Origin of the sequence: Mycobacteroides sp. CBMA 271 (assembly GCF_009729205.1) — a bacterium.
In the GTDB taxonomy this organism is placed as follows: domain Bacteria; phylum Actinomycetota; class Actinomycetes; order Mycobacteriales; family Mycobacteriaceae; genus Mycobacterium.
Genome location: NZ_VTHB01000008.1, coordinates 226325 through 283995, shown reverse-complemented (window position 1 = coordinate 283995; position 57671 = coordinate 226325). Strand labels below are relative to the sequence as shown.

Sequence of the window (57671 nt, the reverse complement as noted above, 5' to 3'; positions counted from 1 at the left end):
GCTAGAAGCTTCGGTAGTCGCGGACCGGCATGCGCGAGCCGCGCCGGGTGGGTTTGGGCGCGACGAGCTCGATGAGCCGGATGACGCGATAGCGTTGCCCGGCATAGGGTTCCAGGAGCTCCAGCATCTCGGCGTCGTTGGTTTTTCGACCGGCGAGCGCCAGGCCCACCTGGCCGGCGATGTGATAGTCGCCGACGGGGACGGCGTCTGGATCTCCGAGCGCGCGCGCTCTTACTTCGGCCTCGGTCCATGGCCCGATGCCGCGGATCGCCTGTAGGTGCTGGGGTTTGGTTTCGACATCGGCGTGGGCGGCGGCCCGCAGGGTGTGCATGCGGACGGGTTCGATGCCGGATTTGTGCCATTCCCAGGAAGGGATGTCCAGCCATTCCCGTTGGGGCGGAGGCGCCTTGGCGTCATTGAGATCGACACCGAAGCGGTCGATCAGGTAGCGCCAGGCCCGCCAGGCCTCGGCGCCCGGCACCTTCTGTTCCAGCACGGCGGGGACGAGCGATTCCCAAACGCGGTCGGTGGCGCCGAGGCGCACGCCGGTCGCGCCCCGGATGAGGGCGGTGACGGCGTCGTGTTTAGGGATCAGAGCTTCTGGCTCGTCGTCGGCACCCAGAAGGCGCGGAAGGCGATCGAGGAGCCATTCGGCACCGTCACCGTACGCCCGGCCGACGACGGTCTTGTCTTCGCGTGAAATCGTCAGCACCCCAGGGCCATCGGGGGTGTGCGAGGCCCGAGTGATGGATCCACCCGGGGAGATTCGGTATGTCGGGTCGCCCGATCCGCGGCGGTGGATGCCGAGTGTCCGTCGAATATCCAACGGCCACGGGGGAATCCACTCGCGGGTGAGTGGGGCTACTTGATCTTCGGGCAGAACTTCCAGCTTCCGCTTTCCCTCGCGAACTCGATGTCGTGCTTACCCTTGGCGTCGGTGACGTGCAGGACGGCGGTATCGCCCTTGATGTCGATGCCGGTGATCTTCGAGGGGCCGTTATCGGATTTCGTGAGCGAGCTGAGGTCGGGCGCCTTGCCGCTGCCGGCGAGGTCTTTAAGCGCATCGCGGTACTTGGCGCAGAAAAAGGTGAGCATCTTCTTGAAGTCATTGGCCTTCGCGGCCTCGGCCATGCCGGCGATGGTCTGCTTTATGGCCTTGACGTCCTGCTCGTTGCCGGTGTCCGAGTCTTGGCTGTTGACGATCTGGTCGGGGGCGGCCGTCGTCTCGGTGCTGGACTTGGACGTGGCGAGGCCGAGGATCAGCAGGGCGACCAGGAAGACGGCGAGCGAGCCGCCGACGACGGCCAGCGCCTTCTGCTGTGGGGACATGGGTGGGCGGGGTGGCTTCGGCGTGGGGGCGTAGCCACCGGGAGGCGGGCCGTAGACGCCCGGCTGCTGGTATCCGGGAAACTGCTGCTGAGGCTGCTGGTACTGGCCCTGGGGGTACTGCGGTTGCGTCATCTGTGTATCTGTCCTAGCGCGGCTGCGGTCGGGGAGTGTCTATGCCAGTGTGCCGGATGGGTCGGAGAGATCACAGATCCGCCATCAACGATCCGGTTCTACCTGCTGTTCGGAACTCCTTAAATCTCTCGATCAGGATTTCCTTCTCGCAGGGCCGGGCAGTTGGGTGTTGGCTACGGTGGGCCAGGGAGGTTGCCATACGCATTAGTTGAGCAGCGCATGAATCTTCTGCAAGGTTCTCGTCTACGGAGCGTGCGAGGTGATTGGTGAGCTGTCGTTGGGATCCAACTCTTGACCGCTGTCTCGAAATGGCTTCGAATTGTGCGGAGCGATCGGTCGTGGAAAACGTTGTGCCGTGACGCTAGGAAGTTTGGGGGCGGCTTGGACCGCGGGAGAAATTGTAGTGTGACTGTACGTAGTGGTGATGTGGATGACCTGCCATATTGGACATCCTTACCAGGCGCTGTTCTCTGCCGACGGTCTCGCTTGAGCAGTGAAGTGCGGCTATGTACTTCTACCCGCTGTTCCGAACGGTGGTGGATTCGACAGTGCAACAGCGAGGCTCGAGGTGCCGCGTGGTCAAGCCGAGGCCGAAGTGATGCGCCAGATGGTTTACTCCGCGGCCTACGCGGTGCACCCGCGCCGAGTTTGGGCGGCACCCGGCAGGCCGAGGGGCAACTCTGATCGGGGAGGACGGCCGCACGTAGGATCGGACGGTGCCTCCATACTGCGAAGTGTTACCGTGAATGCTCCTTTCGCCGCCGCACTTCTCGGCTGGAAAGAGAAGCGCAATGGTTCAGGTCTTGTGCCGAATACAGCAGACAGCGATAATGCTGCGTCAGTGGCGCTGTCTGCGGCGATCCTCGACGAACTCGGTGTCTCCCGTGGCGTTGCGTCTGGCGTGGCAAACCCACAAAGCGGACGCCCCCTTGAACTTGCCGTTGCGTCGACACTCAAGCGGGATTTGCCTATGCGCGATTCCGCACGTAATTGGATAGTCAATGAATTGAGCCGTCCGATCACTGATTTCTTGCAGTACGACCACCTGAAGAAGGTCGATCAGTTAGTTAGGGAGAACGCGGAACTGCGGACTACTTTGGGAACGGATTACATCATCAAACCGGATGTGGTGGTGGGGCTCCCGGCTCGATATCCTGATGAGCCGCCATTCCTTCATGCCGCCATCTCATGTAAATGGACGATCCGTAGCGATAGGGTCCAGAACATTCGGCACGAGAACAATCAGATGATTCGGCATCGCCGAGAACGTCTGCCACACCTTGTGACGGTCACAGCCGAGCCGTTGCCGAGCCGGCTTGCTGCGATCGCACGGGGCACCGGCGAGGTCGACGCGGTGTACCACATCGCTTTCGATGCGCTCGACGATGCAGTCGTGAAACTGGCGCTTTGCAACCAGATTTCTGTCGACCAGGTGGACGCATGGAACGAGGTTACGAGCCAAGGTCGAGTCCGACCGTACAGCGATCTCGCGGAAACCCTCGCACTCTGGTGATGGCCTACAAATAACCTTTGATGTGCGAGGCTATGGCCTGTGCCAGGCCAGCTGGTACCGCATTTCCGATTTGCTTGGCAATCTGGATCTTTGATCCGCACCAGAGGTACTTCTCGGGGAAGTCTTGGAGCAAAGCAGCCTCGTAATGCGTGATCGGACGATTGACGCGGTGACGGCCACCTTCATCCCACTGCGGATGAAGGTAAGCGCCCTTCTCCGGCTTGAAGAACTCGGTCCTGATCGTATGAGAAGGCATGTCCCATCGCATGCGGCCCATCACATCAGTTGTCCCCGTTGGCTTCTCGCGCCAGCAGCGTGGAAGAAGGTGTTCCGGCACGTCGAAGCGCCCGCCGCCAGGCGGCACATGGGCATATCGCTGTCGCGATAAGTCGGTCGGGTTTCTTCCCAGATGGATGTCTAGCCCCTTGAATGTGCCGGGTACGACTTTGCCGAAGAACTCCACCGTCGACGCCGGTAGCGCCGTAGATAGAGGTTCCTCCGGGACATTGCCGATACGCCGCTTTGTCGTCACCCAGCGCTTGATGCCACGCGATGCCGGTTGGCGGGCGTGAGTGGCGTCCGGTAGTTCGATCGGCCCAATTCGTGAGCCGATGATGATTGTGCGGATGCGTCGCTGTCCGACTCCAAAATCGGCGGCGTTCAGGTGGCCATATCTGAGATCGTATCGAGAAAGGACGCCGTGCTCGGCTTCGTCGAGCAGCAGTTCGAATTCCGGTGCGCGCATGAACCGATCGACGTTCTCGATTACGAACACCTTCGGGTTAGACGATTTGACGACTCTCAGGTATTCCCGCCACAGCTGATTGCGCGGGTCGTTGACATCCTTGGACCCCAGATTCGAAAATCCTTGACACGGCGGGCCGCCGATAACAATGTCTGCTCTCGGGATTGCCGAGGATTTGACGGTGGCGATGTCGCACCAGAGTGTGTGATCTTCTCCGAAGTTCGCGGCGTAGGTGGCCGCGGCGTAGAGGTCCCATTCGACGGCAAGCGTCGGAGTGAACCCCTCAGCGGTGAAACCGCTGGTCATGCCGCCGCAGCCTGCGAACAGGTCAATCACTGTGGGCACGTAGGAATCGTACGGCGGACCACCGACAAGATGCGCGACCGGCACGCGATCTGCTTGGGGACAGTCACGCGACCTGCTTTGGGACAGTGTGGACAATGAAAGTTGACAGCCATCGAGCGGATTGGTGCCGTCCTGGGAGGCTTATCGTCTCTACTCTTGGTAGGTGGCCGAGTCGTGGGCTTCATCTCCCGGAGTACGGGCGAGCATGCAGTCGAACAAGGGCAGAGACACCCAGCCTGAACTCGTCCTGCGGTCGGCCGTTCACGCCTTGGGGCTCCGTTACAGGGTCGGGTCGCGTCCGCTGAAGCAGGTGAGACGCACCGCGGACCTCGTGTTCACCAAGGTCAGGGTCGCAGTCTTCATGGACGGATGTTTCTGGCACGGGTGCCCCGATCACCACACCGTCGCAGTGACGAACTTCGCGTTCTGGGCTGCGAAGGTAGAAGCGAACAGAGCGCGAGACCGGGACACTGATCGTCGACTTGCGGAAGCTGGCTGGGTGAGTGTTCGTGTGTGGGAGCACGAGGATGTAGAAGCGGCCGCGTGTCGAATCCGCGCCGTCGTCGAAGGTCGACGCGAAATGGGTCTCTAGTGCAGCGTTGCCTGTATGAGGCAACTATTTCGACCGACTAGCCGCTACTTGACGGTGGCGAATGGTACAAACTCGTGGAACGTGGATCTTGGTTCTGCGAATCTGGATTTGCCGTTGACATGAGGGCGGGTTGGTGGTGGTCAGAGGGTGGATCAATTCGTCACCTGCGCACTGGAGAACTCGTCCAGAGCGTTGGTGACGGATGGATGAGACTGTGAGCGTTGACTGGATTACCCCGATCGAATCTGTTCGACGGATCAACGTGCCCCCCGATCCCGGTATCTTCAGGGCCCTTGGGCTGAATCAGAGTTTCGAGGCAGCGCTCGCCGACCTCGTCGATAACAGCTTGGATGCCCACGCCGACGATGTCCGAATACGGTTCATCCTGCGCCGTGGGCGGGCCGTGCAACTGCTCATTATCGACAACGGCAGCGGCATGGACGAAGTGCGTATCGACAGCGCAATGAAGCTGGGTCGACCCAAAGAGCGATCCAAGTCCAGCTATGGGTTCTACGGCATGGGTTTGAAGTCGGCGTCTTTCGGACAAGCTTCGACGTTAACGGTGATGTCGCGAGGCGCGGGGGCTGAGGCTCAAGGCCGGCGTATGTATCGCGAGAAGGCAGGCGATTTCGAAGTCGAAGTGTTGGAGTCCCACGCGGTAGAACGCCATCTCTCCGGCCTTCTGCCACTGGTCGCTCCCGCGAAGACAGGCACGGTCGTGCAATGGGACGACGTCCGCGGATTCCCACGTTCTAAAGACGCGGCGCAGACTGACGCATACCTTGACAAGGAGGTCCTGGCGCTGAGCCGCCACCTGGGCATGGTGTATCACCGGTTACTCGCGCGACATGAAGTCGCGATCACTATCGATGTGCACGATCTCACCGAGGGTGAGGACGGGCTCGCGCAGATCGTTAACCCGATAGACCCCTTCGGGTACGCGAGGACTGGCGTTCCCGGTTACCCGAAAAAGCTTGTAGCGCAGACCCCGCACCGATCTGTGACGATGTCGTGTCATCTCTGGCCAGCGCGCTCGGATTCGCCGCAGTACCGACTGTACGGCAAACCGGTCGACAGTTTTCAGGGCCTATACCTGTATCGCAACGACCGACTTCTGATGGCAGGGGGATGGGCTGGGGTGCGGCAAGAGAACAAGTCGTACAAACTGGCGCGTGTCGCGGTCGATATCGATGACAACCTTGACGCCTTCAAGATGAGCGTCGAAAAGTCTGGTGTTCAACTCACGCAGGACCTCGTGCATGCGATCGAGCAGGCCTCAGACGGACGAGGTACCACGTTTCAAAGCTATCTCGACGATGCCGGGCAGGCGGTTAAGGAAGGGAACGCTTGGCAACCCAAGCGCACGAAGATCCTTCCGCCCGGGCAAGGCTTGGATCCAGACGTCAGGCGGACAATCAAATGTGGGTCGCCGCTGTTGGAAGGACAAGAGCCCGTCCGTATCCGCTGGAAGTACTTGCCGGGCAGCGACTTTGTGTTGGTGGACCGAAGGAATCGGACGTTGTGGCTGAACGACAAATACAAGGCGGTGATCCTTCACGGCGACGCGGGCAACGTCAATGACGCCCCGCTCGTGAAGACCCTACTCTTCCTGCTGTTCGAGGACTTATTCCGCGGGCAGGCGATGGGGCCGAAAGACAAAGAGAATCAACAGTTTTGGACTGAAGTGCTGACAATTGCGGCCCAAGCTGAACAGAAGTACCAGTAGTTGTGTCTACGTCCACATCTCAGGACGGCCGCCATACACCGTGCGCAGTCATTCAGGACTATGCACAGCAAGGTGTAGCTGGGAGTTTCTCGGTGGAAGGAAATCCGTCGAGTCGAATCCAGATCTCACCCACCGATCGAGTCATGGCACTGGTTGTTCAGGCCACAAGCAACGTTGACGGTCCCGATGTCCACTCCCTCGCGAACCTCGACTATTACTTGGAGGATCACGGCGGAACGATGTGGCACACACTCAATGTCACGTACGACAACAATCTCGCGGAAATCTATCCCGTGCTCTGCGCAATCGTGGACAGAGTCCAGCTACGTGGCGACAGCTTCGCGGACGCCGTTCACGCCGTTCTGAGGGGATTGGGAGAAATACTGGCGGGACGGAGCGGGCTATCCACGGAGGAGCAGGTTGGCCTGTTTGGAGAGCTGGCGGCGCTGCTGTCCCTGGCGCACTACACCAATGCGCGAAATGCCTTGCAAGCGTGGCGTGGCCCAGACCGCGAAGAGCACGACTTCGGCCTGCCCCTTTGTGATCTGGAGATCAAGACCACCTTGGCAGAGAAACGCACGCACTGGATTAACAGTCTGACGCAGTTGACCGCTTCACCAGGCAGGCCACTGTTCGTGGTATCGATACAGCTCACCGCGCCTGGAGCTGAAGTAACCGCCAGCCTTCTTGATCTTGTCGATGCGACGCGTGCGTTCCCGGGTATGCCGGGTGTGCAGCTCAACCAAATGCTGGAGGCCGCAGGCTATTACGACGGCCACGCTGATCTATACGGCACGCACTGGAGGTTCCGTACGCTAGCAGCCTTTTTTCATGTCGACGAGGGATTCCCCGCGCTGACCACCGCTCGTCTGTTTAGCTCTGTCCCGGCGTCACAGCGCGTTGAGGACGTCCACTACCGAATCTCCCTTGAGGGATTGCCCGTCCATCAATCACTATTTCCAATCGACATAACAGGGTTTATGAAATGACTTCCGACTGGCTGAAAATCGCGTTCCTGCAACAACTGAAAGCGATCGCTGGCGACCGACCCAAAAACCTCATCGCGCGGGTCCAGGCTGAGGCCAGCGATCACGACACGCAGGTCGATGCTTCCGATCTGACCAAGTTGATAATGCAGTCCGCAGCCACAGATCCGTTTCTGACGGCGCTGGGCCTCCAAGTACATAAATGGGATGCGTCGGCTGCGACGGTGGATTGGACCAAGGGCACAGAACCATCGACTGCCGCCCGGCGGGCGTTGATCTGTATACAACTGGGAATCGATACCGCTGGTGCGGGCGCGTTGCTGCAGAGGCGACCGGTTTACGTTGACCGCACTATCGTGGTTACCGCGCCGTGGGAGAAGTGGTACACGCCGCAGCGTGCCAGCGCTGGCAGCTTCTACTGGCCACATTACCGAGATTATCTCCTGAGCGTGCGTGAGTGGCCCGAAAAAAGCGTAACGGCTTTGGATTTGGCGACTGACCGTGTTGTGGAGCGTCTGGCAGACCCCAGCCGTGTCGAGGCCTACCAGGCCAAAGGTTTGGTGGTTGGATATGTGCAAAGTGGCAAGACCGCCAACTTTACTGGCGTGATCGCGAAAGCGATCGATGTCGGCTATCGGCTCGTCATTGTGATGACTGGCACCATCGAAATGCTGCGCGGGCAGACCCAACGACGGATCGACATGGAGCTTGTCGGAAAGCAAAACATTATCGGCGATCTCACTCCCGAGGAAGCGCTGGCAGCGCACATCGACTATCAAGACGATCCTGATTGGGATGGCCGATTTCAGAACTTCCGAGGCGACGCGGTCATGCACAGCATTAACCGGCTGACGCGCCACAAACGGGATTACCAAGACCAGTTTATGAATCTCAAGATCGAACGATTCGATGTCAGCAAGCCACTCTATGACCCAGTAAATTTGCTGCCAACCGCCGCGCGCCTAGTCGTCACAAAGAAGAACTCGACTGTGCTAGAGAAACTTGTCGCCAATGTGAAAGCGAACAAAAAGGCTTTCGCTGAAGTCCCGGTGCTGATAATCGACGATGAATCCGACCAAGCCTCAGTCAACACGGTGAACCCAGAGACTATGAAAACCGGTGAGATCGAACGCCGCGCGATCAACAAGCGGATCGCGGAGATGCTAGAGCTCATGCCACGCGCCCAGTATGTCGGATACACCGCGACACCGTTTGCGAATGTTTTCGTCGACCCTAGCGACCCGTCCGGTATTTATCCTAAGGACTTTCTCATCAGTCTTCCGCGCCCGGTTGACTACATGGGCGTCGAGGACTTCCACGATTTGCATCCCGTCGAAGAGTCGAAAACCGTGGTATTAACCAACTACGAGGCCTACGTCCGTGATCTGAAGGCTTCGGAACGCCCCGATGATGAAGAGGAACGTGATGCCGAATTGAGGCAGGCCCTCGACATGTTTGTATTGACCGGAGCCTGCAAGCTGTACCGGGCAGCACAGACCGGCGCGGCGGAATTCAAACACCACACGATGCTGGTCCACGAATCTGTTCGAAACCGCCCACAGAAAGACTTAGCCGACAGCGTTCAAAGAGTCTGGGCTAAAGCTGGTTTTACGACACCGGGCGGGATGAAACGTCTGCGTGAGCTATATAGCACCGATGTACTCGTGGTTTCCAAGGCTCGTTGTGAGTCCGGTGTTCCGGTGCTGCCTGAGTTCGAACACCTTAAGCCGTACATCGCGAAGGCGATCGCGCGGATCACCGAACACAACAACAATCCGGTATTGATCGTTAACAGTGATGTGCAGATTCAACAACAGCAGCAGGAGCTTGATTTCGACCGAAACAGCACCTGGAGAGTTCTAGTCGGCGGCGCGAAGCTGAGCCGTGGGTTCACCGTCGAGGGACTGACGGTCACCTATTTTCGCCGCACGGTCAAGATGAGTGACTCGCTTACGCAGATGGGCCGATGGTTCGGGTTCCGTCATGGCTACCGCGACTTGGTCCGCCTGTACATCGATCGCGATGCAAAATTTACTGCTAAACAGCGTGTGGATTTGTACGCTGCCTTCGAGGCCATCGCCCGCGATGAAGCCGCGTTTCGGGAGCAACTTGCACAGTATGCAGAATGGGACGGTGATAAGCCGCGGGTCCTTCCCTCCCAGATACCACCCCTTGTCTCGCAACACCTTCCGTGGCTCAAACCGACGGCAAGTAACAAGATGTTCAACGCCGTTCTGCAGGAGCAGAGCGATCGTGTTTTGAGTCCATCGGGATACCCCTTCCGACTCAGCGATCAGCGCCACAATCTGGACCTTTGGCGGCCGACACTCGCCCAATGCGACACCGACCGCGCGTTTCCGGCTGGCGGGGCAGGCAGCCTGCGCGCCTTCAGCGGCGTAGTCGAGGTGAAGGATCTGCTGACTGTGATTAATCAGATGAAGTGGATGTACGAGTATGAGCGTTTATTCGTTCGGCCACGGGTGACGTTCATCCGACGGCTAGCCCGAATGAACGAGTCTCCGCTGAAGGATTTGCTCGTGATTCTGCCGCAGCCCGGCAAGCAAAGCCTTGATATCGGCAAAGTCGGAAGCCGTCGGATTGTAAATCGAGACCGTCGGGCCCGCGGTGGTGACCTCGTCCAGAAATTCGGCGAGATCACTGATCCCAAGCACCGGCATTTCATCAGTCCATTGCTCGGGTCGGAGACACCTGTGGGGCACCCGCTCAAAGAGCTCTGGACACCGACGCGCGGCGTCGGCCTCGTCTACCTGGTAAAAGAACAGAACCCGCAATTTGAACTGGATGCTTCACGGAAGTCACCCCCGGGCTTGTCACCCGAGAAGGGCACCATTCTGGCCTTCTCCCTTTACTTGCCCCACGGTGCCGCTGGCTATGACGACGGTGTCCCAAAGTTCAGTGCGGTCATGTGCGGTCATACCTCGGCAACCGTCGATGTCGCAAAAGCAGCTCGGCCTGACTCTGGTCCGTCTGGTCAGTAGCAAATAGGAGTACCGCGGCGCACGGTGTGATCAAGAGAGCTGGAGAAGATAGTGACAACAAGGAACTGGCTCATCTGCTCAGCGATGCCGCGGTCTTGGTATCTGAGCGACGCGCGTGCCTAACCACTCGCACGACGAGTACAGCACCGCACTATGTGCGCTGATGCCTCTTCCGAAGATGGTCTGTTGGGACGCAGGGTAGGCACGCGACGAGGCTGGCAATGAAAGATGCCTGGTAAAGCAGTGATGAGAGTTGTGCGCGGGGGCGCAAAGCCCTAACAGGACTTCGCGTCTTCACCGCGTTCTGGGTTGTGTTCTTCCGCTTCCAGTCACGGCTGGAGTAAGTAACCGTCGGGATTCCGACCCGCGTAGATGCCATGGCATTTTGGTCTGGACCTATGACTTGAATTGGGACGTGCGGCTATCCTCGATCCAGGGGCAGATAGCGTCGTGGTTGCGCCGGTTACGGTTGATCCGCCCTTAATCTCCTCCCTAACCCCGACGCCCGCACCGCCTGCCGCTTAATCGCGGCCCGCACCTCGGCCTCCGAGCCCACCACCCGCACCCGCTCCTTCGCGCGCGTCACCGCCGTATAGAACAACTCCCGCGTTAGCAGCCGCGAATCCTCCGAGGGCAGCAGCACCGTCACTTCGGTCGCCTGGCTGCCCTGCGACTTGTGAATCGTCATGGCGTGCATGGTTTCCACTTCGGTCAGCCGACTAGGCGCAAATGACGCCGAGCCGATCACCGCGCGCAACCCGTCGGGCCCAGCGACCGTCACACCGGTGTCCCCGTTGTAGAGCCGCAGCCCGTAGTCATTGGATGTCACCAGGATTGGCCGTCCCGCGTACCAGGCTGCCCAATGCGGTTCGCCCGTCTCCTCGGTGATCCACCGCTCGACCTGACGGTTCCAATGCGTCACCCCGAACGGTCCGTGCCGGTGCGCACATAACAACCGGTGCTCGTCGAGCACGGCCAACGCGGCCGCACCATCGCCTGCCAAGCTCGCGGACCGCAGCCGAAGCGCATGGGGGACAAGCACATCGCGCAGACCGCCCGAATCCGTAGACCACTCGACATGTTGGTCCCCAGAAGCCAGCACCTCCAGCGCGCGGTCCGCATCGCCGTCACGCACCGCCGCCGCTAGCGTGCCGATCGCCTCGCCGAACCTGTGCGATGTCCGCAGCGCTGCCACCTTGTCAGCCCCGAGACCCTCCACCAGATCCGCCAGCACCGCCCCAGCCTCCACCGAGGCCAACTGGTCCGGATCGCCTACCAACAGCAGCCGGGTCTCTGGACGCACCGCCTCCAACAACCGCGCCATCATGGTCAGCGACACCATCGACGTCTCATCCACCACAATCACGTCGTGCGGCAACCGGTTTCCCCGATGATGCCGAAACCGCGACGACGTATCGGGCCGAGACCCCAGCAGCCGATGCAGCGTTGTCGCCTGCAACCCGGCAAGCCGCGACCGGTCCACCGCATCCAGCCGATTGACCTCTAGCTGTACCGCCTCCTGCAGCCGAGCAGCCGCCTTACCTGTCGGCGCAGCCAACGCGATCCGCAGCGGCGGCCGTTCCGCCGCCGATGCCTGCTCCGCCAGCAGCGCCAGTAGCCGCGCAACCGTCGTCGTCTTGCCGGTGCCCGGTCCGCCCGTCAACACCGTAAGACCTTGCGACAGCGCTATGTCGGCAGCAGCGCGCTGCTCCTCGAACCCTGGCGGGAAAAGTCGCTCATAGCCGGGCACTTCGGAAGGTGCCGAAACCGTAGACAACGCCAGCACGTCTTCACACACCTGCTGTTCCTCGCGCCAGTACCGGTCGAGGTAGAGCAGGTCACCCATTACCCGAAGCACCGGCGGATCACCCGCCAAGGGGCTCGCCTGCACCGCCGCCAACCACTCGGAGGCGGCAGGCCATGGCAGCGACAAGTCATCGACCTGCGCCGCCACCGCCCGCAGGTCCACACACACCGACCCACCGCGCAGCGCCCGCACCGCCAGCGCAACGGCCAGCTCCACGGACTCGTCTGCCTCGGAGACCAACGCCGTCAGCCGCTGCGCCACATGCACATCCGCGGCCTCGAGTATCTCGCCGAACGCCTCCACCAGCCTCATGACAACAGCTCCGAAAGCGCGACTACCAACGCCGCCGGCGGTTCCCAGCTGAACACCCCGGTCGGATGCCCGTCCACTACCGGTGTCTGGGCTCCGCACATCCCGCGCACGAAGAGATACGCCGTCCCGCCCAGATGTTCATCCGGCTGGTATTCGGGCAGCCGCCACGACAGGTACCGGTGCAGCACAACGCTATACAGCAGGGCCTGCAGTGGATAGTCTGAATGCAACATGGCCTCCACCATGCGTGGCCGGGAATAGTCGGCGGCCGTCAGCGGCGCATCGCCGGTGCCCAGCCAGTTGGTCTTGTAGTCGACCACCACATACCGCGAACCGACCCGCAGCACCGCATCGACGGACCCCGACAGATATCCGCGTAGGCTCTGGCGGCCCAGCGCCGCACCAGTCAGCCGGTCCGCGTACACCGCCAACGGATCATCGGACGGAAGATGTTCCCGCAGCAGCGATCCCACCTCGGATAGCCGCGCGAACGCTCCACCGGCCGCATCGCCACCCGCCAGAGGAAACTCGAAATCTAGCTCGCACAACCGGTCCGGCAGTCCGATCTGGCGCAGCGTCACCCCCGGAAGTAGCGGGCCCAGCGGAGTGTCATGCATCGGCACCAACGCGGTCGCCAGCTCGGCGGCGGACACCTCGACCGGCCAGCGCTCGGCGTGCCTGGTCACCTCGGCGTGTAGTTCCCCGGCCAGGTCTGGCGCGAACGGATCGGCGGTTTCCAGCACCGCGTGAACCAGCGACCCGAACGCGGCACCGGCCGGCAGGTCCGCCATCGGCGACGGCACGTCGACACCTGTCGGCGTCGATCGCAAGGGAATATCGTCGACTTCATCATCCAGCTCGACGAGTTCCGGCTCGCTCGATACCCCCGCCTCCTCGGCGGCGCGCAGCAACCCCGAATACGAGGTGCGCCGCCAGACCGTGTCGATGGACCGGTCAAACACCCGAACCGCAAGATCGCCGATCACCGAAGGCATTGCCGCCGGGACGAATCCGGCAACCACCGATTCCTCGATCGACGGACCGCCCGCGGTTTCCCAGGCCCGCAGCCGCTTCAGTGCATCTGCATCGGAAATCTTGGCCGGAGCACACTTGTCGGGAACCGGTGGATTCCCGGGGGCGCGCCCCCGCAACAGTCGAGACAGCCCGCCGTTGGGTTCGTCGAATGACGGTGCCCACCAGGCCACTACCTGTGACTGCGCCCGCGTCAGCGCGACATACGTCAGCCGGCTGGCATCGCGGGCGGCCTCGGTGCGTCCCAATAGGTCGGCCGTGAAGTATTCGGGGTCATCTTTGCCGCCGATGTGCAGGCAGCGCATCCCGTCTTCGTGGTAGAGCACGTAATCACGTTCCGGGGCATGTCGATTGAACGAGAACGGCAGATAGACGATGGGGAATTGCAAGCCCTTGCTCACCCACACCGTCATGATCTGCACCGCCGCGGCGTCGCTGTCCAACCGCCGGTTTCGCTCGGCCGCGGCGCCCCTTTCCGAGCACTGTGTGCGCAACCAATCCCGCAGCGCTGCCAGCCCGTAACCCTTCCGGTGTGCCGTCTCCTGCAGGACTTCCGTGATATGCGCAAGGTCGGTCATCGTCCGCTCGCCGCCCCGCCAGGACAACACCCGCCGGCCCATGCCGGCGAGCTGCGCGGCCTCGAACACTGCCGCAACGCCGCGCTCACGTGCCCGCCCGGCCCACATGCGCAGCGTCGCCGCGATCTCATCGGTCAGTGATTCACCGCCTGCCGCAAGAGTTTCCGCTGTCTCGCCGAAGAACACTGTCGCCCCGGCCGCCCGTACCAGGCCGCTGCGGTGCGGTTGGTCGAACGCCTCCAGCAGATACAACCAATCCTGCGCCGCATCGGAACTGAACACATCGGTGTCGCCGGTGTAGACGGCAGGAATCCCCGCCTCGGACAGTGCAGAGAAGCACGCGCGTGCGTCAGCGTGGGCCTCGACGATCACCGCGATGTCCCGGGCCTGCAGCGGCCGGCCGTCGAAGGTGGCCCCACTGGCCAGCAGCGCCCCGATGTCAGCGGCGAGGTCCTTGCCGATGTGCCGCCGCAGATCTGCAATGGCAATTACCTTGATGCCCTCGCGATTTCGTGATACGACCCGCAGCCGGAACGGGTCATTGCGCCGGGCGCCGGATAGTCGATGCCCCTGGTGATGTGCTTCCACATCGTGGACGACGATGTCCGGGCCGCCGAGCTGTGCGCCGCGCAGCACCGCCTGCAGCCGATCGACCAGCGCGGCGTCGCTACGCCAGTTGGTGCCCAGTGTCTGCTTGTCCCCGGCCGTAGCGGACGCCCGCAGATAGGTGTCGATGTCCCCACCGCGGAAGGCGTAGATAGCCTGCTTGGGGTCGCCGATCAGGATCAGTGTGGATCGCCCGGAGAAGGCCCGCTCAAGTACCTGCCATTGCACCGGGTCGGTGTCCTGGAACTCGTCCACCATGACGATGGGCCACCGCTGATGCATTCGCGTTCGCGCGGGGGAGTCGTCGGCGTCCAGTGCGTCCGCGAGCCGGGTCAGCAGGTCGTCGAATCCCAGGACGCCGCGTCGGCGCTTGCGGATCTCCAGCTGTTCCAGTACATCCCGCGCGAAGGTCAGCGCGGCCAGCGCGTAGGAATCGGCTTCCGGTTCCAGTGGACGCAGCTGGGTGGCGGGGTTGCGCACCACCTCTCGGGCCAGCCGCAGTGCCACCGGATAGCTCAGCGGAGGATTGTCACGTTCCCGACCGAAATGGGTCAGATACCGATCGTTGACGATCTCGCACACCAGGTCGTCCAGGTTTTCCACGAGTGTGACACCGGAATCGCTGTCGCCGGCCACGCCAAGGGATTTCAGAACGATGTGGCAGAACTGGTGGGTGGTGGCGATGGTCGCCGCATCGAAACCGGCGAGAGCGTCGCGGAGCCGACGCTGTCGGGCCGGCTGGTCGGCGGAAATGAGGTGCTGGGTCAGATCCGTGCGTGCCATCGACGGCTCGTCGAAAGCTCGGAGCGCGTCCACGATTTGGCCGCGGACCCGGTCGCGGAGCTCCTGACTGGCGGCGCGCCCGAACGTAATCAGCAGCATCTGATCCAGGGCCGCGGCGCCTTCAGCCACGTACCGGGTGACCAAGCCCGCCAATGCAAAGGTCTTTCCGGTGCCCGCACTGGCCTCCAGCACGGTGGTGGAGCGCTCGGAGGGAAGCGGACCCAGTAGGTCGAAACGCTTCATGAGCCCAGCTCGGCTCGTAGCAGCGGCAGCCACAACCGCGCGGCATAGGCGCCCAGCCTGTTCGTCTCGCCCGCGGTCTCTTCGCCGGGTAACAGCGGCTGCATGAGATGACGCAGCCACACGCCCCTGCCGAATGCGCGCTCGACGGCGGGGTCCGCCTCCTCGCCGGGAAACTTGCTGGAGCGCCAACGGTATCCGGCCTGCAGCTCCGGGTCATCGCGCGTGGTGCGGGCCTCGGCCCACGCATACGAGGTCTTCAGTGGTAGCGGCAGCGGCTCGCGCCGCCCCGCGTCGTAGATGGCTACCAGGTCGCGTAGCACATCAACGGGGTCATCCGGGCGTCCGAGCGTGCGCGCGAGAGGCGTCGGACCACGCGTGGCGCGGCCGATGCACACCGCCGACCAGTCTCGTCGGGGATCGTGAGCCGCTAATGCCACCAAGGGAATCCACGATTGCAGCAGATGTTTGCCGTCCAGCTTGGAGTATCTCACCGACACCAGCCGGTCGCCGAACACCTCAGGCACCGTGCCGGTGAGGCGACGCCCACCGCCGAGGTCAATGTCGATGTCGAAGGCCTGGCCGTCGGCGGTCCGGTAGTGACGGGTCGCGTCGGCCAGTGCGGCACAACGGTCCCGTAGCTCCGAGACTCGGCGCCAGCCGAGTTGTCCGGGAGGCAATGTGCCGCGGCGCCATTCGGCCTGTTGCGAATCGGCCGGGGACATACCGCGCAGCATGTCGGACAGCATCCGGTCGCCCACCGTCCACTCCTCGAGAGCGTCGATCTCGACGGGCATATCGTCGGACACCCCGTCGACATCCCACGGCAGCGTGTAGTCGAGGGCGCGGAAGAAGCCCTTGATGGGGTGGTTGAAGAACGCGGTGAGGTCGGTGAGCGCTACATCGGTGACTGCCGGGGCGGGCAACGGCCCGGAGATAAACGTTGGCCGCTCGGCGCGGTGACCGGCAGCGGAGCGGGCGGCAGTCAATGCGGTGGTGTCGAAGGTGAAGGAGTGCCCCGGAACCACGCCTCCCGGTGTCACATTGCGAACATCGAACGGCTGCAACGGATGCGTCACGTGAATGCGTCCACGTACCGGCGTCGACGTGGTGGCGTCGAGCGCATCCAGCAGCTCGGCCAGCGGCACCGCCGGAGGTCGGGCCTGCCCGGAGTACTCGTTGGCGCCGGTGTAGGTGAGCACCAGGGTCTCCGTTGCGGCGCCGATCGCGTCGAGCAGCAACTGCCGGTCCTCGGAACGGATATCGCGTTCACCGGTCATCGAGTCCCGGGCCAGCGCGTCGTCCCCGTCGACCGCGCCGAGCCGCGGGAACACGCCGTCGTCGAGCCCGACGAGGCAGACGACGCGGTGTGGAACCGACCGCATGGGCACCATGGTGCAGACGGTCAGGGTGCCGGTGCGAAAGTTGGCGCGCGTCGGGCGTCCCGCCAGGTGGCGGTCCAGCAATGCGCGAATGTCACTGAGCTGCAACAGCACAGAGGGATCTGCCGTCTCGATGTTCTCGGCGAACTCACGCAACATTTGGGCGCGCGGCCACTCCTCGGCATCCTGGGCGAGCATGTCGATACCCGTCGACAGCGACGACAACCACTGCGCCAGCGGCCGGGTTCCGGACAGCGAATCCACCGCGGTATGAAGCTGAGAAACGAACTCGGCGAACCGGCCCGCCAACTCGACCCGGTTGCTGCTCACATCGTCGAGTGGCAGGGTGGCGCCCAGCCAGGCGTGTGAGTCCTCGGACATCGCGACCCCGGCCAGCACCCTGTCGATGCCGAAACGCCATGTGTTGTGCAGGAAGTCGACACCGTACGGGGCGCGATGCTCCGGATCGAAACCCCAACGGATGTTCGCCTCACGAACCCATGCGGTGATCGCGTCGAGATCGTCGTCGGTGAAACCGAACCGCGCCCGCACCGGTGCGGACTCCGCCAGATTCAGGACCTCGCTCGCGGTGGCGCGTCCGCCGGCCAGGCTCAGCACCTGCGCGGCCACGGCCAGCAGCGGATTGGTTTGCGCCAGAGCGCGATCGGCGAGACGCACCCGCAGTTGATGTGCAGGGTGGGCATCCGGTACCGACTCGCCGAGGCCGAATCGAGCTGAGATCAACGGCGCGTATGTCTCAATGTCCGGACACATGACGAGGACGTCGCGTGGTTCCAACGTCGGATCGTCGGCGAGTAGGCCCAACAGCACCTCACGCAGCACGTCGATCTGCCGCGCGGGGCCGTGGCAGGAATGTACCTGCACGGAACGGTCCTCGGCTTCTAACTGCCGCCCGTCCGGGCGCACCTCGTCAGCCGCGAGATCGCACTGTAGCCAGCCCAGCAAGGTCCCGGGAAACGTTGCGCCACCCAGGTACTCGTCGGATGCAGGCTTGGGTAGTGCACGCTGCAGTTCACGCACATCCCGGCCCAGGGTCGCCAGCAGCGGATGGTGTACCGACCGATGGCCGATGTCCTCGCGTCGCGGAATCGGGCCGAGTTCGTCACGCAACGTGCTCCATAGCGTATCGCTCGGATGCGGCAACCACAGATACAGGTCGTGATGCGTCGCGAGGGCATCGAGTAGTTGGACGTCGGTGAGCGGAAGCCGGGTATGGCCGAAAAGGGATATCCGCGTAGGAAGATCCGACGGAGCCTCCCGCAGCCGCGCGAGTACCTTGACGTGCCGGACATGTGGGGGATCGGCGTCGACACGGGCAACCAGCGCCCGCCACAGCGGAGGCTGCCAGGCAAGGTCCCGCTCGACAGGGTCGCCTTCGCGGTCGGCAGAGAGCCACGAGACCAGCAGGTCTGGACGCTGCCGCGCGTACGAGGCGAAGAGCCCAGCGAGCCGGCGCGCCACGGCGTAGCGCCGCCCCTGCCGCAGCTCACGCTCTTCACCGGTTTCGAACCGCCCGAGATGCGTGGCCAGCGGCACACACCAGGGCTGGTCCAGGTTTTCGTCGATCACCGACAGCAGTGGCCACACCAACACATCGGGGGACCACGGGTCGTCATCGAGGGCGCCAGTGATCTCGGCGATGAGCGAGCGCGGGCTCCGAAACTGCACCCCCGCGCATACCCCGAGCCGGTCGGACAGCCGTTGGCTCAGCCACCGTTCGATGCCTTTGGCGGGGACGAGGACCAACTCCTGCGCAAACGGGTCGGGTAAGGGCTCGGCAAGTAGCCGGGCCAAGCCGTCGGCAAGCGTGTCGGTCCGCTCGGCCCGGCGCAGGTGAAGAGCCATCGCCGCAACGATAGAACCCGTGGCGATGCCCGCGGACCAGAAGGTGGCAGATGCCTCGTTGCGGAGCCCCGACGCAATGGAGAATTCTCTGATGAGCAAGACCAGGGGATCACGGCGAGCATTGTTGGCGATGTTGGTGGCCGCGCTGATGGTCGCGGGATGCATGCCCGTCGACCACGGTGGGGGCCGTGAGACACGCTCAAGCACCGTCCGCACCGACGAGCCCAGCCGCGATACAACAGCCGCTGCGAGGTCGAGTGTGGTGAAAGTGCGCGGCGTCGCGCCAAAATGCGGAGCCCAACGTGATCGCACGGGATTCGTGGTGGCCCCACATCGGGTGATGACCGTTGCGCACGGCGTCGCAGGCGCGGAATCCGTCTCGGTCGAACTAGGTGGCACCGAGCACAAGGCGCAGGTGATGTCGTTTGATCCCAGCGCCAATGTCGCGATCCTCGACGTAGCCGAGTTGGACGCCACGCCGTTGACATTCGCCGAGTCGCCCGCAGCGAATGGCGCCGACGCGCGACTTCTTGTCGATCGTGATGGTTCGGTTGCCGCGGCGCCCGTGCAGATCCGCGAGACCATTGAACTTGAAGGCCCGGATATCTATCGTTCGGCAATCGCGCGGCGTGAGGTCTACACGTTCAGCGGCACTGTGAAATCGGGTGATGCGGGTTCTCCGCTGATCGGTCTCGATGGTCGGGTGCTCGGTATGGCTTTTGGCGCGTCGATAGATGACGACGATTTCGGATTTGCGTTGACGGCAAAGGAGATCGCTTCTCACATTGAAACGGCGGCGAGGGACCGGCCCGTGGGGACGGGACGTTGCGTGAGCTGACGCGCACCGCTGCAGTTCGAGATTCAGGCTTTAACAGCCTGCGCTGTTACCCTCCGAGGACGGTCTGTTGGGGACGCAGGGGAGGCGCGCGACCGGCCGGCAAGGAAAAAATGCCTGGTAGAGCAGAGATGAGAGTTGTGCGCGGCAAAGATACCGGGGCCGAGATCAAGGCCCTCACGGGACTTCGCATCATCGCCGCGGTCTGGGTCGTGCTCTTTCACTTCCGCCCGATGCTGGAGGAAGCCGTTCCGGCATTCCGGTCCGCGCTGAGCCCCATCCTCAATTGCGGCGCGCAGGGCGTCGACCTCTTCTTCATTCTCAGCGGCTTCGTCCTGACCTGGAACTACCTGGACCGCATGGGCGATCGCTGGTCCACCCGCGAGACGCTGCACTTCCTGTGGCTGCGCCTCGCGCGCGTCTGGCCGGTCTACCTGGTCACGCTGCATCTCGCCGCGCTCTGGTTGATCTTCACGATGCATGTCGGGCACGTACCGCCGGAGCCCGTCGTCACCGCGGGCTTCAACGCCGTCAGCTATGTGCGCCAATTGTTCCTGGTGCAGCTGTGGTTCCAGCCGTACTTCGACGGATCTAGCTGGGACGGCCCGGCCTGGTCGATCAGCGCCGAATGGCTGGCCTACCTGCTCTTCGGCGGCCTGATCCTCGTCATCTTCCGGATGGCGCACGCCACCCGCGCCCGCAGCCTCATGGTCCTGGCCGTGGTGGCCTCGATGCCCCCGATCATCATGCTGCTGCTCACCGGCCAGTTCTACACACCGTGGAGCTGGCTGCCGCGCATCATCATGCAGTTCACCGCGGGAGCGCTCGCCTGCGCCGCGGTGAGTCGGCTGAAGCTGAGCCACCGTGCCCGTCAGGGCGCCGGATACCTCGCACTGCTGCTGATCGCGGCGATCGTCGGCGCCCTGTACTTGCTGGACGCGCACCCGATCTCGCGAGTCACCGACAGCAGCGGGCTAGTTGACGTGCTGTTCGTACCGCTGGTGATGGCACTGGCCGTAGGTATCGGTCCGCTGCCCACACTGCTCTCGACGCGGATTATGGTCTACGGCGGCCAGATCTCCTTCGGGCTGTACATGGTTCACGAGCTTGTCCACACCGGATGGATCTGGGCGGCCAAGCAGTTCGAACTCTCGCTGAAAGATCCCGGCGGCGGCTGGATGATGATCGGCCTGCTGGCGCTCGCCGTCGTGCTATCCATGGCGCTGTATCACTGGGTTGAGGAACCCGGACGACGCTGGATGCGCCGCATGGTCGGCGTCACCAAGCCCGCGATCACCGACCATCACGTCTCCCATAACGGGCACAAGCATCGGGTGCCTGCCGACCTGATGGATCCGGATCAGGAAGCCGTCGCGACCGGTGTAACGAGCCGTTGATTTCAAACGAATAACGCTGTGCCACAGTCGGGTTTACGGCCCGTAAGATGCTGGGGACAGTGGAGGTAGCCGTGGTCCGTCTGGCCGCATTCGTCATTGCATGTGCGTTTCTTTTCGGGGTGCCCGCGCAGCACCCGCAGCCGGTGCGCCCGTACCGGCTCGCCAACTCCGGTTCGAGTCTGAACCACGTCGCCGTGGTCAGCGATTCGTACACGACCGGCACCAGGGAGGGCGGCCTGGGCGCCAAGTCGTGGACGTCCTTGGCGTGGCGGATCCTGGGCCGCGACGGAGTTCGTGTCAGCGCCGACGTCGCCGCCGAGGGCCGCGCCGGATACGGCGTGCGCGGCGACCACGGCAGTGTCTTCGCCGACCTCACTGGCCGGGTGGTGCATCCCGACGACGAGCTTGTGGTGTTCTTCGGCTCGCGCAACGACCAGGGCGTCGACCCCGACGTGTACGCCGAGGCCGCCCGGAACACGCTGCAGTCGGCACGGCGCATGGCGCCGGCGGCTAAACTGCTGGTCATCGGCCCGCCGTGGCCGACGGCCGACGTCCCCGAGGTCGTCGTTCAGCTGCGCGACATCCTGTACGCCGAGGCCCACGCCGTCGGGGCGTCCTGGGTGGATCCGCTGGCCGAACGATGGTTCGTCGGGCGACCGGAGCTGATCGGCTCCGACGGCGTACATCCCAACGACGCCGGACACGCCTACCTGGCCGACAAGATCGCCCCGCTCATCGGGACCCGGTTGACCCGTCGGCTCTAGTCGGCGATCACATCCAGGGTGCCGAACAGGGTGAGTCCGGCGGCGGGAGCCAGCGCGCTGGAAGCCTCATTACTCACCTGGCATCGATACTGCGGTTCATAGCCCTGCGCACAGGCGTATCGGAATGCGGTGCGCACCAGCCGTTTCGCGTGTCCCTGGCCCCGAAACCGGGGCAGCGTCACCACCCCGAGGTCCATGATCGGTGCCTCGTACCACTGATAGATGCTGGCCGCCGCGACCAGTCGACCGTTGTCGAAGGAGCCAAACACCGCCCAGTGATCCAGTTCCACCTGGGAGTTGTCCAGATCCTGTTCTGACGCGACCGATTCGAACGCCGTGAAGATGGCATCGTCCGCGGCGGTGAGCCGGCGGATGTCACCGATCGGAGGCTCGGCGATCAGGGCATCCCGTGCATCGTCGGTGAAGTAGAACAGATTGTCGGCACCGTGTAGTGCCATATCGGCCCCATCGAGGCCGGACCGGAAATCGGATTCCGAAATGACCTGTCCATCAATGATTCTCACGCGATCCGCGAGATCGGGCGACAGGATTACGCTGGTCTTGCCGCCCACCGTCACGAGCACCATCAGCTGCTCATCCTCGTCCCCGTCGAGTCCGGAATGGACGGCGAGTTGGAAGTTGTCATCGCTGTGCGCGACGGTGCCGCGGCCGAAGCGGCCACGCCAATAGTCGGTGACGGCGGGGGAGAAATGGGACATCGGTTCTATCTGTCGACGGGAATCGGTTATGGCGCAAACGAACTCAGCTTAGGGGTCGTCACGATGCGACGCCACTGGATATTTCTGTGAGCCCGCACTACGCGGGTTCTGGGTATGTGGCAGACCCGGTGTTCTCCGCCGGGGAGCTACCACTCGTGGACACCTCAACGTCAGATGCATAACGAACTGCCCACCTGGACAAGGCAATAGCCTTGGCGATGGATCATGTGTAGACGCGCTTAAAGACGAGCGCCGCTCGGGCAGCAGTAGGACGGCGTCGGATTCCGAAAGGACCCGTCTCGCATCGCCGAGGAAGCGGGACGGGTCCTGGACAGAATTAGCGCATCAACGACGTCAGTAGCGGGTTGCCTGAGGTCTCGGCCTTCTTTTCGGGGTCGGTGCAGTCCTTCCACTTCCCGTTTTCCAGCACGAATTCGCGCTGCTGGTTGGCGGTGACGTCGTGGCCCTGTGCGGTGACCCCTGCGGTCGCGGTGGGGCTGGTGATGTTGATGTCGTGGACGTCGTAGGTGACGCCTGACAGCACTTCCTTGGCGGCCGCGCGCATCGAGGAACGGTAGGCCTTGTCGTCATTGTTCTGCAGCGCGGTGGTCAGCGCCTGGGTGGTCGGAGCCGAGACGCCGGCCGCCGACGCGACGGCGCTGACCATCCCCGGCCCGTACCCGGCGATCTCGCCGATCGGGGGAATCTGGTCGTCGGCGGACTTCGACGCGATCGTGCCGCGGTATTTGTCGCAGAAGAATGTCGACAGCGTGGCGTTGTCGAGCGACTTGATCGCCGATGCCTCACCGGTGACCAGTGCCCTGATCTGCTGCTCATCTGCGGGTGCCGCGGCGGCTACGAACGGGCCCGCGAACACGGCTGCCAGCGTGATTACGCCAGCACTCACCAGTCGGTTCTTCATCCGGACACTCCCATCGTTGGTTTGAGGCAACTTTACCCAAAGGGATGTCGGGCGCACCCGTCTATTTGTTACCAGCCAGGCGCTGGACGGCGTCGAATTCCTGAGGGCTGAAGTAGCGCTGGAACGAGCCGATGAGCAGGGCGAGCAGGACGCCGACGAAGATGCCCGGCGACAGTACTAACAAGGGGCCGTTGATGAGGGCCGAGGCGATCTTGCCCCCGGGATTGTTGATCTTCGCCATCACGGACTGGAGTCGCGCGATATGTGCTTCGTCAGTAGTGCTGCAGCTGAATCGTTTTCGTGCGTTCTGGGACAGAAGGACAAGCCCGCCGTACCACAGCCCGACGGCGACCGACACCACCATGTAGCCGCCGAGGATCACGCTCGCTGCCGCATCTCCGCCCGCGGTGACGCCCGAGAATATGGAGGCGCCCATGAACACAAAAAGCGCCACCATCAGTGTGAAGAAGGCCGACAGCACCACGCGGCGACACCAATAGGCCAGGCCCCGCTTCGCCCAGCTTCTGCCGAGAAGCGATACGCGTTCCGGTTGTTCCTTGGCTGTCGGTGCGCTCATCCTCTATCCGAATATCCCGTGCCACAGTGATTTCGCATGGTCTGCGGTCCAGTCCCACCCATCCACGACATCATTCTTGACCTCGACGCCCATGGCCTTCAAGTCGCTCCCCTCGCGGGAAAAGGTGTTGCCAAGTCCTTCTCCCAGGCCACCCCAAATGCCGTGCTGGGCGAAGTCCTCACTCCAATGCTCGTGAAACCCCTGGTAGACGGCATCACCGACGCCAACCGCTGCGACGAGTCCGGCGCCGACGACCCAGCCCGGACCGGGGATCACGTCGGCCACCGCTTCAACGGACCCGAGCGCGCCCACCGCGGTTCCACTGAGAAGACCCGCCCCGGCGGCCGTGCTGTCCTGCGCTATCGCAGTGCCTTTGTCGGCACCCTTCGATACATCGTCCTGGACCTGGTTGTAGACCATGACGCCACTGGCGAGCACATCCAGTACCGGAATCTCGTTGAACAGCTTGAGCTTTGAGGACAGCTCACCCGTCGGGAGCACCTTCGCGATGTCCTCGATTTTCGTGCTGAGCAGTTTGGAGCCGGGCAGCTGCGTCTTGTCCTGCAGTTCCGGGATCTTGGCGGACACTTCCTTATCCACCGCCTGGAACTTGGAAAGAGCGCCGTCGAAGTCGGCAGCGTTCTGCAAAAGCGCCGGGGGAAGCTTGGGTCCGCCGGTCTTGGCGAACTCCTTCATGTCGTTTTCCAGCTGACTTGCCGCGCCTTCGAAACTCGCGGCTGCGGTCTTGCGACTGTTTTCCAGCCCCAGGATCCGTGCACCTATCGCCTCGTGTTGGCCTGTGTAGATGCCACGCAGGAGGCTTGCCATTGTCGGCTTGTCTGCCTCGGTCTTTTCTCCAGAACTTTCCACGATGGGCTTCACCAGTGAGGTGATCTCGGCGGCTGCCGCCGTCCGCAGCGCCTTGGCTGCCTGCATCGCGTAGTCGTAGGCGGCCTGATACTCGTTCTGCGCCTTGGTCGCTTCGGCAGTCGCTTCCCCTTGTAGCGGCAGTGGCTTGCCGTTGGACATGTCGATCTGAGCGCCGCGCTGCTTGCAGGCGTCGGCGCTGTCGTACAAGGCACCTTCCAGGTGGGAGAGGCCATCGCCGAGTTGGCCCAGGCTCTCCCCGATACCGTTGATGAATGTCGCGACTTCGGCGACCTCAAGGGCGTTGCGGGTCCAGTGTGCGCGCATCGACTCGGCGGCATCGCCGGTCCAGCTGGCCGAACCGATGATCTGGTCGACGGTGCCGCTGAGGTCGTGAACGACCGCCTTCAGCTTGTCGGGCCCGCCCTTCAGTGTGGTGCCGGCGTGCTGCAGCCCCGATATGTCGCCGCCAACCCAGCTCATCTCAGTGCGCCCCCGTTACTTGTCTTTGATCAGATCGTCGAACAGCTGCCGATTGTCGATATCGCGGCGTTCGTACGACGTCTTGGCCGCGTCAATCAGCTGGCTGTTCTTCTCGATCTCGCCGGCCACCTGCCGGTTGAGCACGTCCATCACCTGAAGCGAGGAATCGATCAGCGAGGTGAGGCGGCCGTCACCGGAATCGGGCGCCGACATCTTCAAACCGTCCGCGGTCTGTTCGTATTCGGTACTGCCGGAATGGAATCGACGAGACATCTCGGCGAGCTCATCAAGCACCACTTGCAGCCAAGCCATCGTTCACCTCCACCAAGTCTTCGATCTTTTCGCGGGTCCAACGCGGTGTGACGGTTCCCGGCAGTGGGTCGATGATGACCGCGCCGATATCGCTCTCGAGGCACATTCGACGCAGCTTTTCCTCGGGCATCAGGGCCCATGGCTGGCACGGCCCGAGTTGTTCGATCAGAGCGTCCACAGTGAAGTACCCGACCGCGTGCCGAAACTGGTTCGCGTCGCCCCACAGCTCAACGAGCAGCCGGGCGTCGGCACCGGAACCCAGTGGGAACATGGGCACGAAGACATTGCTCGAAGCCTGTTCGGCCTGTGTCATGGACGTGCCCCTCCCCTGCATCCACCCTCCCGCGGGTGACTGGCAGCGAAGCTACACACCGTTCCTGTGGGGTAGCTGGAAGCGATATATCGGAAGAGCGCTCACCGGTACATGGCGACCAGGATTACCACCGCTGCCAGCAGGCCGATCAGCATGACGGCCTTGCGTAGCTTCCAGGCGAGAAGCACCGCGACGGCGATGACCGCGAGTGCCACTGGATTCGACGCGAGCGCGGAGAAATCCATGAGCCCACCTTGTCACGGTGCCGGGGAAACGCGGTGATCCGCCATGCGGATGGAAAAGGCCCGACCGGGGATTCCTGGTCGGGCCTACTTCTCGCGTCGGGGTGGCGGGATTCGAACCCACGACCTCTTCGTCCCGAACGAAGCGCGCTACCAAGCTGCGCCACACCCCGCTTTGAAGCCTCGCAAGGGTATCGCATCGAGGCCGTCGGCCGCGAATGCGTCGATCCATGGGCCCCGGAGAGGCTGTGACGTGCCGTTATCGCCGGGTGCCGCGCAGCCCCCGATACGTCGTTCGGCCTAGCTCCAACGGCCGGTGCGCTCGAACTCGGCCAGCTGCGCCGACGGCTCCGCCAGGTCGAACCCCTGCTCGGCGACCCACGCGTCGTCGAAGTAGGAATCGGCGTACCTGTCGCCGCTGTCGGCCAGCAGCGTCACCACTGAACCAGGGACGCCGTCGCGCACCATCTCTGAGATGAGCTGAAAGGCGCCACACAGATTGGTTCCCGTCGACGCCCCCACCCGACGGCCCAGCACTCTGCTGGCGTGCCTTGCCGCCGCGACCGAGGCGCTATCGGGGATCTGTTCCATGCGGTCCACGACGGTCGGCAGGAATGACGGCTCGGCCCGGGGTCGTCCGATGCCCTCGATGCGCGACGAAGTCCCGGTCACCACATCGTGTCCCGTGATGAACGAGGGGTAGAAGGCGGAGTTCTCCGGATCGGCGACGCAGAGTTGGGTGGGGTACCGGCGGTAGCGGATGTAGCGGCCGATGGTCGCGCTGGTGCCGCCGGTGCCCGCGCCAACTACGATCCACGTTGGCAGCGGGTGCTTTTCGTGTTGCATCTGAGTGAAGATCGACTCGGCGATGTTGTTGTTGCCGCGCCAGTCCGTGGCCCGCTCGGCATTGGTGAACTGGTCCAGATAGTGTCCGCCGGTCTCGTCGGCAAGTCGTTGCGCCTCGGCGTAAACCTGCTGCGCTTCATCGACGAAATGGCAACGGCCACCCTGAGATTCGATCAATGCGACCTTGCTGTGACTCGTCGATGCCGTCATCACCGCAATAAACGGCACCCCGAGTAGTTGCGCGAAGTAGGCCTCCGAGACCGCGGTCGAGCCGGAGGATGCCTCCACCACGGTGGTGTTTTCGCCGATGAGCCCGTTGCACAGTGCGTACAGGAAAAGCGAACGCGCCAAACGATGTTTGAGGCTGCCGGTGATGTGGGTGGACTCGTCCTTGAGGTACAGCTGCACGTCTACGGTCCCGGCCCAGGCGGAGGGCAGCGGGTACCGCAACAGATGGGTGTCGGCGCTGCGCCGGGCGTCGGCCTCGATCAACCGGACCGCGTTATCGGACCATGCGCGACTCACGTCAGCGCGCGGTAGCGCTGGGCGACCGGTCCCCGGACTCTGCCTCGGATTCCTGACCACCGGTGCGGGTCGGAACCAGAGTCAGCAGCGTCGCCTCCGGGCGGCAGAAGAACCGCATGGGGGCGAACGGTGATGTCCCTATCCCCGCCGACACGTGCAGCTGAGTATGCGTGCCCCAGCGTGACGGGCCCTTCACGCGGGAACGATCCAGCTCACAGTTGGTAACGATGGCCCCGTAGAACGGCAGGCAGAGCTGGCCGCCGTGGGTGTGACCGGCCATCACCAGCTGATAGCCGTCCTCGGCGAAGCGATCCAGCACCCGCGGCTCGGGCGAATGGGTCAGCCCCAGCCGCAGCGTGGCCAGCGGGTTCGGCATCCCGGCGATGGTGTCGTACCGATCGCGGTCGATATGCGGGTCGTCCACTCCGGCCGCCGCGATCCGCACCCCGGAGACCTCCAGTTCGCGGCGGGTGTGGGTCATGTCATGCCAACCGCGCTCGGTGAAGGCCGCACGCAAGTCCTGCCACGGCAGCGGATCGCCGTGCTTACGCTCGTCGCTCTTGTACAGGTACTTGGCGGGGTTCTTCAGCCGCGGGCCGAAGTAGTCGTTGCTGCCGAAGACGAAAAGTCCTGGGACCGAAAGCAAATCGCCGAGAGCCTGCACCACCGACGACACCGCCTTGGGGTGCGCCAGGTTATCGCCGGTGTTCACCACCAGATCCGGCTGCCACTGCGCCAGCTCGCGCAACCAAGCCTGCTTAAGGCGCTGTCCTGGCCGCATATGGATATCGCTGATGTGCAGCACGCGCAGCGGCGAAGCGCCCGGATCGAGAACATCCATTGTCGCCTCGCGGACCGTGAACGCGTTGCGCTCAATGATCGACGCGTACCCGATGCCAAGCGCGGCCGATCCCGCCGAATACGCGGCAGCTCGCTTGATAACCGTGTTGAACGACGTACTCATCACCCGAGAGTAACGCCGAAAGCTGAGCGACCCCTGATCACCGGCACAAAACGTGGCGCATTTCTCGCCGGATGAGCCGCTTGCGCGAAGACCGAGAGCTCAGATCACGGGGGCGGTGCCAGTATCGGCACCGTGATCGGCGGTAGGCCGGGAATGTTGACGATGGTGGTGGTCATCTCGCCGCCACCGGGCAGACCCGGGATGGTGATCGGCGGTGGGGCCGGAGGCGTCCCGTTGCTGATCAGGATGGTGATGATGGAGCCGGGAATGGTGGTTCCGGAGGGGCTGGTACCCACGACCTCATTGAACGGTGCGGTGCTGTTCACCATGCTGGCCTGATCGGCCACCCTGAATCCGGCTCTCTTTATGGCCTCACGGGCCTCGCGCTCCTGCAGGCCGTTGATGCTCGGCACCTTGGAACCCGGACCGCCCTCGACATACCGCGGTTCGGTAGGTGGCAAGGCGGTAGGACCGTAGTTGTCGGCGATGGGTTTTATGGCCTCGAACCAGGCTCGTGCCGGCTCGTTGCCGCCAAACAGGTTTCCGTCACCACACTTGCGCAGCGGGAAGGAACACAGATCGCCCGGATTCGTCGAATCGTCGAAGATGTAGCTCGACCCGGCCAGGTTGTTGGTGAATCCCAGGAACGCCGAGGACCGGTGCGCCTCAGTGGTTCCCGTCTTACTGGACAACGGCAGGTTCCAGCCGACCGATCCGGCCGAACCCGCGGCGGTGCCGCCGGGCTGGTCGTCCTTACTCAGGGCGTTGGCGAGGGTGTTCGCCAGCCCCGGGGGCACCACCTGCTCGCATGACTCGGTGGCCGTAGGCACCTCTTTGCCGTGGCGGTCGAAGACCTTGTCGATGGGGTTCGGCGGGCACCACTTGCCGCCCGAGGCCAAAGTGGCGGCCACATTGGACAATTCGAGGGCGTTTACCTGAAAGGGGCCAAGTGTGAACGAGCCCAGATTGTACTTCTTGATGTAGTCCGCCAGGCTCTCGTCGCCCTCGGGGTCGTATGGCTTGGCCGTGCCGGCCTGCGCGTAGGAACGCATGCCCAGCTTCACCGCCATATCGACCGCCTTGGACACGCCGATCGACTGAATCAGCTTGGCGAAAGCGGTGTTCGGGGACGTCGCCAGCGCATCGGTGATGCTCATCTGCCCGCGGTAGTTACCGACATTCTTGACGCACCAGTTGTCCTTAGGGCAACCCTTGGAGCCGTCGCTGCTCCCGAGGCCCTTGGCGGCGAACGTGGGTGGCACGTCAAGCACGGTATTGATGCCCATACCCATGTCCATCGCCGCCGCGACGGTGAAAATCTTGAAGATCGATCCGGCTCCGTCGCCGACGAGGGAGAAGGGCTGCGGCTGCATGGTCTCGTTGGTGCCAGCGTCCAGACCGTAGGTGCGGCTGGAGGCCATCGCGAGAATGGGGTGGTTGGTCTGCCCCGGCTTGATGACGCTCATGACGTCGGCGACTCCGCTGAGACCCGGATCGGCGACATGGGAGACCGCCTGTTTCACCGAGTTCTGCACATCCGGGTCCAGGGTGGTGCGGATGAGGTATCCGCCCTTCATCACCTGGTCCTTGCTGATACCGGACTTGGCCAGGTAGTCGAGCACGTAATCGCAGAAGAAGGCGCGGTCGCCGGCGGCGATGCATCCGCGGGGCAGCTCGTTGGGCTGCGGCAGCACCCCGAGAGGTTGTGCCTTGGCGGCCAGCAGCTCGCTCTTCTTCTCGGGGGCGTTGTTGATCATGGTGTCGAGCACCAGATTCCGGCGTGCGAGGGCACGTTCGGGATTGGCGTACGGATTGAGCCCGGAGGTGGACTGCACCATCCCCGCCAACAGGGCGCCCTGCTGCCAGTTCAGGTCTTTGGCGTCGACGCCGAAGTAGGTCTGTGCGGCGTCCTGGATGCCGAAGGCGTTGTTACCGAACGACACCAGGTTGAGGTACTTGGTCAGGATCTCCTGCTTGGTGAAGGTGCGGTCCAGACGCAGGGCCATCCGGATCTCACGCAGCTTGCGGGCAGGGGTGGTCTCGATGGCGGCCTTGCGCTCGGCGTCGGTCTTGGCCACCACCAGCAGCTGGTAGTTCTTCACGTACTGCTGCTCGATCGTCGAACCACCGCGGGTGTCTTCGTCGCCGGAGGCGTATCCGGCGAGGCCGCCCAGCGTGCCCTTCCAGTCGACGCCGTTATGCGACGTGAAGCGCTTGTCCTCGATGGACAGGAGGGCCAGCTTGACGGTGTCGGCGATCTGGTCGGCGGGGACCTCGAAACGTCGCTGTGTATAGAGGTAGGCGATTTTGTTGCCCTTGGCATCCTCCACCGTGGTGACCGCGGGCACTTCACCCTCAAGCAGCTGAGTGGAGCCGTTGGCCACCACATCGGATGCGCGATTGGATGCCAGCCCGAAGCCACCCGCGAGGGGGAACATCAGTCCGGCCAAGATCACCGCCGCGACAAGTCCGCAGCCCGCGAGCTTTGCGAGGGTCACGGTCTCGGGGGGTCGTTCTGGCATACGCACAGGGTATCTGGCATCACCGGACTCGTCTCGAGGCCCGTTGATTGGTAACGCGGGATCGCCGGGAGGCGATGAAAGAGCGTTGTCGGCACAACCGTCCCAAAAAATTCTGGTCAGGTGTTGCGTTAGAGATCCCTGACCACTAACTTGATCTCACGGTGTGATTCAAGTTACACACCATGCGGACTGTGGCCCACGCCTCTTGTGGGCTGCTAGTGACAGAAGGGATCGCCAGTGTCAGCTTCATGGCTCGCCACCCGAAATACGAGTGCCTTGGATACAGCGGTATCTATCGATGGTGGAGAAGCGCGCATTGCGTGGGTTGCCCAGGCCAGATGCAGACAAGGCGACCCCGATGAATTGTTCGTCCGCGGAGCGGCCCAGCGTAAGGCCGCCGTCATCTGCCGGCACTGCCCGGTGATGATGGAATGTGGCGCCGACGCTCTGGACAACCGCGTGGAGTTCGGTGTGTGGGGCGGGCTGACCGAACGGCAGCGCCGCGCGATGTTGAAGGCTCATCCCGAGGTGGAGTCCTGGTCCGACTTCTTTGCCGCGCAGCGTAAGCACAAGAGCGCCGTCTAACTACTACTTAGCGCCGAGCGCGCACTGAGGCACCGAATCCGCGAGGGTTCTGTACTTCAGTGTGCGCTCGCTGCGCGTTACGACGCGACGCCGGTGATCTGATCGGCGATGGCGCGCAGCGCCTCGACATCGGAGACGTCGAACGGCAGCGACGGCACCCCAACGATCGGAACCGTCGGATTGGCGCTGGTGAACCGGGACAGCAGCCGGATCTCCCGCTTGGCGGTCGCCGCGCGCTCGGCGTGCACACGCAGCACGGCAGCCGGAAGGCTGTACTCGCCCGATTCTTCGAGAGTTACAGCGACGTCGACGGCACGCTCGACGGTCAGGCTAGACAGCGTGGGGTGCGTCCGGTTGAGGATGAGCCCCGCGAGCGGCATGCCCTCCTGCGACAGCCGCTCGACGAAGAAGGTCGCCTCGCGCAGCGCGTCGGGTTCGGCCGCCGAAACCACGATGAACTGGGTGCTGCGACGGCGGAGCAGCTCGTAGGTGCGGTCGGCCTTCTCGCGGAATCCACCGAAGGTCGAGTCCAGTGATTGCACGAACATCGAAGCATCGGAAAGCAATTGCGATCCGAGCACCGTCGACAGTGCCTTCATGGCCAGCCCAACCGCGCCGGTGACGATGCGTCCCAGGCCGCGGCTGGAGCCCAGCAGCATCTTCCAGAGACGTCCATCCATGAAGCTGCCCAACCGCTTTGGCGCGTCCAGGAAATCCAGGGCATTGCGGGACGGCGGCGTGTCAACCACGATCAGGTCCCACTTGTCTTCATGGAGAAGCTGTCCCAACTTCTCCATCGCCATGTACTCCTGCGTGCCCGACATGGAGGTGGCAACCGTCTGGTAGAACTTGTTATCCAGAATCGCTTGTGCGCGACCGGATCCCGCGTGCTGGACGACCAGCTCGTCGAAGGTGCGCCGCATGTCCAGCATCATCGCGTACAGCTCGCCCTTGAGGCCATCGATCTTCACCTGCTGCGGGGTGTTGCCCAGGTCTTCGATCCCGAGTGACTGCGCCAACCGACGGGCCGGGTCGATCGTCAGCACCACCACGGTGCGGCCATACTCCGCGGCACGCAGCGCCACCGACGCGGCGGTGGTGGTCTTGCCGACACCGCCCGCGCCGCAACAGACCACGACACGGTTCTTGCGGTCCTCGAGCAGGGCCGCCATATCCAGGACTGCGGGTGTGGTGCTCATCGGACTCCCTGCTCGCTCAGGCTCTCGGCCAGTTCGTAAAGGCTGCCCAGATCGACGCCGTCGGCCAGGGTGGGCAATTCCAGTCGCGGTATGTGCAGCTCCCCGAGCAGTTCCTCGCTCTCGGCGCGAGCCCGCATCCGCGTCGCGTGCTCGATAGCCTCGGTGAGTAGGCCGGCGAAGTCGGTATCGGACAGGGTTACGTTGTTATCGCTCAACGCCTTACGGACAGCGTCGGCGTCGATCACGCCCTCGGCGGCTTTGTCGAGATCGGTGGGTGACAGGTGCGGTTCCACCGTCCGGTTGACGATGACGCTGCCGATCGGCATGCCCATACCGTTCAGTTCGGCGATGGCCTCCGCTGTCTCTTGCATGGGCAGCGCCTCCAGCAGGGTCACCAGGTGGATGGCTGTCTGGTCCGAGTGCAGCAGCTTGCGCACACCTTCGGACTGGGAGTGAATCGGTCCGCCCTTGGCGACATCCGACAACGCCGATGTCACGTCGAGGAAGCGGGCGATCCGGCCCGTGGGCGGGGCATCGACCACGACGGCGTCGTACACATGCCGCCCCGACTTGTCGACGCGGACGATGCACTCCTTGATCTTTCCGGTCAGGATGACATCCCGGATCCCGGGCGCGATGGTGGTGGCGAATTCGATCGCCCCGATCCGCTTCATTGCGCGGCCGGCCAAACCGAGGTTGTAGAACATTTCGAGGTACTCCATGAACGCCGTCTCGATCTCGATAGCGAGCGCGTTCACCGCCCCTCCGCCCTCTGCGGTGGCGATCTTGAGTTCCTTCGGCGCCAGCGGCGGAACATCGAAAAGCTGGGCGATGCCCTGCCGGTTCTCGACCTCGACCAGCAGCACGTTGCGCCCGCCCGCCGCCAGCGCGAGAGCCAGCGCCGCGGCGATGGTGGACTTTCCGGTGCCACCTTTACCGGTCACGAAGTGCAGTCGGGCATTCGCCACTCGTGCGGGCCAGGCGTTGGCTGGGGTCCCTGCATCGTTGTCAGGGGAAGTGTTCACCACGCACGCATGCTAACCGGCTGCCATCGACTGGCAACGCACAACGCCCTAGGGTTCAGATATGACCGAACGCACCGCGTGGGAGTACGCGACCGTCCCGCTGTTGACACACGCCACCAAGCAGATCCTGGACCAATGGGGAAGCGACGGCTGGGAGCTGGTCAGCGTGCTGCCCGGTCCCACCGGTGAACAGCACGTCGCCTACCTCAAGAGGTCGAAATGAGCGCTCCCAGCGCTCGGTTGACTGAGCTCGGAATCGAACTGCCCGCCGTCGTGGCGCCGCTGGCCGCCTACCAACCCGCGGTGCGCAGCGGAAACCACGTGTACACCTCGGGCCAGCTGCCCATGGTCAACGGGACCCTGGAGACCGCCGGCAAGGTGGGCGCCGAGGTCACCCCGGAGGCGGCCAAGGCGCTGGCCCGCACTTGCGCCCTCAACGCGTTGGCTGCGGTGGACGCCCTTGTCGGGATCAACAACGTCGTCAAGGTCGTCAAGGTCGTCGGATTCGTCGCCTCGGCACCGGGATTCACCGGCCAGCCCGGTGTGGTGAATGGCGCGTCTGAACTGCTCGGTGAGGTGTTCGGCGATGCCGGGAAGCACGCACGCTCGGCCGTGGGTGTCGCGGAGCTGCCGATCAACGCCCCGGTGGAGGTGGAGATCTTGGTAGAAGTCCGCGCGGAAGCTTCCGCATAGTGCACCCCGCGTACGGGCAGCTGCGCCCGGTCACCGAAACCGCCTCGGTGCTCCTGGCCAACAACCCCGGGATGATGACGCTGGAAGGCACCAATACTTGGGTCCTGCGCGCGCCGGGCAGCGACGAGATCGTCATCGTCGACCCTGGCCCAGGCGTTGTTGCGGGTGATCCCGATGTGCACGTCGAGGAGCTCGCAAAAATCGGCAGGGTGGCCTTGGTCTTGGTCAGCCATCGGCATTTCGATCACACCGGCGGGGTGGACCGTCTCGTCGAGCTGACCGGTGCTCCGGTGCGCGCTGCGGATCCGGCGTGGCTGCGCGGGGATTCGGTGGCGCTGACCGACGGTGAGCGCATCGACGTTGCGGGCTTGTCCATTTCGGTGTTGGCGACCCCGGGGCACAGCGACGATTCGGTGTCGTTCGTGCTCGACGATGCGGTGCTGACCGCCGACACCATCCTCGGGCGGGGCACGACCGTCATCGCAACCGACGGCGGTGGTCTCGGCGACTATCTCGAATCACTGAAACGGTTGCAGGGGTTAGGCAAGCGGACGGTGCTGCCTGGCCACGGTCCCGAGCTGGGCGATCTGTCCGCGGTGTCTGCCGAATACCTGGCCCACCGCGAGCAGCGACTCGATCAGGTGCGCGGCGCACTGGCCGCACTGGGCGAGGACGCCTCGGCGCGGCAGGTTGTCGAGTTCGTGTACACCGACGTGGACCCCTCGCTGTGGGGCGCTGCCGAGTGGTCGGTGCAGGCGCAGCTGGATTACCTGCGCGCGTAAGTGAATTCCGTCCCGCTGGCCCTGACGGGCTCGCTGAGCTGGGGTGTCAGCGACTTCATCGGCGGGCACGCGAGCAAGAAGCGATCGACGCTGGCGGTGCTGGCGCTGAGCAGGCCCGTTGGGCTGGCAGTGGTCGTGCTGGTGGCTGTGTTTACCTCGTCAACGCATTTCGATGGCCGCACCCTGCTCGGAATGCTTTCCGGTCCCGCGGCTTTCACCGCGCTCTATGCGTTGTACCGCGCTCTCGCTATCGGGCCGATGGGGGTGGTGTCGCCGATTGCCGCGGTGGGTGCGGCGGTGCCGGTGATGTGGGGCGCGATGATCGGGCAGTCGCTGTCGGGGCTGACCTATCTGGGGCTAGCGGGCACCTTGATCGGCGTCATGTTGGCCTCGGCCTCACAAGGTTTGGACGGTCAGCGGCCGGGGCGACAGGTGCTGGTGTGGTCGTTCTTCTGCATGGTGATGTTTGGGGTCTGCATGATCCTGCTGGCCGAGGCCGGTAGGTATCACCCCGTCGAAGCGGTGGTGATCTCGCGCGCCACCGAGGTCGCGCTGATCCTCGTGCTGGGCGCGCTGCGCTGGAGGAGCCTACGAGAGAACCTGGGCCGGCCGTTCGGGGTGGTGCCGTTGGCGGGTGTGCTCGACACCTCGGCGATCCTGTTGTTCACCTACGCATCCGGGCACGGGAGCCTTGGGGTGGCCGCGGTGCTGTCCTCGCTGTACCCCGTGGTGACGGTCCTCATCGCGCGAGTTGTTCTGCGCGAGCGCCTCAGTCGGACTCAACAGGCGGGTGCGGTGCTGACGCTGGTGTGCGTCGCGGTAGTAGCCCTCAGCGCGTCACGCTGAGAAGGCACTCACGTACAGACCCGACCCGAAATGTGTACGTCAGTGCCTTCTCGACGGTGAAACTAGCGTGCGCGTCGGGCCAGGCGCTCGGAATCGGAGATCAGAACGCTCTTGCCCTCGAGACGAATCCAGCCGCGGTGCGCGAAATCGGCCAGTGCCTTGTTTACGGTCTCGCGGGAGGCGCCCACCAGCTGCGCGATCTCTTCCTGCGTCAGATCGTGCGTCACGCGTAGCGCGCCGCCCTCCTGGGTGCCGAACCGCTGAGCCAGCTGCAGCAGCTGCTTGGCCACGCGGCCGGGCACGTCGGTGAAGATCAGATCGGCGAGATTGTTGTTGGTGCGGCGCAGGCGACGAGCCAGCACCCGCAGCAGCTGTTCTGCGATCTCCGGGCGATCGGCGATCCAGGCGCGCAACGCGTCCCGGTCCATCGACACCGCGCGCACCTCGGTGATGGTGGTGGCGCTGGACGTCCGGGGTCCGGGGTCGAAGATCGACAGCTCACCGAACATGTCCGACGGACCCATGATCGTCAGCAGGTTCTCGCGGCCATCCGGTGATCGGCGGCCGATCTTCACCTTGCCAGTGAGGATGATGTACAGACGGTCGCCAGGCTCGCCTTCAGCGAACACCGTGTGTCCGCGCGGAAAGTCAACCGGCTGCAGCTGCTTGGTGAGCGCCGAGATCGCGCTCGGTTCGACACCCTGGAAGATTCCGGCCCTGGCCAGGATCTCGTCCACGTTTGCCCCTTACCCAGATTCGTTGGTCATGCTTACGCCGACTCACCTTGACATGAGTCTAGTGGCCAGGTCGCTAAAGAACGTGATCCAAGCTACACCGCTGCGCCACCGGCACGCAGTGAATCGACCACTGAATGCCTGGAGCGCAGGGAAGACACGCTCTCTTCACGCAGGCGATTCATCGGTGTGTGAGTCTCTTCGCGCACGCCGGGAGTCCCTCCCACTCGCGGGGGCCGCATCGACGGACCGTTCCCGCGCGGCTGGTTGTAGCCGCTCGCGGTGGCCTCGTAGACCGCCTCCAACGACGGCTCGATGCGTTGCAACTGACGGCGATGTAATCCCTCGATAGCGGACGGCATGCCATCGCGAGCGAGGCGATTCATATCCGATGGACTTGCTTGGTCCAGAAAATCGGCCACCTCGCTCGGTTGCAAGGTATGCCGCATCAACCCGGCTTCCAGCCGCGCCAGCCCAAGGCTGGCAAGCATGAGGAAGCCGGGAACGAGTAACCCGAATAGGCCCGACACGGATTGAAGTAAACACGCCCAAGATCTCGGCGAGGTCACGGAAATCAACCGGTTTGTGCTGCGCAGCGGGTGGATGAAGGTGGATCGCGCGCCCGCTCCGATTCGTCCCTCCCGCTACCCTGGGCTTGTGCCTGCCACCGGATCAGCCTCTAAGCCCAGAGCGAAGTCGGCGGTGAAGGCGGCCGGTATGTCGGGAAAGCCCTCAACGGCGTGGAAGACCGAAACGCACACCGGGCTGGTGCGTCGCGCACGCCGGATGAATCGAACTCTGGCGCAAGCATTTCCGCACGTCTATTGCGAGCTCGACTTCACCACACCGCTGGAATTGACGGTGGCCACCATCCTGTCGGCCCAATGCACCGACGTGCGTGTCAACATGGTGACGCCCGCGCTGTTCGTCAAATACCGCTCCGCAGAGGACTATGCCGGGGCCAACCGGACCGAACTCGAAGAAATGATCCGCACTACCGGCTTCTACCGGAACAAGGCGAACTCGATCATCGGGCTGGGCGCCCAGTTGGTGGAGCGCTACGGCGGCGAGGTGCCACCTCGGCTGAAGGACTTGGTGACCCTGCCGGGTGTCGGTCGCAAGACCGCAAACGTGGTCCTGGGCAACGCATTTGACATACCGGGTATCACCGTCGACACACATTTCGGACGGTTGGTCCGGCGGTGGCGGTGGACCGAGGAAGAAGATCCGGTCAAGGTCGAGCACATCGTCGGCGAGCTCATCGAGCGCAAGGAATGGACCCTGCTGAGTCACCGCGTGATCTTCCACGGGCGACGCGTGTGTCATGCCCGCAAGCCCGCGTGTGGGGTGTGTGTACTCGCCAAGGACTGCCCGTCGTACGGGCTGGGGCCGACGGATCCGGAACTGGCGGCACCGCTGGTGAAGGGCCCGGAGACCGAACATCTGCTCGCCCTGGCCGGGTTGTGACGTGGCACGGCTCACCACTGGAGCGCGGTGGACGCTGGTCGGAGTGGTGCTGGTCGCCGCGCTGATCGCGGTCATGCTGCTGCAACAACGGGACCGGCAGCGACCGGCGGGCCCGAGCGATCAGGAACCCGTCGCTGCCCGGGAACACAGAGATGCCGACACCCCGGAGGCACTCGCGCCGCTGCGCAGGCAGGCGCAACTGCCGCCGTGCCCACGCGCGGAGGGCCCAGCGGGCCCGCCCGAACTGGCGACGATCTCCTTGGAGTGCGCCGCGGACGGATCCACGGTGCAGGTCGGACCGGCGTTGGCGGGCCGCGCCGTGGTGCTGAACCTGTGGGCGTATTGGTGCGGACCCTGCGCCGATGAACTCCCCGCTATGGCCGAATTGCAGCGGCGAGCCGGCGACAAGCTCACCGTTGTCACGGTGCACCAGGACGAGAACGAGGCGGCCGGCATTGCCCGCCTGGCTGAACTTCACGTCGCGTTGCCGATGCTGCAGGACGGCGCCCGACGGATCGCGGCCGCGCTGCGAACGCCGAATGTCATGCCCACGACCATTTTGATCCGCGCGGACGGTAGCGTTGCCCGAGTGCTACCGCGTTCGTTCACTTCGGCGGATGAGATCGGTGCCGAGGTGCGACAAGCGTTGGGAGTGGAGTTCTAGGTGGTGACTTCCGATGAGCCGCTTGCGCGAAGAGAGTCAAACACCGATGAGCCGCTTGCGCGCAGAGGATTGAGCACGGCTCCGTTGGCGCCCGGCGCCGCCCCCGATTGGATGCGACCGCTGGTGGACAACGCCGCGGGGGTCAACGATATCTACGGCCGCGGCGTGCACCCCGCGATGAAGGCGGTGCTCCAGGCTCGTAAGTTCTCGTCCTCGGGGCGACCGGCAGCCGTGTTGGTGTTGGTGTCGGCCGACGGCAACGTGACTGACCCGGCGGAGGCCGATCTGCTGCTGACAGTGCGCGCCTCGACCCTGCGCCAGCACAGCGGCCAGGTGTCGTTCCCCGGCGGCGCGACCGACCCGGGTGACGGGGGACCGGTCGGGACGGCGTTGCGCGAGGCTCACGAGGAGACGGGGCTGGATCCCGGACGTGTACACCCGCTCACCGTGATGGACCCGCTGTTCATCCCGCCGTCGGGCTTCCACGTCTCACCGGTGCTGGCCTACTCGGCCGACCCTGGTCCGGTACTTGCCGTCGATCCGGGTGAGACCGCCGAGGTGTCGCGAGTCAAAATCGGTGACCTCGTCGACCCGGCAAATCGAATCATGGTGAGTAAGAAGACATTTGGCATCAGGTACAGCGGGCCGGCCTTTCTGCTGCCAGGGATGCTGGTCTGGGGGTTCACCGGACAGATCATCTCGGCGATGCTGGAGGTTTCTGGCTGGGCGCGACCGTGGGACACTCGTAACCTTCGTGATCTTGATGAGCTGCTGGCCGAGCACCTGGGAGGGTCGGTATGAATCTGAATCCATCGCAGTGGCTCGATATCGGTGTCGTCGCCGTCGCCTTTATCGCCGCGGTATCCGGATGGCGCTCCGGCGCACTGGGTTCCCTCATGTCCTTCGTCGGCGTGATTCTGGGCGCGGTGGCTGGGATCATGCTGGCACCGCATGTGGTGGCCAGTCTCGAAGGGGCGCGCACCAAACTGTTCGCCTCGCTGCTGCTCATCCTGGTGTTGGTCGTCATCGGCGAGGTTGCGGGCGTGGTGTTGGGCCGGGCTATGCGCGGCGCCATCAGGAACCGGGCGGTGCGTGCCGCGGATTCGACGGTGGGGGTAGTCCTGCAGGTGGCGGCCGTGTTGGTTGCCGCGTGGCTGCTGTCCATCCCGATGCAAAGCTCCAACCAGCCGAATATCTCTGCGGCAGCACGTGAATCGAAGGTACTCAGCCAGGTCGACAAGTACGCCCCCGACCAACTCCGCAAGGTCCCCAACGACCTGTCGAAGCTGCTGGATACCTCCGGACTGCCCAGCGTGCTGCAGCCGTTCGGCAAGACCCCGATCGCCGCGGTAGACGCACCCGACCCTGCACTGGCGAACGGGCCGGTGGTGCGCGGAGCCGAGCCCAGCGTCGTCAAGATCAAGGGTGTGGCCCGTAGCTGTCTAAAGTCGCTTGAGGGAACTGGATTCGTGATCGCCCCGCACCGGGTGATGTCGAACGCGCACGTGGTCGCGGGCACGAACAGCGTCACCGTCGAGTCGGCAGGGCAGACCTTCGAGGCCTCCGTGGTGGCCTACGATCCCAACGCGGATATCTCGATCCTCGCGGTTCCCGATATGCCCGCCGCGCCACTGGTGTTCGCGCCCAATCCTGCCAAGACCGGTGACGACGCGATTGTGCTGGGGTATCCCGGTGGAGGGGATTACAAGGCGACACCGGCGCGCATACGCGAGATCATTGAGCTGAACGGACCGGATATCTACCGTGCCAGTACGGTTACCCGCGAGGTGTACACCATCAGGGGTTCGGTGCTGCAAGGCAATTCGGGCGGTCCGTTGATCGACACGGAAGGCCGCGTGCTCGGTGTGGTCTTCGGAGCCGCCATCGATGATGACGACACCGGATTCGCGCTGACCGCCAAGCAGGTCAAGGATCAGCTCGCCAAGGCGGGGCTCGGCGAGCCCGTCAGCACTGGCACCTGCGTCTCAGCGCCGGAGGCCAACAAGACGCCGGAGCAGCACGTCAACGGGCCGCAGTCACCGGCGCCCAATAAAGCTCCGTAGGTATTCGTTGACGGCCGAGGGGTCTTCCTCGTGGCCGTAATGGCCGACCCCGCGTAGCGATACGAATTGCCCATCGGGTGCGTACGGCAGTGACCGTTGCACCGGATCGGTGAGCACGTACGGGTCGGCATCTCCGCGCATGTGCAGCAGCGGGACGGCCAGTTGGCGATCCATCGACCGCATGAATCGCCAACCTTCGCTGCGCAATTGGCTGCGCACCGCCCACCGTTGGTACTCCAGCGTGCAATGGGCCACCCCAGGGATGGCGATCGCAGTACGCAGTTGCCTTACGGTCTCGGCGAAATCGTCGGTGGTGGTCCATTGCGCGCCCGCCCGCGCCCGCACCAAGCGTTCCAGTTCGGCACCGTGATGGCGCAGCAGGGTGCGTTCGGGCAGGATCGGCACCTGGTAGCGCAGCAGCGAGGGCAGCAGCGCGCCGCCCTGCCCGGTTCCCCGGAATGTGGAGGCACGCAACGCGATCGGATGGGGCGAGCTCACCACGGCGATGGCGTCCACGAGACGCGGATGCAGGTTCGCGGTGGCCCAGCAGACCAGCCCACCCTCGGCATGTCCGACGAGTGTGGCCGAGGTGTGTCCCAAGGCGCGGATCAACCCGGCGGTGTCTCCGGCGAGCGTCCAGCCGTCGTATCCGCGTGGGGGCTTGTCGCTTCCGCCGTAGCCGCGCAGATCGACCGCGACTACCCGGGCATCGTTCAGCTCGCGGAGCTGATGGCGCCAGGACCACCAGAAGGAACCGAATCCGTGCAGCAGCAATACGAGCGGCCTGCTGGTGGCAGGTGTGTTGGATGGGCCGGCGCGGTCATTGTTATCGGCTTCGACCACGTGAAACCGAATGCCGTTGGCGTGCACATCGAAATGACGCCACGGCCCGACGATGCGGACAATGGACGGGTCAGGGTGGCGCGCCGTTTGGTCGAACAGCATGGGTGTGCCGGTATCGAGCCGACGGATCCAGCTACCAGCCCGACGGGTCTGCAGGCTTGGCCGACTTGGTCAGCGCGGGTGACTCGTCGTCTCGCGAGGTGAAGACGGTCCGTGTTTCCTTGACGCTCTCAATGGTCGCCTGGGGTCCGCGAATGCGCCTGACCTGGAGATATCCGATTAGTACCGCGAGGATCGCGACGAACACCATCGCGGCGAAGATGATCAGGTAGGCGGCCCAGGCCGGCAGCCAGACTTTGAGCACCTCCGCGGCGAAAAAGAAGAAGAAGAACGTCGAATAGAACAGCACCACGAGAGCCGCGATGAAGAAGATGCTGCCCGCCAGGCCCTTCTTGACATCACGCACCACCTCGGAGCGGGCGAGCTCCACTTCGGCACGGACCAGCGCGGAAACCTGTGTGGTGGCATCGCGGACCAGATTGCCGATGGTGGGCTCGCCGGTGCCGGTGGCATGCGGATCGGACAGGGGGATGGCGGCGACGGTGATCGGAACACCATTGCTGTCCGTGCGGTAGTTGCGGCTTCCAGGGCTGCTCACTCTGCTCCCTCCGTGTCCCTCGCGGGTCCGGTGTGATGTGGTGCGGCCTATGTTGCCACGTTGGGCAGGAGTGCCGCGATGTCGGTGTGGTTTCGCTCCGGGCGGCTCCCTGTGCGGCGATGTCGTTACCCAATCGATAGGTCTGTGACAGGAGTGACCAATGTGAATATTGCTTAGAATGGGCTGCAGGTGTGGCCGACGGGGGAGAGATGCGGCCGGTATGAGAAAGGCTGCTGCGATGAGCCGCTTGCGCGAGGAGCGTTGGGCACGGTCAATGAGGTCACCTGGGCGCTATGGACTGACGGTCCTGATGGTGCTGTTCGGCCTCGTTGCCGGTGCCATCCCGGCCGGCGCAGCTCCCGCAGCGGGTGCCGACGACAAGGTGCCGATGGGCGGCGGCTCCGGGCTGATCATCAACGGCGACACTCTGTGCACGCTGACAACGATCGGGCATGACAACAAGGGCAATCTGGTGGGCTTCACCTCGGCCCACTGCGGCGGCGCCGGTTCTCAGGTGGCCGCGGAGGACTATCCGAAGAAGGGCGTGCTCGGAAAGTTCGTCAACGGCAACGAGCAGTACGACTACGCGACCATCCAGTTTGACCCGGAGAAGGTGAATCCAGTCTCCACCTACAAGGGATTCGCGATCACCGGAATCGGGCCGGACCCGCAGCCCGGCGACATCGCCTGCAAACTGGGGCGTACCACCGGTAACTCCTGCGGTGTCACCTTCGGTGCCGGCGCAGAGCCCGGCACGTTCATCAACCAGGTCTGCGGGCAGCCGGGCGACTCAGGGGCGCCGGTCACCGTCAACGGACAGCTGGTGGGCATGATTCACGGGGCCGCTACCAAGCTGCCGGTGTGCATCGTCAAGTACATCCCGCTGCACACGCCGACGACCACGTACTCGATCAACACCGTGCTGGCCGATATCAACGCCAAGAACCGCACCGCCGGAATGGGATACACGCCCACTCCCTAGTTCCGTCGACACGGCGTGTCGCGCGTGGCCCTACTTGCTGGCGCGGATCGCCTCGAAGACGCTGGGGTCCACCAGGGTTGAGGTGTCACCCAGTTCGCGTCCCTCGGCCACATCCCGAAGCAGCCGGCGCATGATCTTGCCGCTGCGGGTCTTGGGCAGCTCGGGCACCACGTGAATTTCGCGGGGCTTGGCGATGGGCGAGATCTCTTTGGATACTTGTGCTTTCAGGTGTGAGACGAGCTCGTCTCCTTCGACGGTATGGCTGGACTTCAGGATCACGAACGCCACGATCGCCTGACCCGTCGTCTCGTCGGAGGCGCCGACGACGGCGGCCTCGGCTACCCCTTCGTACCCGACGAGCGCGGATTCCACTTCGGCGGTAGAGATTCGGTGACCGGAGATGTTCATGACGTCGTCGATGCGACCGAGCACCCAGATGGCGCCGTCGCTGTCATAACGCGCGCCGTCGCCGGCGAAGTACCAGCCCTTCTCGGCGTAGCGGGACCAGTAGGTCTCCTTGAACCGCTCTGGGTCGCCCCAGATACCGCGCAGCATCGACGGCCACGGTTGATCGAGCACCAGGTACCCGGTGACGGGTTCGTCGCTGTGGGCGGGTTCGAGCCGATTCCCGTCCTCGTCAACGATTTTCGCCGAGATACCGGGCAGGGCGCGCATCGCGGAACCCGGTTTGGCATCGGTGACCCCGGGCAGCGGGGAAATCATCGCCGAACCGGTCTCGGTCTGCCACCAGGTGTCGACGATGGGGGTGCGATTGCCGCCGATGACCTCGCGGTACCAGCGCCACGCCTCCGGGTTGATCGGTTCACCGACGCTGCCGAGCAGTCGCAGGCTGGACAGATCGTGCGCTAACGGGATCTCGCGGCCCCACTTCATGAATGTCCGCACCAGTGTGGGGGCGATGTAATAGATGGTGACGCCGTACTTTTCGATGATCTCAAAGTGCCGATGCTCGTTCGGGGAGGTGGGTGTGCCCTCGTAGACCACTTGAGTGGCGCCATTGGAGAGCGGGCCGTACACAATGTAGGTATGGCCGGTGACCCAGCCGATATCGGCTGTGCACCAATACACATCGGTCTCCGGCTTGAGGTCGAAGATGTTGAAGTGCGTGTAGGAAGTCTGCGTCAGGAAGCCGCCCGAGGTGTGCACGATGCCCTTGGGCTTGCCGGTGGTTCCCGAGGTGTACAGCAGGAATAGTGGATGCTCGGAGTCGAATGGCTGCGGCGTGTGCGTGATGCTGGCCGTGTTGACCGTCTTGTGCCACCAGAGGTCACGCCCCTCGGTCCATTCGACGGGAATCTCGGTGCGGCGCACCACCAGAACGTGTTCTACAGAGCTGGGTTCCCCCGCCAGTGCCTCGTCCACAGCGGCTTTCAAGGGCGCGGCGGTACCCCGGCGCCACTGACCGTCGGAAGTGATGACCAGCTTGGCTTGGGCGTCGTCGATGCGTGCGCGAAGCGCTGCCGCCGAAAATCCAGCGAAGACGACCGAATGCATCAGCCCAAGGCGCGCGCAGGCCAGCATCGCCACGATGGCCTCGGGCAGCATCGGCATGTAGATGGCGACCCGGTCACCGGAAACCAGTCCGAGTTCGGTCAGATAGTTGGCGGCCTGGCTGACCTCTGCCAGCAGGTCGTTATAGGTGATGGTGCGGGTGTCACCGGGTTCGCCCTCCCAATGGATGGCGACGCGGTCTCCGTTGCCGGCCTCCACGTGTCGGTCCACGCAGTTGTACGAGACGTTGAGCTTGCCGTCGACGAACCACTTCGCGAACGGTGCGTCGGACCAGTCGAGGACCTCGTTGAAGGGCTCGTCCCAGTGCAGGCGGCCTGCCTGTTGTGCCCAAAACCCGAGCCGGTCCTCCTCGGCCGCCTGATAGAGGTCGGGAGTTGCGTTCGCTGTCGCCACGAATTCCGGCGACGGGGGATAGCTATCCGGCTCAGTGCTGATTTCGGTCATCTGATCTGGCCTTTCTGCCCTCAACCGGTCCGGGACAAAGCCTAGTGGGCGTTCTTGGTTACCGAGAAGTAATTGGTGCGGCCGTCCAGATCCGGCTCGCGGGTGTGTCGATGGAGAGACACACGCGTCTTCCCCGCCTATGGTCGTCCTACCTAATTCAGCAACCGAAGAGAGGGCGAGGATGAGGTTCCGCCGACTGGCCGTCGCGTTGCTTGTCGGCGTTGCCGCGCTCTTGCCCGCGGGCTGCGGGGACCTGGTGACTCCGGCGCCGCCCGGTTACTTCAGTGCCTACATCACGGAACCGCGCAACCCGCTCATCCCGGGAAACACCACGGAAAACCAGGGCGCCCGAATCCAGCAAGCGCTATACACGCCGTTAGTCGAATACAACCGCGACAACGCTGCTCTCGAATACACCGGGCTGGCCGAGTCCGTGACGAGCTCGGACAACGTGAACTGGACGGTCAAGCTCAAGCCGGGGTGGACCTTTCACGATGGCGAGGCGGTGACGGCTTCCTCGTTCGTAGATGCCTGGAATTATTCGGCGGCCAGTATCAACGCCCTCGGCGCATCGAGCTTCTTCGCCAACATCGATGGGTACGAAGACGTCCAGGGGGACAAGGACAGTCCGGCCGCGGCCACGACGATGCGGGGCCTACGGGTGGTCGACGACGTAACCTTCACCGTGAGGCTCAATACGCCATTCGCGATCTACCCGCTGACCTTGGGGTACACCGCGTTTTACCCGCTCCCGAAAGTGTTCTACCGCGACCCGGTGGCATTTGGCCGCCGACCCGTCGGCAATGGTCCCTTTAAGGCAGACGGAGACTGGGTACGCGGCGTCGGATTCAGTCTGAGCCGGTACGACGGCTACGTCGGACCAAACAAGGCAAAGGCCAAGGGGATTCAGTTCCGTGTGTATACCGAGAATCGCACCGCGTATACCGATATGCAGGCGGGCTCACTCGATATTCTGCTGGACCTGCCCGAGGACGCGTATGAGAACGCCAAGGCTGAATTCGGATCTGCGTATCTAGAGCGCCCGCGGCCGGATATCACGTCACTGGGGTTCCCTCTGTACGACCCGCGTTATGCAGATTCGCGTGTGCGGAAGGCGATTTCGATGGCAATCGACCGCGAGGCTATCACTCGGGTGATCTTCTCGGGCACTCAGATGCCTGCCTCGTCCTACGGATCGCCTGTGCTCTACGGCTTCCGAAAGGGTGCCTGTGGCGAACTGTGCGAGCTGCACGTCGACAAGGCCAAGAAGTTGCTTGACGAGGCGGGCTTCGACCGAAGCAGACCTGTCGAGCTATGGTTCAATTCTGGTGCGGGGCATGAGAACTGGATGCAAGCGATCGGTAACCAGTTGCAGACCAACCTGGGTCTCTCGTATCGGCTCAAGTCCCTGGCCTTCTCTCAGATTCTCCCGTTACAGGATCAGAAGGGCATGACGGGGCCCTTTCGGGATGGGTGGGTCATGGATTACCCGTCTATCTACAATTTTCTAGACTCGCTCTACGGGACAGGCTCCTTGCCGCCGCGCGGTTCCAACCACACCTACTACAGCAACCCCGTCTTCGATCGCCTGCTTCGCGAAAGCAACAACGCCCACACGATCGAGGAAGCTACAACGGGCTACCAAAAGGCGGAAGACCTGCTGTTCAAGGACTTTCCTGCTGCTCCGCTCTTCTATGGCGTGAATCAGGCCGTGCATTCCAAGCGAGTGAGTAACGTGAAGATCAACATCCAGGACTGCATCGAATGGGCGGATGTGGAGGTCGCCCAATGACCGGCGGGAAGTGGCCTCGATGGTTGATCAAGGGCGTCGATACTCGCGGGGTCAGCGACGCGATTCCGGTCGTCGACGACGCTATGTTCCTCGGCCGCTTATGGACGCACTCCGGCCTCTTCCGCTATGTCATTAAACGAACGCTGTTGGCCGTTCCGGTACTCATCGGCACCTCGCTGCTGATCTTCGTGATGGTCTACTGGCTGCCGGGTGACCCCATCCGCGCGCTCGCCGGGGACAGGCCTTTTACTCCACAGGTCATGGCCGAGTTGCGTGAACGCTTCCACCTCAACGATCCGCTGCTCGTGCAGTACGGCAAGTACGTTTGGGGCTTTCTGCAGGGTGACTTCGGCACCGACTTCGCGGGGCGTCCGGTGTCCGCAACGATAGAACAGCGACTACCAGTGACGTTGCGACTCACTGTGATCGCGGCAATCTTCGAGACGATCATAGGTGTCGCCGCGGGCGTGTTGTGTGCGATCCGCCGCGGCTCCTTCTTTGACAACGTTGTGCTGGTGAGCACCACGTTGCTGGTCTCCATGCCGGTGTTCGTGCTTGGCTTTCTCGCGCAGTACCTCTTCGGATTCAAGCTCGGATGGTTCCCCATCGCCGGCATCCGAGACGGCTGGTTCAGCTTTATCCTTCCAGGCCTAGTGCTGGCAGCACTGTCCATGGCATATGTCGCGCGACTCACTCGTACCTCGCTGCTGGAAACAATGAGTGCCGAGTACATCCGTACCGCGCGCGCCAAGGGGGTTTCGGAGCCGCGCGTCCTGGTGCGTCATGCGTTGCGTAACAGCCTGATTCCGGTGGTGACGTTCATCGGTGCCGATGTGGGTGCGCTGCTGGCCGGCGCGATCGTCACCGAGTCGGTGTTCAACATTCCCGGCCTCGGACGTGCCACCTTCGACGCGGTGCGTAATCAGGAGGGTGCCGTAGTGGTGAGCATCCTGACACTAATCGTGTTCTTCTACATCTTCTTTAATCTCATCGTCGACATCCTGTACGCGGTGCTGGACCCGAGGATTCGTTATGACTGACCCAGTGCACAGTGCCGTCCCCGTCTCGGGACCCGATGCCGCGGCGGAGACTCTGGTAGAGCAATCCGACCTGTGGAGCAATGCCTGGAAGTACCTGCGCCGCAGCGGCTTCTTCATCACCGGTTCAACGTTGTTGCTGCTGTTGATCGTCATGGCGTTAGTGCCGCAGCTTTTCGCCTTCGGTAAGGACCCGCGCGTATGCGATCTGTATGTCGCCCGGCAGGGTCCTAGCGCCGCTCATTGGTTCGGTACCGATCTGCAAGGCTGTGACTACTACGCCAACGTGATCTACGGTGCCCGCATATCACTGTCCATCGGTCTGCTGTCGATGTTCGGTGTGCTGTTGATCGGTGTGATCGTGGGTGCTGTCGCGGGATACTTCGGCGGGATCGCTGACTCCATCCTGGCTCGGTTGACCGATGTCTTCTTCGGTATCCCGATGATTCTCGGCGGGATGATATTGCTCTCCGTGGTCGCGGAACGCTCGGTGTTCTCTGTGGCTGGAGCACTCATTGCGTTCGGGTGGATGACGGCCATGCGACTGGTTCGCTCTAGCGTGATGACGATCAAACAGAGTGATTATGTGCAGGCGGCCACTGCGCTGGGAGCGTCCACGTGGCGAATCCTGGTGCGACACATCCTTCCCAATGCGCTGGCCCCGGTTCTGGTTTACGCCACGATCGCCGTCGGAACGTTCATCGCTGCGGAAGCGACGCTGACGTACATGGGGATCGGATTGCAGCGACCGGCCATCTCGTGGGGTCTGCAGATCAATGACGGACAGGCGCGGTTCGCCACGACACCGCTGCTGGTCATCTTTCCTGCGCTGTTCCTTTCGGCATCGGTACTCGGCTTCATCATGGTCGGCGACGCGTTGCGTGACGCCCTCGATCCACGGAGAAGGTAGGTGGAGGTGTCTACAGATTCCGTGGTCGAGATCAGCGATCTCTCGGTCGATTTCGAGGTCGATAAGCAGTGGATTCCCGCGGTCAAGGGTGTCTCGCTGAGGGTGTCCAGGGGTGAGGTACTCGCTATCGTCGGCGAGTCGGGTTCGGGAAAATCGACTACCGCGATGGCCGTTCCTGCGCTGCTGCCGCCGACCGCACGGGTGCGCGGCAGCATCAGACTTAACGGCGTTGAGCTGCTTGGTGCCACCAATGACGAGCTGCGGGCGGTGCGCGGCAAGGATGTGGCCGTCATCTTCCAGGAGCCAATGACGGCGCTCAACCCGGTGTACACCATCGGCTGGCAGATCGCCGAAGCCATTCGGGCGCACGGGAAAGTGACACGCAGACAGGCGCGCGAGCGTGCCATCGAGTTGCTTGAGCTCGTGGACATGCCGGAACCGGAGAAACGGATCAAGCACTACCCACACCAGCTTTCCGGTGGGCAGCGCCAGCGCGCGATGATCGCGCAGGCCCTTGCGCTGGATCCGGGGCTGCTCATCGCCGATGAGCCCACCACCGCTCTCGATGTGACGGTGCAGGCCGAGATCCTTGATCTGATGCGGGATCTGCGGCACCGCATCGACGCGGGCATCATTCTCATTACCCACGACATGGGTGTGGTCGCGGACTTGGCCGATCGGATCATGGTGATGAAGGACGGCGCGGTCGTCGAGGAAGGAGATGCCGAGAGCATCTTCCACCGAGCGACACAGCCGTACACGCGGCAGCTGTTGGCAGCGGTACCTCATCTGGGTGCGACTCTGGGGGGCGATGAGGAGCCTTCGGTACCTGCGACGGAGTTGGCGCTGAGTGTCGAGCACGCCGTCATCGAATATAACGGGCAGCACGGCGTTTTCAGAGCCATCGACGACGTGTCTTTCGCCGTCGGGCGCGGCGAGGTGGTGGGGCTCGTCGGCGAATCGGGATCGGGCAAGTCCACCATTGGGCGTGCCGCGGTGGGCCTACTCAAGGTCGTGGCGGGCAAGATCTGTGTTGCGGGCCAAGATATTTCGATGGCCAACCGCAAGCAGCTGCGGGAGATTCGGAGCAAGGTGGGGGTGGTCTTCCAGGATCCGGGATCATCGCTCAATCCGCGCTGGCCGATCGGCCAGTCGATCGCCGAGCCGCTGACCTTGCACACCGAGATGGACCGCGCCCAACGCGAGAGCAGAGTCAAGGCGCTGCTCGAGCAGGTGCAGTTGCCCGCCAATATGCGAAACCGCTTCCCCCACCAGCTTTCCGGAGGGCAGCGACAGCGTGTGGGTATTGCGCGAGCTTTGGCACTGGAGCCGACCCTGCTGATCGCCGACGAACCGACCTCGGCATTGGACGTGTCGGTGCAGGCGCGGGTACTGGAACTGTTTGGTGAACTGCAACGCGAGTACGGGTTCGCTTGTCTTTTCATCAGTCACGACCTGGCGGTGGTCGAGTTGGTAGCGAGCCGGATCGCTGTGCTCAACCATGGTCGTCTTGCTGAATTCGGTTCGGATGAACAGGTATTGACCGCGCCCACGGACGAATACACCAAACGGTTGTTGGCAGCGGTGCCGGTGCCGGATCCCGCGCGGCAGCGAATCCGGCGTGAGGAGCGTAAGGCGCTGCAATGAGGCGCGAAGGGCGGTTGAGTACTGTTGATCGACCATGACTGACCCACTCGCACCGTTGGGCGACCTGCCCGGGGTATCCGATGCTGCCGAGGCGGCCCGTGACGCGCTGAGCAAGGTCCACCGCCATCGCGCCAACCTGCGGGGATGGCCGGTGACGGCGGCCGAGGCCGCCGTGCGCGCAGCCAGATCCTCATCGGCGCTGGACGGCGGCACGATGAAGCTGAGTGCCGATGGCGCGGTAGACGATCCGATACTGGCCGGTGCATTGCGTGTTGGGCAGGCGCTCGACGGTGACGCATTGGCGCAGCTGACCGCGGTGTGGTCGCGCGCGCCATTGCAGGCGCTGGCCCGCCTGCATGTGCTGGCCGCGACCGGCATGGCGGACGAGGACACCCTTGGCCGACCTCGCCCCGGCGTCGACACCGATCGGCTGGAACTGTTGGCGCAGCTGATCTCGGGAGGAACGTCGGTGTCCGCGCCGATTCTCGCCGCAGTTACGCATGGGGAGTTGTTGGTGCTGAGTCCGTTTGGCTCTGCGGACGGTGTCGTCGCGCGCGCCGCGGCCCGATTGGTGACGGTGTCGCGCGGTCTGGATCCGCATGCGCTCGGCGTTCCTGAGGTGATGTGGATGCGTCAGTCCGGGAGATATCGGGAGCTGTCGGCTGCTTTCGCAGCGGGCACCCCCGAGGCCGTCGCCGCATGGATAGTGTTCTGCTGTCAGGCACTAACCGCCGGCGCGGCTGAGGCAGCGTCGATCGCCGATACGGCGGCGGGCTGACCCGAACATAAAAGCGGGCGACGATCCGATTGAATCGGCTCGTCGCCCGCTAGCACGGATTTCTACGGTTACCAAGCGTGCTAGGTGGGTTGTGTGGGTGGCCTCGGCGATTTTGCGACGCTGCTGACTCGGACTTCACCCAAGAAGTCTGGTGAATCTTCACTGTTCGCAATTACGCAGGCCCACAACGCTTCTGCCCTTGTCGCGGCGTGCTCCGCGTGGGTGCCATAGTCCGTGCTAGGAATCCTAGGTCGGGAGATCGATCCTTCTCTTCCGGGTCGACCTTAGCCTTACCAGGCTCCGTACCTACTTTCTACACTCAGACGGCGGTCACATCAAGGGGTAATCCCTACAGTCATGACATTGTTACGTACGTTTCCAATGTGACACGTGTCGACTATCACGGTCGCAACTTGCGGATCAACGAATAGGTAAGTGCCCCAGCAGCAATGGCGCTCAGGCCGACGGCGGCCGTGGTCGCCGCCGCCGCACCGGAAGGGACCGGTATCCGATCGCCCAGCGACACGGGCCGCGAGAACGTCAGCACCGGCCACCCGCGGGCCATGGATTCCTTGCGTAGCGCCCTGTCGGGGTTCACGGCTGTCGGGTGACCGACAGTTTCCAGCATCGGAAGATCGGTGATCGAATCGGAATAGGCGTAGCAGTGCTCCAGCGGGTAGCCCTCGCGCTTGGCGAGCTCGTGGATCGCCGCCACCTTCCCTTCCCCGTAGCAGTAGAACGCGACTTCGCCTGTGTACTTGCCGTTCTCGACAACCATGCGCGTCGCCATGGCATGGGTCGCGCCGAGGGCGCGGGCGATGGGGGCGACGATTTCCTCGCCTGACGCGGAGACCACCACGACATCGCGACCGCAGAGCTTGTGATCGGCAATCAGATCGGCTGCTTCGGCGAACACCAGCGGGTCGACTATGTCGTGCAGCGTCTCGGCCACGATCGCCTTCACCTGCTCGACATCCCAGCCCATGCACATGTTGGTGATGTGCGTGCGCATGCGATCCATCTGGTCGTGATCGGCGCCGGACAGCAAGAAGAAAAACTGTGCATAACTCGATTTCAGGACAGCGCGTCTATTTATGAGGCCTTGGTCGAAGAAGGGCTTGCTGAAGGCAAGGGTGCTCGATTTCGCGATCACCGTCTTATCGAGATCGAAGAAGGCCGCCGTCCTGGGGGCCGGCGGGGCGTCGGTGGGTGGGTTAATGGCCGCGGCATCCCGGTCCTCGAATGAAGGAGTGGGTCCGGGTGCCGTTGCGTGATCGGTCACACGTCGAGGATAGATCTCGGCGGCTGCGCGGTTGCGCCCATCTGGAAAGTGGCTGTTCAGCCTGGGTGGTCTGGTAACGCAGTGGTGCCAGAAGAAGGGTTGCCTTTCTTTCCATTTTTCGACCGATTTGGTCTTGCCACCCTCACCAGGTTCGTGTGTATAGTGGGGTTACTCGGCTATGCCGAGTGTGTCTCAGCCCGACCCCCCGGGGCTGAAGCACGACGACCCTCGCCTCCTCCCCCCCTGGCGAGGGTCGTCCTCTATTCTGGGGACGTTCGTCTCCGATTTTTGCGGTTCACCCCGATCTATCCACAGATTGGCGTCCATCCCCAATCTTTGGAACGGCTCTGGCGCGCGCTCCGCGCAACCTTGATCGTGGTGCTTGTGAGCGCACATGAGGGGGAGCCGATTGTCGTCGCGGTCGGTGATCGACGGCTCGGTGATGACATCGAACGGATCGTCGCCGCGATCGGCAGGCCACTGATTCTCGCTACCGATGCCGGGTCCATTGGCCGACAGGCATGGGCCCGCGCGGGCGCGGTAATTCTCGACGGTACAGACGCCTCACTGGACGCGGTGACCCGTTTGCCGCGCCGGATGCGAGTACTGCTCGTCTGCAGGGATGAGCCGACGAGCGAAGTGTGGCGCGCAGCGGTGACGGTTGGTGCCGAGCAGGTGCTCGCCCTACCCGCCGATGAGGAACGCCTCGTCGAGGCATGTTCGGCGATACCGCCGTCGACTGGGCCGGGCCGGGCCGCTGTGATAGCGGTGGTGGGCGGACGCGGCGGTGCCGGCGCATCCGTTCTTTGTGCCGCGATCGGACTGTGCGCTCCGGGCGGGGCACTGCTCGTGGACGCCGATCCGTACGGCGGTGGAATCGATCTGTTGCTCGGTTGGGAGGACGTCGAGGGTCTGCGATGGCCGGATATCGATATGCGCAGCGGTCGGGTGAGCTTCGACGCGCTTCGCCGTGCGCTCCCACATCGCCGCGGACTTGTTGTCGTATCGGGTGATCGGACGGGCGGCGGCGGAAATGCCGAAGCGATCGGCGGGGTGATCGATAGCGCGCGCGAGGCCGGCGTGCCGGTGGTCGTCGACCTCCCGAGACGTCTCGGTGCAACAAGTGTGGTCGCGCTGGACCGCGCAAATCTGGTTGTTGTGGTGACACCCGCCGAGGTCCGGGCATGCGCATCGGCCGCACTGGTGGTCGCTGCGGTGCAGGCGACCAACCCGAATGTCGGTGTCCTTGTTCGCGGTCCGGCACCGAGTGGATTACGCCCGGCCGAGGTGGCCGCAATCGTTGGTGCGCCGCTGATTGCCGCTATGCGTCCGGAACCGAACCTTGGCAATCGACTCGATAACGACGGCCTGAGGCTATCGCGTCGCTCACCCTTGGCGATCGCCGCGCAGTCGGTGCTCGTGTTGGCCTCGCACGACGGCAACGGGGTTGCAGCATGACCGGATCGTTGATCGACCGAGTGCGAGAGCGACTTGCCGCCGAGAACGTGACGTTGCGACCGACATCGGTGGCGGCCGTGATCCGCGCCGAATCCGGTGGTGTACTTGGTGATAGCGATGTGTTGAACAGCATCAAGGAGCTCCAGAGCGAACTGTCGGGAGCGGGAATTCTCGAACCGCTGTTGATGGCGGACGGCACGACCGACGTTCTGGTGACCGCACCCGACCGTGTCTGGGTGGATGACGGGCAGGGACTGCGGCTCACCACGGTGCGATTCGCCGATGACGCGGCCGTGCGTCGCCTCGCGCAACGATTGGCTCTCGCGGTCGGACGTCGCCTCGACGATGCGCAACCCTTTGTCGATGGACAGCTGACCGGCGTCGGACCACCGCATGCGGTAGTGCGTTTGCACGCGGTGCTTGCGCCGATAGCGATCGGCGGTACATGTGTGTCCCTGCGCGTACTGCGGCCCACCGCAAAGGGTTTAGATCAACTTATCGACGATGGCACCGTGGACGAGGACGCGGGAAGGTTGCTCCGCGGGATACTGGCAGCGCGACTGGCGTTCCTGGTCACCGGGGGCACCGGGGCAGGTAAGACCACCTTGCTATCTGCACTGCTCGGGGCCGTGCACCCGGCGGAGCGCATCATCTGCGCGGAGGACGCCGCGGAGCTTGCACCGCGGCACCCGCACGTGGTCACACTGACCGCGCGTGCCGTCAACGTCGAAGGGGCGGGGGAGGTGACCCTCCGTCAGTTGGTACGTCAGGCGTTACGGATGCGCCCCGATCGGATCGTGGTGGGCGAGGTGCGAGGTGCCGAGGTGGTCGATCTGCTGACCGCACTCAACACCGGCCATGATGGTGGCGCGGGTACCGTCCACGCGAACGCTCCGGCGGAGGTTCCGGCGAGGTTGGAGGCGCTGGGGGCGTTGGGCGGTTTGGACCGTGCATCGCTGCACTCTCAGTTCGCCGCGGCTATTCAATGCGTATGCCATATCAGAAGATTCGGCAATGTACGACGTCTCACCGAGATCGCCGTGGTGTGTAAGGGCGACGACGGGATCGCACGGGTGGTACCCGCGTGGAACGTCGACGGTCGGGCCTGTGCGGGCACTGCGCAGTTGGACGCGTTGATCGCGCGGAACACGCAATGACGCCCCATGCCCTCGTACTGCTCGCGGCGGCGTTACTGATTGTGCCCCAGAGACGCTCACGCCTGAGGAGGGATGCGACGGGGCATAAGCGCTGGAACACGAAATTGGCGGCGGTGCCCATGGGCGCCCCTGTGCTGGTCGCTGTGTGGTTGTTGCCGCTCTCGGTGGTGCTTGCGACGGCTGTAGTCGGCGCGACGGTGAGTGTGCGATGGCTCCGGCGTCGACGATTGTCCGCAAGCTCGGAGGAGTTGAGCGCGCTAGAGGCGGGACTTGACGTCGTTGTCGGTGAACTGAGGATCGGCGCGCATCCCGTCCGCGCATTTGAGGCCACTGCCGCTGAACTAGGCGGAAGTGCTGGCGAGACGTTCGCGGCCATCGCGGCCCGTGCCCGAATGGGGATGAACCAAGAACCGGTGACTTCGACGCTGGGATCGGCAAGATCGCAATGGGATCGAATCAGTCGCGGTTGGACGTTGGCTGAACACCATGGTCTCGCCGTGGCCGATCTGCTCGACGCATGCCGGACGGATCTGCAGGAGAGGCAACGGTTTACGGCGCGTGTGAACGCCGGACTTGCCGGGCCGCGCGCCACCGCCGCGGTGTTGACCGGCCTCCCGGTCGCGGGAATCGGGTTGGGGCAGATGATCGGAGCCGAACCGCTCACGGTGCTGTGCTCGGGCGGAGCGGGCGGTGCGCTGCTGGTCGTTGGGGTGGTGCTGGCGTGCGTTGGTCTGCTGTGGTCTGACCGCATCACCGGGAAGGCTTTGCGATGACGATCGCCCTGCTATTGCTTGCCGCGGCGACGCTGACTGCGCCCGGGGCCTTACGTGCGCGTGGCAGGCTGCGGGGTTCTCCACTAAGCGTCCCTGATTGGGATATCGCCGAAAAGGGTTTGTTGGGAATGGCATTCAGCCTCGATGTGCTGAGTGTCTGCCTGCGGTCGGGGATGCCGGTCGCGGCTGCCGCGTTGGTGGTGGCGCCGTCCGCGCCGTCCGAGCTGGCCCGAATCTTGAGTCGCGCAGGGGAGATGCTTGCGCTGGGCGCGCCGGCTTCGGCAGCGTGGTCGGACAATGGTGCAACCGAAGATCCTGGGCGTGAGCAGCGCCAAGCGCTCACCCGACTGGCGCGGCGATCAGCGGATTCGGGAGCGGTCATGGCCGACGGTATTGCTTCGTTGGCCGTCCAGTGCCGTCGTGACGCGGTGGATTCGGCGGTGGCCACGGCCGAACGTGCCGGCGTTCTGATCGGTGCGCCACTGGGGTTGTGTTTTCTGCCGTCATTTGTCTGTCTGGGCATCGTGCCGGTCGTCATGGGGTTGGCGCGCGATGTGTTCAGCAGTGGTGTGCTGTGACCCGTGGAATGGCTGCGGGTCCAAGAGGGAGGGAATCCATTGATACACAACATGTTGACGATGTTTCGTCGACGGATGGTGGTGGTCGTCGAGTCCGAGGACGGTATGTCGACCGTGGAGTACGCCATCGGGACGATTGCCGCGGCGGCGTTCGGGGCGATTCTCTACACGGTCGTCACCGGGGATTCGATCGTCAGTGCGCTCACCAACATCATCACTCGCGCACTCAACACCAGCGTCTAGCCGACGACACCGGGGCCGTCACGGTCGAGGCCGCGTTCGGCATCGCGGCGCTGGTGTCAGTGCTGGTTCTGTGTGCGGCGGGAATTCAGGCGGTATCGATGCAGGCGCGTTGTGTGGACGCCTCGCGTGAGGCGGCACGGCTGGTGGCGCGCGGCGACGAGGCCGATGGCCGCTCGGTGGCGCGCCGGATCGCGCCGCGCGGTGCGACGCTTGAGGTTCGGCGTGACGGTGACTACG

Annotated in this window: 54 protein-coding genes and 1 tRNA gene (2 of these 55 running past the window's edge); 30 read left to right on the top strand and 25 right to left on the bottom strand. The window is 63.8% G+C overall.

From position 1 onward, the window contains the following. Positions 1–5: the final stretch of a class I SAM-dependent methyltransferase gene (locus FZI91_RS21370; protein ID WP_155941083.1), read on the top strand. It extends 694 nt beyond the left edge of the window; the window shows 5 of its 699 coding nt (coding positions 695–699); its start codon lies beyond the left edge, outside the window; its stop codon occupies positions 3–5. On the opposite strand, the gene FZI91_RS21365 is transcribed toward FZI91_RS21370, so the two are convergent. Together FZI91_RS21365 and FZI91_RS21360 are read right to left on the bottom strand one after the other, a co-directional pair. Further along, positions 2–826 carry a DNA-3-methyladenine glycosylase gene (locus tag FZI91_RS21365; RefSeq protein WP_155941082.1) on the bottom strand — a complete coding sequence of 275 codons (825 nt, stop codon included), beginning with the start codon at positions 824–826 and terminating at the stop codon, positions 2–4. The genes FZI91_RS21370 and FZI91_RS21365 overlap by 4 nt on opposite strands. Positions 827–861: 35 nt before the next feature. Next, complete coding sequence (locus tag FZI91_RS21360) at positions 862–1461, bottom strand: hypothetical protein (RefSeq protein ID WP_155941081.1); 600 nt, start codon at positions 1459–1461, stop codon at positions 862–864. A 742-nt stretch (positions 1462–2203) separates the two neighbouring features. Between FZI91_RS21360 and FZI91_RS21355 the strand changes: the two genes are divergently transcribed. Continuing rightward, positions 2204–2974: an NgoMIV family type II restriction endonuclease gene (locus FZI91_RS21355; RefSeq protein WP_162526643.1), complete on the top strand. Its 771-nt coding sequence runs from the start codon at positions 2204–2206 to the stop codon at positions 2972–2974. A 4-nt stretch (positions 2975–2978) separates the two neighbouring features. Here the strand turns inward: FZI91_RS21355 and FZI91_RS21350 are convergent, their stop codons facing one another. After that, positions 2979–4109 carry a DNA cytosine methyltransferase gene (locus FZI91_RS21350; RefSeq protein ID WP_313884543.1) on the bottom strand — a complete coding sequence of 377 codons (1131 nt, stop codon included), beginning with the start codon at positions 4107–4109 and terminating at the stop codon, positions 2979–2981. A 160-nt stretch (positions 4110–4269) separates the two neighbouring features. On the opposite strand from FZI91_RS21350, the gene FZI91_RS21345 reads away from it, so the two are divergent. The 4 genes from FZI91_RS21345 (at position 4270) to FZI91_RS21330 (ending at position 10367) form a co-directional block, all read left to right on the top strand. Then, positions 4270–4656 (top strand): very short patch repair endonuclease, encoded by a 387-nt coding sequence (locus FZI91_RS21345; RefSeq protein ID WP_155941207.1) that lies wholly within the window; start codon positions 4270–4272, stop codon positions 4654–4656. Positions 4657–4870: 214 nt separating this feature from the next. Then, positions 4871–6382 carry an ATP-binding protein gene (locus FZI91_RS21340; RefSeq protein ID WP_162526642.1) on the top strand — a complete coding sequence of 504 codons (1512 nt, stop codon included), beginning with the start codon at positions 4871–4873 and terminating at the stop codon, positions 6380–6382. Between the two features lie 143 nt (positions 6383–6525). Continuing rightward, a complete protein-coding gene (locus tag FZI91_RS21335; protein WP_155941079.1) occupies positions 6526–7371 on the top strand; it encodes a PD-(D/E)XK motif protein in 846 nt (281 codons plus the stop codon). Next, complete coding sequence (locus FZI91_RS21330; protein ID WP_155941078.1) at positions 7368–10367, top strand: Z1 domain-containing protein; 3000 nt, start codon at positions 7368–7370, stop codon at positions 10365–10367. The genes FZI91_RS21335 and FZI91_RS21330 overlap by 4 nt, the downstream gene beginning before the upstream one ends. Positions 10368–10830: 463 nt before the next feature. Here FZI91_RS21330 and recD read toward each other — a convergent pair whose 3' ends face one another. From recD to recC, 3 genes are read right to left on the bottom strand one after another with little or no spacing between them, the layout of a single operon-like run. After that, positions 10831–12486, bottom strand: a complete 1656-nt coding sequence (recD, locus tag FZI91_RS21325) for an exodeoxyribonuclease V subunit alpha (RefSeq protein ID WP_155941077.1) — start codon at positions 12484–12486, stop codon at positions 10831–10833. Beyond that, positions 12483–15728, bottom strand: coding sequence for an exodeoxyribonuclease V subunit beta (gene recB, locus FZI91_RS21320; protein WP_155941076.1), 3246 nt, complete (start codon positions 15726–15728; stop codon positions 12483–12485). Before recB ends, recD begins: the two co-directional genes overlap by 4 nt. Beyond that, complete coding sequence (recC, locus tag FZI91_RS21315; RefSeq protein WP_155941075.1) at positions 15725–18973, bottom strand: exodeoxyribonuclease V subunit gamma; 3249 nt, start codon at positions 18971–18973, stop codon at positions 15725–15727. Before recC ends, recB begins: the two co-directional genes overlap by 4 nt. A gap of 91 nt (positions 18974–19064) precedes the next feature. On the opposite strand from recC, the gene FZI91_RS21310 reads away from it, so the two are divergent. The 3 genes from FZI91_RS21310 to FZI91_RS21300 all read left to right on the top strand — a co-directional run bounded on the left by FZI91_RS21310 (position 19065) and on the right by FZI91_RS21300 (position 21969). Continuing rightward, positions 19065–19811 carry a trypsin-like peptidase domain-containing protein gene (locus FZI91_RS21310; RefSeq protein ID WP_162526641.1) on the top strand — a complete coding sequence of 249 codons (747 nt, stop codon included), beginning with the start codon at positions 19065–19067 and terminating at the stop codon, positions 19809–19811. A 128-nt stretch (positions 19812–19939) separates the two neighbouring features. Then, positions 19940–21205 (top strand): acyltransferase, encoded by a 1266-nt coding sequence (locus tag FZI91_RS21305; protein ID WP_155941073.1) that lies wholly within the window; start codon positions 19940–19942, stop codon positions 21203–21205. Between the two features lie 71 nt (positions 21206–21276). Next, on the top strand, positions 21277–21969 hold the full coding sequence (locus tag FZI91_RS21300) for an Rv0518 family GDSL lipase (protein ID WP_162526663.1): 693 nt from the start codon (positions 21277–21279) through the stop codon (positions 21967–21969). Here the strand turns inward: FZI91_RS21300 and FZI91_RS21295 are convergent. From FZI91_RS21295 to ponA2, 11 genes are all read right to left on the bottom strand, one after another. Then, on the bottom strand, positions 21966–22688 hold the full coding sequence (locus FZI91_RS21295; protein WP_155941071.1) for a GNAT family N-acetyltransferase: 723 nt from the start codon (positions 22686–22688) through the stop codon (positions 21966–21968). The two genes, FZI91_RS21300 and FZI91_RS21295, sit on opposite strands and share 4 nt — an antisense overlap. A 337-nt stretch (positions 22689–23025) precedes the next feature. After that, complete coding sequence (locus FZI91_RS21290; RefSeq protein WP_155941070.1) at positions 23026–23610, bottom strand: hypothetical protein; 585 nt, start codon at positions 23608–23610, stop codon at positions 23026–23028. Positions 23611–23671: 61 nt separating this feature from the next. After that, entirely contained in the window at positions 23672–24187 is a 516-nt protein-coding gene (locus tag FZI91_RS21285; protein WP_155941069.1) for a hypothetical protein, read from the bottom strand. A gap of 3 nt (positions 24188–24190) precedes the next feature. Beyond that, on the bottom strand, positions 24191–25537 hold the full coding sequence (locus tag FZI91_RS21280) for a WXG100 family type VII secretion target (RefSeq protein WP_155941068.1): 1347 nt from the start codon (positions 25535–25537) through the stop codon (positions 24191–24193). Positions 25538–25552: 15 nt separating this feature from the next. Then, complete coding sequence (locus FZI91_RS21275; RefSeq protein ID WP_155941067.1) at positions 25553–25849, bottom strand: DUF6317 family protein; 297 nt, start codon at positions 25847–25849, stop codon at positions 25553–25555. After that, positions 25824–26162, bottom strand: coding sequence for a hypothetical protein (locus tag FZI91_RS21270; protein ID WP_155941066.1), 339 nt, complete (start codon positions 26160–26162; stop codon positions 25824–25826). The genes FZI91_RS21275 and FZI91_RS21270 overlap by 26 nt, the downstream gene beginning before the upstream one ends. A gap of 101 nt (positions 26163–26263) precedes the next feature. Beyond that, positions 26264–26407, bottom strand: a complete 144-nt coding sequence (locus FZI91_RS23775; RefSeq protein ID WP_166548267.1) for a hypothetical protein — start codon at positions 26405–26407, stop codon at positions 26264–26266. A gap of 96 nt (positions 26408–26503) precedes the next feature. Next, positions 26504–26577 (bottom strand) — tRNA-Pro (locus tag FZI91_RS21265). Positions 26578–26704: 127 nt separating this feature from the next. After that, positions 26705–27775, bottom strand: a complete 1071-nt coding sequence (locus FZI91_RS21260; RefSeq protein ID WP_162526640.1) for a PLP-dependent cysteine synthase family protein — start codon at positions 27773–27775, stop codon at positions 26705–26707. Position 27776: 1 nt separating this feature from the next. After that, positions 27777–28739, bottom strand: a complete 963-nt coding sequence (locus tag FZI91_RS21255; protein WP_155941065.1) for a metallophosphoesterase — start codon at positions 28737–28739, stop codon at positions 27777–27779. Positions 28740–28843: 104 nt separating this feature from the next. After that, a complete protein-coding gene (gene ponA2 / locus FZI91_RS21250) occupies positions 28844–31261 on the bottom strand; it encodes a transglycosylase/D,D-transpeptidase PonA2 (protein ID WP_155941064.1) in 2418 nt (805 codons plus the stop codon). 276 nt (positions 31262–31537) lie between these two features. On the opposite strand from ponA2, the gene FZI91_RS21245 reads away from it, so the two are divergent. Beyond that, positions 31538–31846 (top strand): WhiB family transcriptional regulator, encoded by a 309-nt coding sequence (locus FZI91_RS21245; protein WP_155941205.1) that lies wholly within the window; start codon positions 31538–31540, stop codon positions 31844–31846. A gap of 77 nt (positions 31847–31923) precedes the next feature. Here the strand turns inward: FZI91_RS21245 and FZI91_RS21240 are convergent, their stop codons facing one another. Both FZI91_RS21240 and FZI91_RS21235 read right to left on the bottom strand, forming a co-directional pair. After that, positions 31924–33045 (bottom strand): ArsA family ATPase, encoded by a 1122-nt coding sequence (locus tag FZI91_RS21240; RefSeq protein ID WP_155941063.1) that lies wholly within the window; start codon positions 33043–33045, stop codon positions 31924–31926. Then, entirely contained in the window at positions 33042–34013 is a 972-nt protein-coding gene (locus tag FZI91_RS21235; protein WP_162526662.1) for an ArsA-related P-loop ATPase, read from the bottom strand. Before FZI91_RS21235 ends, FZI91_RS21240 begins: the two co-directional genes overlap by 4 nt. Before the next feature lie 118 nt (positions 34014–34131). On the opposite strand from FZI91_RS21235, the gene FZI91_RS21230 reads away from it, so the two are divergent. From FZI91_RS21230 to FZI91_RS21215, 4 genes are read left to right on the top strand one after another with little or no spacing between them, the layout of a single operon-like run. Beyond that, the gene (locus FZI91_RS21230) at positions 34132–34293 is read left to right on the top strand and encodes a DUF4177 domain-containing protein (protein ID WP_005063257.1); all 162 of its coding nucleotides are present in this window, start codon (positions 34132–34134) and stop codon (positions 34291–34293) included. Beyond that, positions 34290–34763, top strand: coding sequence for a RidA family protein (locus FZI91_RS21225; RefSeq protein ID WP_155941062.1), 474 nt, complete (start codon positions 34290–34292; stop codon positions 34761–34763). The genes FZI91_RS21230 and FZI91_RS21225 overlap by 4 nt, the downstream gene beginning before the upstream one ends. Further along, positions 34763–35545 carry an MBL fold metallo-hydrolase gene (locus tag FZI91_RS21220; protein ID WP_162526639.1) on the top strand — a complete coding sequence of 261 codons (783 nt, stop codon included), beginning with the start codon at positions 34763–34765 and terminating at the stop codon, positions 35543–35545. Before FZI91_RS21225 ends, FZI91_RS21220 begins: the two co-directional genes overlap by 1 nt. Next, positions 35546–36391: an EamA family transporter gene (locus tag FZI91_RS21215; RefSeq protein WP_162526638.1), complete on the top strand. Its 846-nt coding sequence runs from the start codon at positions 35546–35548 to the stop codon at positions 36389–36391. A gap of 62 nt (positions 36392–36453) precedes the next feature. Here FZI91_RS21215 and crp read toward each other — a convergent pair whose 3' ends face one another. After that, positions 36454–37128: a cAMP-activated global transcriptional regulator CRP gene (crp, locus tag FZI91_RS21210; protein WP_162526637.1), complete on the bottom strand. Its 675-nt coding sequence runs from the start codon at positions 37126–37128 to the stop codon at positions 36454–36456. Between the two features lie 92 nt (positions 37129–37220). Continuing rightward, a complete protein-coding gene (locus FZI91_RS21205; RefSeq protein ID WP_375234394.1) occupies positions 37221–37574 on the bottom strand; it encodes a hypothetical protein in 354 nt (117 codons plus the stop codon). Positions 37575–37842: 268 nt separating this feature from the next. Here FZI91_RS21205 and nth point away from each other — a divergent pair, with 268 nt between their 5' ends. The 4 genes from nth to marP all read left to right on the top strand — a co-directional run bounded on the left by nth (position 37843) and on the right by marP (position 41319). After that, positions 37843–38592 carry an endonuclease III gene (nth, locus tag FZI91_RS21200; RefSeq protein ID WP_155941199.1) on the top strand — a complete coding sequence of 250 codons (750 nt, stop codon included), beginning with the start codon at positions 37843–37845 and terminating at the stop codon, positions 38590–38592. A gap of 1 nt (position 38593) precedes the next feature. Then, on the top strand, positions 38594–39256 hold the full coding sequence (locus FZI91_RS21195; RefSeq protein WP_162526636.1) for a TlpA disulfide reductase family protein: 663 nt from the start codon (positions 38594–38596) through the stop codon (positions 39254–39256). Positions 39257–39367: 111 nt separating this feature from the next. Next, on the top strand, positions 39368–40057 hold the full coding sequence (locus FZI91_RS21190; RefSeq protein WP_239001945.1) for a CoA pyrophosphatase: 690 nt from the start codon (positions 39368–39370) through the stop codon (positions 40055–40057). After that, positions 40054–41319 (top strand): acid resistance serine protease MarP, encoded by a 1266-nt coding sequence (gene marP / locus FZI91_RS21185; RefSeq protein WP_155941061.1) that lies wholly within the window; start codon positions 40054–40056, stop codon positions 41317–41319. Before FZI91_RS21190 ends, marP begins: the two co-directional genes overlap by 4 nt. Here the strand turns inward: marP and FZI91_RS21180 are convergent. Both FZI91_RS21180 and FZI91_RS21175 read right to left on the bottom strand, forming a co-directional pair. Then, positions 41293–42264: an alpha/beta fold hydrolase gene (locus tag FZI91_RS21180; RefSeq protein WP_155941060.1), complete on the bottom strand. Its 972-nt coding sequence runs from the start codon at positions 42262–42264 to the stop codon at positions 41293–41295. The genes marP and FZI91_RS21180 overlap by 27 nt on opposite strands. Before the next feature lie 31 nt (positions 42265–42295). After that, positions 42296–42820: a phage holin family protein gene (locus FZI91_RS21175; protein ID WP_162526635.1), complete on the bottom strand. Its 525-nt coding sequence runs from the start codon at positions 42818–42820 to the stop codon at positions 42296–42298. A gap of 274 nt (positions 42821–43094) precedes the next feature. Between FZI91_RS21175 and FZI91_RS21170 the strand changes: the two genes are divergently transcribed. After that, positions 43095–43802, top strand: a complete 708-nt coding sequence (locus FZI91_RS21170) for a serine protease (RefSeq protein WP_155941195.1) — start codon at positions 43095–43097, stop codon at positions 43800–43802. 30 nt (positions 43803–43832) lie between these two features. On the opposite strand, the gene acs is transcribed toward FZI91_RS21170, so the two are convergent. Next, positions 43833–45779: an acetate--CoA ligase gene (acs, locus tag FZI91_RS21165; protein WP_155941059.1), complete on the bottom strand. Its 1947-nt coding sequence runs from the start codon at positions 45777–45779 to the stop codon at positions 43833–43835. A gap of 181 nt (positions 45780–45960) precedes the next feature. Here acs and FZI91_RS21160 point away from each other — a divergent pair, with 181 nt between their 5' ends. The 5 genes from FZI91_RS21160 (at position 45961) to FZI91_RS21140 (ending at position 51943) form a co-directional block, all read left to right on the top strand. Beyond that, positions 45961–47571, top strand: coding sequence for an ABC transporter substrate-binding protein (locus FZI91_RS21160; protein WP_155941058.1), 1611 nt, complete (start codon positions 45961–45963; stop codon positions 47569–47571). An 83-nt stretch (positions 47572–47654) separates the two neighbouring features. Further along, entirely contained in the window at positions 47655–48611 is a 957-nt protein-coding gene (locus FZI91_RS21155; protein WP_155941194.1) for an ABC transporter permease, read from the top strand. Beyond that, a complete protein-coding gene (locus FZI91_RS21150; protein WP_155941057.1) occupies positions 48604–49518 on the top strand; it encodes an ABC transporter permease in 915 nt (304 codons plus the stop codon). The genes FZI91_RS21155 and FZI91_RS21150 overlap by 8 nt, the downstream gene beginning before the upstream one ends. 21 nt (positions 49519–49539) lie before the next feature. Then, positions 49540–51165 carry an ABC transporter ATP-binding protein gene (locus FZI91_RS21145; RefSeq protein ID WP_162526660.1) on the top strand — a complete coding sequence of 542 codons (1626 nt, stop codon included), beginning with the start codon at positions 49540–49542 and terminating at the stop codon, positions 51163–51165. Positions 51166–51199: 34 nt separating this feature from the next. Then, the gene (locus tag FZI91_RS21140; RefSeq protein ID WP_155941056.1) at positions 51200–51943 is read left to right on the top strand and encodes an oxidoreductase; all 744 of its coding nucleotides are present in this window, start codon (positions 51200–51202) and stop codon (positions 51941–51943) included. Between the two features lie 400 nt (positions 51944–52343). Here FZI91_RS21140 and FZI91_RS21135 read toward each other — a convergent pair whose 3' ends face one another. Continuing rightward, positions 52344–53225, bottom strand: a complete 882-nt coding sequence (locus FZI91_RS21135) for an HAD-IB family hydrolase (protein WP_162526634.1) — start codon at positions 53223–53225, stop codon at positions 52344–52346. A 384-nt stretch (positions 53226–53609) separates the two neighbouring features. On the opposite strand from FZI91_RS21135, the gene ssd reads away from it, so the two are divergent. The 6 genes in view from ssd to FZI91_RS24060 are tightly spaced (at most 51 nt apart) and all read left to right on the top strand, a layout consistent with a single transcriptional unit that may run on beyond the window. Then, positions 53610–54683 (top strand): septum site-determining protein Ssd, encoded by a 1074-nt coding sequence (gene ssd / locus FZI91_RS21130; RefSeq protein WP_162526633.1) that lies wholly within the window; start codon positions 53610–53612, stop codon positions 54681–54683. Next, positions 54680–55840 (top strand): TadA family conjugal transfer-associated ATPase, encoded by a 1161-nt coding sequence (locus FZI91_RS21125; RefSeq protein WP_155941054.1) that lies wholly within the window; start codon positions 54680–54682, stop codon positions 55838–55840. The genes ssd and FZI91_RS21125 overlap by 4 nt, the downstream gene beginning before the upstream one ends. Further along, entirely contained in the window at positions 55837–56613 is a 777-nt protein-coding gene (locus FZI91_RS21120) for a type II secretion system F family protein (protein WP_155941053.1), read from the top strand. The genes FZI91_RS21125 and FZI91_RS21120 overlap by 4 nt, the downstream gene beginning before the upstream one ends. Then, the gene (locus tag FZI91_RS21115) at positions 56610–57191 is read left to right on the top strand and encodes a type II secretion system F family protein (protein ID WP_155941052.1); all 582 of its coding nucleotides are present in this window, start codon (positions 56610–56612) and stop codon (positions 57189–57191) included. Before FZI91_RS21120 ends, FZI91_RS21115 begins: the two co-directional genes overlap by 4 nt. Before the next feature lie 51 nt (positions 57192–57242). Further along, positions 57243–57434, top strand: a complete 192-nt coding sequence (locus FZI91_RS21110; protein WP_162526632.1) for a DUF4244 domain-containing protein — start codon at positions 57243–57245, stop codon at positions 57432–57434. Positions 57435–57475: 41 nt separating this feature from the next. Beyond that, on the top strand, positions 57476–57671 hold the 5' portion of the coding sequence (locus tag FZI91_RS24060) for a TadE family type IV pilus minor pilin (protein WP_309224201.1). Its footprint extends 89 nt past the window's final position; the window shows 196 of its 285 coding nt (coding positions 1–196); its start codon is at positions 57476–57478; the stop codon falls past the right edge of the window.

Bases quoted from the DNA above. Each gene is read 5' to 3' on its own strand.
- FZI91_RS21330 (WP_155941078.1), top strand. From the start codon at position 7,368: ATGACTTCCGACTGGCTGAAAATCGCGTTCCTGCAACAACTGAAAGCG.
- FZI91_RS21240 (WP_155941063.1), bottom strand. From the start codon at position 33,045: ATGAGCACCACACCCGCAGTCCTGGATATGGCGGCCCTGCTCGAGGAC.
- FZI91_RS21345 (WP_155941207.1), top strand. From the start codon at position 4,270: ATGCAGTCGAACAAGGGCAGAGACACCCAGCCTGAACTCGTCCTGCGG.
- FZI91_RS21295 (WP_155941071.1), bottom strand. From the start codon at position 22,688: ATGTCCCATTTCTCCCCCGCCGTCACCGACTATTGGCGTGGCCGCTTC.
- nth (WP_155941199.1), top strand. From the start codon at position 37,843: ATGTCGGGAAAGCCCTCAACGGCGTGGAAGACCGAAACGCACACCGGG.
- FZI91_RS21360 (WP_155941081.1), bottom strand. From the start codon at position 1,461: ATGACGCAACCGCAGTACCCCCAGGGCCAGTACCAGCAGCCTCAGCAG.
- FZI91_RS21275 (WP_155941067.1), bottom strand. From the start codon at position 25,849: ATGGCTTGGCTGCAAGTGGTGCTTGATGAGCTCGCCGAGATGTCTCGT.
- FZI91_RS21125 (WP_155941054.1), top strand. From the start codon at position 54,680: ATGACCGGATCGTTGATCGACCGAGTGCGAGAGCGACTTGCCGCCGAG.
- acs (WP_155941059.1), bottom strand. From the start codon at position 45,779: ATGACCGAAATCAGCACTGAGCCGGATAGCTATCCCCCGTCGCCGGAA.
- FZI91_RS21310 (WP_162526641.1), top strand. From the start codon at position 19,065: ATGAGCAAGACCAGGGGATCACGGCGAGCATTGTTGGCGATGTTGGTG.
- FZI91_RS21225 (WP_155941062.1), top strand. From the start codon at position 34,290: ATGAGCGCTCCCAGCGCTCGGTTGACTGAGCTCGGAATCGAACTGCCC.
- FZI91_RS21140 (WP_155941056.1), top strand. From the start codon at position 51,200: ATGACTGACCCACTCGCACCGTTGGGCGACCTGCCCGGGGTATCCGAT.
- FZI91_RS21255 (WP_155941065.1), bottom strand. From the start codon at position 28,739: ATGAGTACGTCGTTCAACACGGTTATCAAGCGAGCTGCCGCGTATTCG.
- FZI91_RS21180 (WP_155941060.1), bottom strand. From the start codon at position 42,264: ATGCTGTTCGACCAAACGGCGCGCCACCCTGACCCGTCCATTGTCCGC.
- FZI91_RS21305 (WP_155941073.1), top strand. From the start codon at position 19,940: ATGAGAGTTGTGCGCGGCAAAGATACCGGGGCCGAGATCAAGGCCCTC.
- FZI91_RS23775 (WP_166548267.1), bottom strand. From the start codon at position 26,407: ATGGATTTCTCCGCGCTCGCGTCGAATCCAGTGGCACTCGCGGTCATC.
- FZI91_RS21160 (WP_155941058.1), top strand. From the start codon at position 45,961: ATGAGGTTCCGCCGACTGGCCGTCGCGTTGCTTGTCGGCGTTGCCGCG.
- FZI91_RS21270 (WP_155941066.1), bottom strand. From the start codon at position 26,162: ATGACACAGGCCGAACAGGCTTCGAGCAATGTCTTCGTGCCCATGTTC.
- FZI91_RS21335 (WP_155941079.1), top strand. From the start codon at position 6,526: ATGGCACTGGTTGTTCAGGCCACAAGCAACGTTGACGGTCCCGATGTC.
- marP (WP_155941061.1), top strand. From the start codon at position 40,054: ATGAATCTGAATCCATCGCAGTGGCTCGATATCGGTGTCGTCGCCGTC.
- ponA2 (WP_155941064.1), bottom strand. From the start codon at position 31,261: ATGCCAGAACGACCCCCCGAGACCGTGACCCTCGCAAAGCTCGCGGGC.
- FZI91_RS21205 (WP_375234394.1), bottom strand. From the start codon at position 37,574: ATGCGGCATACCTTGCAACCGAGCGAGGTGGCCGATTTTCTGGACCAA.
- FZI91_RS21120 (WP_155941053.1), top strand. From the start codon at position 55,837: ATGACGCCCCATGCCCTCGTACTGCTCGCGGCGGCGTTACTGATTGTG.
- FZI91_RS21110 (WP_162526632.1), top strand. From the start codon at position 57,243: ATGTTGACGATGTTTCGTCGACGGATGGTGGTGGTCGTCGAGTCCGAG.
- recB (WP_155941076.1), bottom strand. From the start codon at position 15,728: ATGAAGCGTTTCGACCTACTGGGTCCGCTTCCCTCCGAGCGCTCCACC.
- FZI91_RS21155 (WP_155941194.1), top strand. From the start codon at position 47,655: ATGTTCCTCGGCCGCTTATGGACGCACTCCGGCCTCTTCCGCTATGTC.
- recC (WP_155941075.1), bottom strand. From the start codon at position 18,973: ATGGCTCTTCACCTGCGCCGGGCCGAGCGGACCGACACGCTTGCCGAC.
- recD (WP_155941077.1), bottom strand. From the start codon at position 12,486: ATGAGGCTGGTGGAGGCGTTCGGCGAGATACTCGAGGCCGCGGATGTG.
- FZI91_RS21285 (WP_155941069.1), bottom strand. From the start codon at position 24,187: ATGAGCGCACCGACAGCCAAGGAACAACCGGAACGCGTATCGCTTCTC.
- FZI91_RS21150 (WP_155941057.1), top strand. From the start codon at position 48,604: ATGACTGACCCAGTGCACAGTGCCGTCCCCGTCTCGGGACCCGATGCC.
- FZI91_RS21290 (WP_155941070.1), bottom strand. From the start codon at position 23,610: ATGAAGAACCGACTGGTGAGTGCTGGCGTAATCACGCTGGCAGCCGTG.
- FZI91_RS21170 (WP_155941195.1), top strand. From the start codon at position 43,095: ATGAGGTCACCTGGGCGCTATGGACTGACGGTCCTGATGGTGCTGTTC.
- FZI91_RS21230 (WP_005063257.1), top strand. From the start codon at position 34,132: ATGACCGAACGCACCGCGTGGGAGTACGCGACCGTCCCGCTGTTGACA.
- FZI91_RS21280 (WP_155941068.1), bottom strand. From the start codon at position 25,537: ATGAGCTGGGTTGGCGGCGACATATCGGGGCTGCAGCACGCCGGCACC.
- FZI91_RS21115 (WP_155941052.1), top strand. From the start codon at position 56,610: ATGACGATCGCCCTGCTATTGCTTGCCGCGGCGACGCTGACTGCGCCC.
- FZI91_RS21190 (WP_239001945.1), top strand. From the start codon at position 39,368: ATGCGACCGCTGGTGGACAACGCCGCGGGGGTCAACGATATCTACGGC.